Origin of the sequence: Bacillus massiliigorillae (assembly GCF_000380245.2) — a bacterium.
Lineage (GTDB): Bacteria > Bacillota > Bacilli > Bacillales > DSM-1321 > Bacillus_AD > Bacillus_AD massiliigorillae.
In genome coordinates this window covers 1,166,721-1,224,391 of the sequence record NZ_HG428741.1, presented here as the reverse complement: position 1 = coordinate 1,224,391, position 57,671 = coordinate 1,166,721, and the positions used below count along the sequence as shown (strand labels likewise).

Annotated in this window: 43 protein-coding genes, 1 pseudogene and 2 riboswitches (2 of these 46 cut by a window edge); of the genes and pseudogenes, 6 read left to right on the top strand and 38 right to left on the bottom strand. The window is 34.3% G+C overall.

Going from position 1 to position 57,671, the window contains the following annotated elements; genetic code table 11:
• The 11 genes from treC to TX86_RS05675 all read right to left on the bottom strand — a co-directional run.
• Positions 1-1,346: the 5' portion of an alpha,alpha-phosphotrehalase gene (gene treC, locus TX86_RS05725; RefSeq protein WP_042347090.1), read on the bottom strand. Its footprint begins 325 nt before the window's first position; 1,346 of the gene's 1,671 nt are visible here — the first part of the coding sequence; its start codon is at positions 1,344-1,346; its stop codon lies beyond the left edge, outside the window.
• 26 nt (positions 1,347-1,372) lie between these two features.
• Positions 1,373-2,800, bottom strand: coding sequence for a PTS system trehalose-specific EIIBC component (treP, locus tag TX86_RS05720; protein WP_042347088.1), 1,428 nt, complete (start codon positions 2,798-2,800; stop codon positions 1,373-1,375).
• Between the two features lie 259 nt (positions 2,801-3,059).
• Positions 3,060-3,782: an amino acid ABC transporter ATP-binding protein gene (locus TX86_RS05715; RefSeq protein WP_042347086.1), complete on the bottom strand. Its 723-nt coding sequence runs from the start codon at positions 3,780-3,782 to the stop codon at positions 3,060-3,062.
• Positions 3,748-4,443 carry an amino acid ABC transporter permease gene (locus tag TX86_RS05710; RefSeq protein ID WP_439096840.1) on the bottom strand — a complete coding sequence of 232 codons (696 nt, stop codon included), beginning with the start codon at positions 4,441-4,443 and terminating at the stop codon, positions 3,748-3,750. Before TX86_RS05710 ends, TX86_RS05715 begins: the two co-directional genes overlap by 35 nt.
• Before the next feature lie 58 nt (positions 4,444-4,501).
• Entirely contained in the window at positions 4,502-5,308 is an 807-nt protein-coding gene (locus tag TX86_RS05705) for a transporter substrate-binding domain-containing protein (RefSeq protein ID WP_042347082.1), read from the bottom strand.
• Positions 5,309-5,382: 74 nt separating this feature from the next.
• Positions 5,383-6,867, bottom strand: coding sequence for an amino acid permease (locus TX86_RS05700; protein ID WP_042347078.1), 1,485 nt, complete (start codon positions 6,865-6,867; stop codon positions 5,383-5,385).
• Between the two features lie 88 nt (positions 6,868-6,955).
• Positions 6,956-8,614, bottom strand: a complete 1,659-nt coding sequence (locus TX86_RS05695; RefSeq protein ID WP_042347077.1) for a M20/M25/M40 family metallo-hydrolase — start codon at positions 8,612-8,614, stop codon at positions 6,956-6,958.
• A 64-nt stretch (positions 8,615-8,678) separates the two neighbouring features.
• Positions 8,679-9,431 (bottom strand): SDR family NAD(P)-dependent oxidoreductase, encoded by a 753-nt coding sequence (locus TX86_RS05690; RefSeq protein WP_042347074.1) that lies wholly within the window; start codon positions 9,429-9,431, stop codon positions 8,679-8,681.
• A 112-nt stretch (positions 9,432-9,543) separates the two neighbouring features.
• The gene (gcvPB, locus tag TX86_RS05685; RefSeq protein WP_042347072.1) at positions 9,544-11,115 is read right to left on the bottom strand and encodes an aminomethyl-transferring glycine dehydrogenase subunit GcvPB; all 1,572 of its coding nucleotides are present in this window, start codon (positions 11,113-11,115) and stop codon (positions 9,544-9,546) included.
• A gap of 31 nt (positions 11,116-11,146) precedes the next feature.
• Complete coding sequence (gene gcvPA, locus TX86_RS05680; protein ID WP_042347069.1) at positions 11,147-12,535, bottom strand: aminomethyl-transferring glycine dehydrogenase subunit GcvPA; 1,389 nt, start codon at positions 12,533-12,535, stop codon at positions 11,147-11,149.
• Positions 12,536-12,564: 29 nt separating this feature from the next.
• Positions 12,565-13,341 carry an SDR family NAD(P)-dependent oxidoreductase gene (locus tag TX86_RS05675; RefSeq protein WP_042347066.1) on the bottom strand — a complete coding sequence of 259 codons (777 nt, stop codon included), beginning with the start codon at positions 13,339-13,341 and terminating at the stop codon, positions 12,565-12,567.
• A gap of 329 nt (positions 13,342-13,670) precedes the next feature.
• On the opposite strand from TX86_RS05675, the gene TX86_RS05670 reads away from it, so the two are divergent.
• On the top strand, positions 13,671-15,077 hold the full coding sequence (locus TX86_RS05670; RefSeq protein ID WP_042347064.1) for a sigma-54 interaction domain-containing protein: 1,407 nt from the start codon (positions 13,671-13,673) through the stop codon (positions 15,075-15,077).
• A 429-nt stretch (positions 15,078-15,506) separates the two neighbouring features.
• Here the strand turns inward: TX86_RS05670 and TX86_RS05665 are convergent, their stop codons facing one another.
• The 19 genes from TX86_RS05665 to TX86_RS05575 all read right to left on the bottom strand — a co-directional run bounded on the left by TX86_RS05665 (position 15,507) and on the right by TX86_RS05575 (position 39,536).
• Positions 15,507-17,132 (bottom strand): amidohydrolase, encoded by a 1,626-nt coding sequence (locus tag TX86_RS05665; protein WP_336469852.1) that lies wholly within the window; start codon positions 17,130-17,132, stop codon positions 15,507-15,509.
• 44 nt (positions 17,133-17,176) lie between these two features.
• Positions 17,177-18,598, bottom strand: coding sequence for an MATE family efflux transporter (locus TX86_RS05660; RefSeq protein WP_042347059.1), 1,422 nt, complete (start codon positions 18,596-18,598; stop codon positions 17,177-17,179).
• A gap of 427 nt (positions 18,599-19,025) precedes the next feature.
• Positions 19,026-20,267 carry a M20 family metallopeptidase gene (locus tag TX86_RS05655; protein WP_154663055.1) on the bottom strand — a complete coding sequence of 414 codons (1,242 nt, stop codon included), beginning with the start codon at positions 20,265-20,267 and terminating at the stop codon, positions 19,026-19,028.
• Positions 20,268-20,281: 14 nt separating this feature from the next.
• Entirely contained in the window at positions 20,282-20,938 is a 657-nt protein-coding gene (locus tag TX86_RS27375; RefSeq protein ID WP_268258254.1) for a C45 family autoproteolytic acyltransferase/hydrolase, read from the bottom strand.
• Between the two features lie 7 nt (positions 20,939-20,945).
• Positions 20,946-21,374, bottom strand: a complete 429-nt coding sequence (locus tag TX86_RS27370) for a C45 family autoproteolytic acyltransferase/hydrolase (protein WP_042347055.1) — start codon at positions 21,372-21,374, stop codon at positions 20,946-20,948.
• 29 nt (positions 21,375-21,403) lie between these two features.
• Complete coding sequence (locus TX86_RS05640; RefSeq protein ID WP_042350202.1) at positions 21,404-23,023, bottom strand: amidohydrolase; 1,620 nt, start codon at positions 23,021-23,023, stop codon at positions 21,404-21,406.
• Between the two features lie 132 nt (positions 23,024-23,155).
• Positions 23,156-24,634, bottom strand: coding sequence for a sodium:solute symporter family protein (locus TX86_RS05635; protein ID WP_042347051.1), 1,479 nt, complete (start codon positions 24,632-24,634; stop codon positions 23,156-23,158).
• Positions 24,631-24,831 (bottom strand): DUF3311 domain-containing protein, encoded by a 201-nt coding sequence (locus TX86_RS05630; protein ID WP_042347049.1) that lies wholly within the window; start codon positions 24,829-24,831, stop codon positions 24,631-24,633. The genes TX86_RS05635 and TX86_RS05630 overlap by 4 nt, the downstream gene beginning before the upstream one ends.
• 164 nt (positions 24,832-24,995) lie before the next feature.
• Positions 24,996-26,336: an aspartate aminotransferase family protein gene (locus tag TX86_RS05625; RefSeq protein WP_042347047.1), complete on the bottom strand. Its 1,341-nt coding sequence runs from the start codon at positions 26,334-26,336 to the stop codon at positions 24,996-24,998.
• A gap of 38 nt (positions 26,337-26,374) precedes the next feature.
• Positions 26,375-27,832 (bottom strand): CoA-acylating methylmalonate-semialdehyde dehydrogenase, encoded by a 1,458-nt coding sequence (locus TX86_RS05620; RefSeq protein ID WP_042347045.1) that lies wholly within the window; start codon positions 27,830-27,832, stop codon positions 26,375-26,377.
• Between the two features lie 123 nt (positions 27,833-27,955).
• Entirely contained in the window at positions 27,956-29,542 is a 1,587-nt protein-coding gene (locus tag TX86_RS05615; protein WP_042347042.1) for a PucR family transcriptional regulator, read from the bottom strand.
• Between the two features lie 130 nt (positions 29,543-29,672).
• Positions 29,673-30,032, bottom strand: a complete 360-nt coding sequence (locus TX86_RS05610) for an ATP-binding cassette domain-containing protein (RefSeq protein ID WP_081707571.1) — start codon at positions 30,030-30,032, stop codon at positions 29,673-29,675.
• Between the two features lie 102 nt (positions 30,033-30,134).
• Positions 30,135-31,787 (bottom strand): amidohydrolase, encoded by a 1,653-nt coding sequence (locus TX86_RS05605; protein WP_042347038.1) that lies wholly within the window; start codon positions 31,785-31,787, stop codon positions 30,135-30,137.
• An 18-nt stretch (positions 31,788-31,805) separates the two neighbouring features.
• Positions 31,806-33,158 carry an APC family permease gene (locus TX86_RS05600; RefSeq protein ID WP_042347035.1) on the bottom strand — a complete coding sequence of 451 codons (1,353 nt, stop codon included), beginning with the start codon at positions 33,156-33,158 and terminating at the stop codon, positions 31,806-31,808.
• A gap of 220 nt (positions 33,159-33,378) precedes the next feature.
• Entirely contained in the window at positions 33,379-33,657 is a 279-nt protein-coding gene (locus tag TX86_RS05595) for a cupin domain-containing protein (protein ID WP_042347034.1), read from the bottom strand.
• 33 nt (positions 33,658-33,690) lie between these two features.
• Complete coding sequence (locus TX86_RS05590; protein WP_042347033.1) at positions 33,691-35,112, bottom strand: MATE family efflux transporter; 1,422 nt, start codon at positions 35,110-35,112, stop codon at positions 33,691-33,693.
• A gap of 21 nt (positions 35,113-35,133) precedes the next feature.
• On the bottom strand, positions 35,134-36,606 hold the full coding sequence (locus TX86_RS05585) for an aldehyde dehydrogenase family protein (protein ID WP_042347032.1): 1,473 nt from the start codon (positions 36,604-36,606) through the stop codon (positions 35,134-35,136).
• A 14-nt stretch (positions 36,607-36,620) separates the two neighbouring features.
• Entirely contained in the window at positions 36,621-37,889 is a 1,269-nt protein-coding gene (locus tag TX86_RS05580; RefSeq protein ID WP_042347031.1) for an NAD(P)/FAD-dependent oxidoreductase, read from the bottom strand.
• Positions 37,890-37,922: 33 nt separating this feature from the next.
• A complete protein-coding gene (locus tag TX86_RS05575) occupies positions 37,923-39,536 on the bottom strand; it encodes an amidohydrolase (RefSeq protein WP_042347029.1) in 1,614 nt (537 codons plus the stop codon).
• 178 nt (positions 39,537-39,714) lie between these two features.
• Here TX86_RS05575 and TX86_RS25635 point away from each other — a divergent pair, with 178 nt between their 5' ends.
• Complete coding sequence (locus TX86_RS25635; RefSeq protein WP_052343547.1) at positions 39,715-40,005, top strand: MerR family transcriptional regulator; 291 nt, start codon at positions 39,715-39,717, stop codon at positions 40,003-40,005.
• 43 nt (positions 40,006-40,048) lie between these two features.
• Here TX86_RS25635 and TX86_RS25630 read toward each other — a convergent pair whose 3' ends face one another.
• The gene (locus TX86_RS25630; RefSeq protein WP_154663054.1) at positions 40,049-40,279 is read right to left on the bottom strand and encodes a hypothetical protein; all 231 of its coding nucleotides are present in this window, start codon (positions 40,277-40,279) and stop codon (positions 40,049-40,051) included.
• A gap of 1 nt (position 40,280) precedes the next feature.
• Between TX86_RS25630 and TX86_RS25625 the strand changes: the two genes are divergently transcribed.
• Together TX86_RS25625 and sstT are read left to right on the top strand one after the other, a co-directional pair.
• On the top strand, positions 40,281-40,928 hold the full coding sequence (locus TX86_RS25625; protein WP_052343545.1) for a hypothetical protein: 648 nt from the start codon (positions 40,281-40,283) through the stop codon (positions 40,926-40,928).
• Between the two features lie 312 nt (positions 40,929-41,240).
• Positions 41,241-42,446 carry a serine/threonine transporter SstT gene (gene sstT, locus TX86_RS05565; RefSeq protein ID WP_042347027.1) on the top strand — a complete coding sequence of 402 codons (1,206 nt, stop codon included), beginning with the start codon at positions 41,241-41,243 and terminating at the stop codon, positions 42,444-42,446.
• A 267-nt stretch (positions 42,447-42,713) separates the two neighbouring features.
• Here sstT and TX86_RS05560 read toward each other — a convergent pair whose 3' ends face one another.
• The 5 genes from TX86_RS05560 to TX86_RS05540 all read right to left on the bottom strand — a co-directional run bounded on the left by TX86_RS05560 (position 42,714) and on the right by TX86_RS05540 (position 51,607).
• A complete protein-coding gene (locus tag TX86_RS05560) occupies positions 42,714-48,227 on the bottom strand; it encodes a S8 family serine peptidase (protein ID WP_052343544.1) in 5,514 nt (1,837 codons plus the stop codon).
• 306 nt (positions 48,228-48,533) lie between these two features.
• Positions 48,534-49,520, bottom strand: coding sequence for an ABC transporter substrate-binding protein (locus TX86_RS05555; protein WP_052343543.1), 987 nt, complete (start codon positions 49,518-49,520; stop codon positions 48,534-48,536).
• Between the two features lie 15 nt (positions 49,521-49,535).
• Positions 49,536-50,204: an ABC transporter ATP-binding protein gene (locus TX86_RS05550; RefSeq protein ID WP_042347024.1), complete on the bottom strand. Its 669-nt coding sequence runs from the start codon at positions 50,202-50,204 to the stop codon at positions 49,536-49,538.
• Positions 50,205-50,229: 25 nt separating this feature from the next.
• Positions 50,230-50,991, bottom strand: a complete 762-nt coding sequence (locus tag TX86_RS05545; RefSeq protein ID WP_042347022.1) for an ABC transporter permease — start codon at positions 50,989-50,991, stop codon at positions 50,230-50,232.
• Entirely contained in the window at positions 50,975-51,607 is a 633-nt protein-coding gene (locus TX86_RS05540; RefSeq protein ID WP_042347020.1) for a hypothetical protein, read from the bottom strand. The genes TX86_RS05545 and TX86_RS05540 overlap by 17 nt, the downstream gene beginning before the upstream one ends.
• A gap of 549 nt (positions 51,608-52,156) precedes the next feature.
• On the opposite strand from TX86_RS05540, the pseudogene TX86_RS05535 reads away from it, so the two are divergent.
• Positions 52,157-52,891: pseudogene (locus TX86_RS05535) on the top strand (class I SAM-dependent methyltransferase).
• Between the two features lie 171 nt (positions 52,892-53,062).
• Here TX86_RS05535 and TX86_RS05530 read toward each other — a convergent pair.
• Complete coding sequence (locus TX86_RS05530; protein WP_042347019.1) at positions 53,063-53,281, bottom strand: hypothetical protein; 219 nt, start codon at positions 53,279-53,281, stop codon at positions 53,063-53,065.
• A 282-nt stretch (positions 53,282-53,563) separates the two neighbouring features.
• A riboswitch (cobalamin riboswitch) is annotated at positions 53,564-53,762 on the bottom strand.
• Positions 53,763-54,093: 331 nt separating this feature from the next.
• Positions 54,094-54,284: riboswitch (cobalamin riboswitch) on the top strand.
• 131 nt (positions 54,285-54,415) lie between these two features.
• Here TX86_RS05530 and metE point away from each other — a divergent pair.
• The gene (gene metE / locus TX86_RS05525) at positions 54,416-56,734 is read left to right on the top strand and encodes a 5-methyltetrahydropteroyltriglutamate--homocysteine S-methyltransferase (RefSeq protein ID WP_154663053.1); all 2,319 of its coding nucleotides are present in this window, start codon (positions 54,416-54,418) and stop codon (positions 56,732-56,734) included.
• 256 nt (positions 56,735-56,990) lie between these two features.
• Here metE and TX86_RS05520 read toward each other — a convergent pair whose 3' ends face one another.
• Positions 56,991-57,671: the 3' portion of an MFS transporter gene (locus TX86_RS05520; RefSeq protein WP_042347013.1), read on the bottom strand. Its footprint extends 555 nt past the window's final position; only the last 681 of its 1,236 coding nucleotides appear in the window; its start codon lies beyond the right edge, outside the window; its stop codon occupies positions 56,991-56,993.

Below are 57,671 nucleotides of genomic sequence, written 5' to 3'. Positions count from 1 at the left end.
TCTTCTAATGCATTCTTTACATTGATTTCTTTTGCTGAGTCTCCAAGTGAAATCCATGGCGTTCCTGTAGTAAATCCAGCATTTTCTTCATCATTCCACGGAATCGGAGTTCTTGAGTTATCACGAGATTTGCTTTTCAAAATCTCTAGAATCTCTTGCTCCGGCACACCCTGCTCTTTCAAAATATGATAGTAATTGATTGATTCAACATCTCTATATTGTTCAATGCTGTTAAAATGCGGATTAGGCATACCGAATTCTTCACCTTGATAAATATATGGTGTTCCTCTCATCATATGAACAGTAGTCGCAAGCATCTTCGCACTTTCATGATGATACTCAGTATCATTACCAAATCGAGAAACAATTCGTGGCTGGTCGTGATTACACCAGAAAACCGCACTCCAGCCATTACCTTCTTGAATACCTTCCTGCCATGTTTTGAATATATCTTTTAACATATGAAAGTCGAAATCCATCAACGTCCATTTATCTTGGTTTTTATAATCTACTTTTAAATGATGAAAGTTAAATACCATAGATAATTCTTTTTCTTCTGGATTCGAATACTTCACACAATGGTCGATTGTTGTAGAAGACATTTCTCCAACTGTAATGACATCATCATGTTTACCAAAGGTGTTTTCATTCAACTCTTTTAAATACTCATGAATTTTCGGACCATCTGTATAAAACCTTCTGCCATCTCCAACTGTGTCATCTTCAAAAATTTCCGGCTTAGATATTAAGTTAATTACATCTAGTCTAAATCCTTTTACTCCTTTTTCTAGCCAGAAATTAACTACCTTATAGATTTCTTCTCTAACTTCTGGATTCCCCCAATTCAAATCACCTTGTGTGACATCGAATAAATGCAAATAGTATTCTTGAAATTCTTCTCTATATGCCCATGCTGAACCACCGAATTTAGAAACCCAGTTTGTTGGTTCCTTACCTTCTTTTCCTTCTTTCAAGATATAAAAGTTTTTATACTTTTCTTCTCCTTGTAACGCTTTTTTGAACCATTCATGTTCTGTTGAAGTATGGTTAAAAACCATATCTAGCATAATATCAATATTTCTTTTTCTTGCTTCTTCAACTAACTGTTCAAAATCAGCCATCTCACCGAATAATGGATCAATCTTATAGTAATCAGCAATGTCATAACCATTATCTTTTTGTGGCGAAATATAAAACGGTGTTAACCATATATAATCAACGCCTAGCTTCTGCAAGTAATCAAGCTTCTCAATAACACCACGTAAATCACCGAAACCATCACCATTCGAATCTTTAAATGAACGAGGATATATTTGATAAACAACACTTTGTTTTAAATTCTTCATTATTTCCACTCTACTTTCATTCCTAGTTAGTTTTGTACTGGTTGATATGTTGGCAATTTACGTCTTCCTAGAATCATCGTTAACACAAAAGGAATTACAATTGCTACAACCATTGAAAGTGCAAAACTTCCCATACTACTTGTCTGCATTGAAAGAATACCTGGTATCCCACCAACACCAATGGAGTTCGCCATCGCTCCGCTGCTCACTGAAATGATAGCTGCAGCACTTGAACCAATCATACCTGCAATGAACGGGAACATATATTTCATGTTTACACCAAATAAAGCTGGTTCTGTTACACCTAAATACGCTGAAATACATGCTGGCACATTCACTTGTTTTGCATCACTATCTTTACTTTGTAAAAATACCATCGCAAGAACTGCTGAACCTTGAGCAATATTAGATAATGCAATCATCGGCCACAGTGATGTTCCACCCATTTCGGCAATTAATTGAAGATCAATTGCATTAGTCATATGATGTAAGCCTGTAATAACTAACGGTGCATAAGCAAAACCAAATATAGCTGCAAACAGCCAACCAAATGTAGATGTTAATCCAGCATAAACAACAGAAGAAATCCACTCACCAATCGTCCAACCAATTGGACCTAGAACTGTATGAGCAAGTAAAACAGCAGGAATCAATGCAAAGAAAGGAACAACTATCATTGAAATAGATGATGGACAAATTTTTCTAAGTCCTCTTTCCAAATACACTAATACAAAACCTGCTAGAATGGCTGGGATGACTTGTCCCTGGTAACCAATCATATCAATTTGTGCAAAGCCAAAATCCCATACAGGTATTTCTCCGCCTCCAGCAACTGCATATGCATTCAATAACTGAGGAGATACTAACGTGATACCTAAAACAATACCTAATATTTGAGTTGTACCCATTTTCTTAGTTACTGCCCACACTATACCTACAGGTAGGAAGTGGAATATAGCTTCCCCGATAATCCAAAGAAAACTATGTAGCCCAGCCCAAAACTGTGACATTTCTACAAGAGTTTTCGTACCATCCTCAAACATTTTCACATCGCCAATAATATTTCTGAACCCTAATACTAATCCACCAACAATTAACGCAGGAATAATCGGTGAAAAGATTTCAGCCAAATTCGCCATTAATCTTTGAATAAAGTTCATATTATTTTTAGCTGCACTTTTAGCGTCTTCTTTACTAACCGAATTAGCACCAGATAATTCCACAAACTCATTGTAAAATACCGATACATCATTCCCAATAATGACTTGGAATTGACCCGCCTGGGAAAAAACGCCTTTTACACACTTTAAACCTTCAATTTTTTCTTTATTCGCTAATGATGGATCTTGTAATACAAATCGCATACGAGTTGCACAATGTGTAACTGCACCGACATTCTCTTTGCCACCAATGTATTCAAGTAAATCTCTTGCTTCATTCGCATATTTACCCACTGAAAATACCTCCTTACATTTAAACCTATACGTACAGGTCTTGGTATCATTCTACCTATACGTATAGGTTTCTGTCAACGCTTTCAAAAAATGATTATTATTTCTGATAATAGCTCATAAAAAAAATGCCTACTGTAGTTTACAGTAAGCATTTTTTGTTACATGGGCTTAAAATATTCTCCCGCTCTAGCTCTACTATTATAGAAACCATACCAAATAATAGTCATTTATCTCAAAAGTACTAACATAAATGATATAATTATAATACTTGCTGTAAAAATCGTCGTGTTCGCTCCTCTTTAGGCTCTGTAAAGAACGTTTCTGGATGACCTTCCTCAATGATTTTGCCATCTGCTAACATGATAACACGGTCTGCTACTTCCCTGGCAAACCCCATTTCATGTGTAACAATCACCATTGTCATCCCATCTTTTGCGAGATTCTTCATTGTTTCAAGCACCTCACCTACAAGTTCGGGATCTAACGCAGATGTCGGTTCATCAAATAGCATAACGCTTGGCTTCATAGCTAGTGCTCTCGCTATCGCAACCCGTTGTTTTTGCCCCCCTGATAATTGTTCAGGATAGTAGTTGGCTTTGTCAGCTAAGCCTACTTTATTTAATATTTGCATCGCTTTTTCACTAGCTTCTAGTTTACTTTGTTTTTTAATATGAACAGGTGCTTCAATCACATTACCCAATACCGTCATATGGGGAAATAAATTGAAGTGCTGAAATACCATTCCCATATCTTCTCTTACTTTGTTTAAATCAGATTTATTAATATCGATTAAATTTTGATTAATCTCAATTTCTCCACTATCTTTAATTTCCAAAAAGTTCAAGCATCTCAACAACGTACTTTTGCCTGAACCACTAGCACCGATTAGCACGACAACTTCTGACTTCTCAATTTCAATAGATATATCCCGTAACACTTCTAATTTATCAAACGTTTTGTATAAATTTCTTACCTTGATCAAATCTGTTGCCTCCCCTACTCTTGCTAACATCTAATTTTTTCTCTAACTTGTTAAAGATTAGCGTGAAAATCAGAACAAGAATTAAATAATATATACCTACGACGAAATATGTCTCAAAGGGCATATAGTTCTCAGCTTGAGCAGAAAGCGCGTGGTTGAATAACTCTGTAACAGCAATATATGCGACAAGTGAAGAATCTTTTAATCCGATAATAAATTGATTGCTTAACGATGGAATCGCTCTTTTAAAGGCTTGAGGTAATATAATCCGGCGCATCGATAAGGAATATGGCATTCCTAAAGAACGAGCTGCCTCCATTTGTCCACGGTCAATGGATTGAATGGAGCCTCGAAAAATTTCAGCTATATATGCACCAGAGTGAATGCCTAAAGCAAGTGCGCCAGCTGTGAAATCTGATAATACCAAAACGCTCGATATTCCATAATATAAGAACATAAGTTGCACAATTAAGGGCATCCCACGTACTAGGAAAATATATAAATCAGCTATTTTTTGTAAAATGGTGATGTTAGAGACTTTAAAAAAGGCAAAAACCAAACCAATTATTACAGCAATCAATAGTGAAACAACGGTTAATTCTATTGTAATTAAGGTCGCTTTAAGAAATTCAATACCATGTGTTTGGAAAATAGAATATATGCTACTTATAAAATCCATAAACACTTCAGCTCCTCAGTTCAATAAAAAGGCTAGGTTTTTATTTTTCTAGTAAATTCACTCCGAACCATTTTTTACTGATTTTTTCGTACGTACCATCTTCAACCATTGATTTAATCGCTTTATTGATTGCTTTCAAAAGTGCCGGGTTGTCTTTATTAACAGCTATGGCTATATTTTCATTTTTAAGTACATTGTCAACGTCTTTGATTTTTAAATTAGCTTCTTTCATTGCAGATATACCAACGATTTTATCTGTAATAACAGCATCCACACGTCCTGGTTCAAGATCTTGAAGTGCGTAAATATCACTTGGGTAATTTTTAATAGCTTTCGTATATTTTGCAGCATCTTGCTGATACGTACTTGCTTGCATAACACCTATTTTTTTATCTTTTAGATCTTCCTTCTTTTTAATAGCGTTATTGGAGGCAGATACAAAGACTTGTGCTCCAGAAATATAGTATGGGTCTGAAAAATCTACTTGTTTTGAACGCTCTTCTGTAGCTGTCATACTTCCAATTATGGCATCATATTTTTTACCTTTTAGTCCTTGTATGATAGTTTCCCATGGATTAGTAACAGGATTTGACTCTAAACCAATGCGCTTTGAAATTTCTTCGCCAATTTCAACATCAAAACCTACTAGTTTATTATTGTCCTTATAGTTCAAAGGTTTAAGCAAACCACTCATAGCAAACGTTAATTTACCGTCGTTTACTAGTTTCATTTTTCCCTTTCCATCCTCTGAGCCTGACACTTTAGAATCATTAGAACTACAACCTCCTACTAGAAAAAGCAAAAACAAACCTACTAGTATCGTTAAAGACATGACTTTCTTCTTCATAACATACACCTCTCCTTAAAATCATATGAATTTTTGAGGGGATAAAGCATTTGATTGAGTATCGATATAATCGTTTACAAATCATCTCTACTGAAGTCGCATTCTTCTAGAGGCACTACCTTTGTTTTTTTAACGAATTTATAACCAAGCCAAAGAATAATAAATACAGGTAAACTAATATAAGAAACGAGCATACCATACCAGTTAATGGATCCATCAGAAATTGCTTGGCTACCCTGACCTATAATTACAATAATGCATAATGCTAAAGCAAATAACGGACCAAATGGATACCATTTTGCTTTATACGTTAATCGATTTAGATCAAGTCCTTGTTTTACATAAGCTTTGCGAAATCTATAATGACAAATAGCAATTCCAACCCATGTCAAAAATCCAGTTAACCCGGTCATATTAAGGAGCCAAATATAAACTACTCCATCCCCAACGAATGAGGATAGGAAAGTAAGAAAGCCAAAAATGATATTCGTATAAAGAGCAATAGCAGGAATTCCTTTTGCATTTACTTTCGTAAATATCTTTGGAGCCTTTCCACTTTTTGCGAGAGACCAAAGCATTCGAGTTGAGGCATACGTTGCAGAGTTACCAGCTGAGAGTACTGAAGTTAAGATGACAGCATTCATAAGTGAGGCTGCAAAAGCAAGACCTGCTTTTTGGAACACTAATGTGAAGGGGCTGACCGAAATGTTATCGACATCTGATTTGAGTAGACTTGGATCTGTGTAAGGAATAATAAGCCCAATAACTGCAATGGCGAGTACGTAGAAAATAAGTATGCGCCAGAATACGCTACGTATAGCTTTTGGAACATGTTTTTCAGGATTTTCGCTTTCACCAGCAGCGATACCCACCATTTCCGTACCTTGAAATGAAAAACCAGCTATCATGAAAATACCTAATATGGCAAAGAAACCTCCTTTAAATGGAGCTTCACCAGTTGTAAAGTTATGAAACCCTGCTGCAGGTGTAAAAAATATCCCTAGAATCATTAACAAACCGATTACTAAAAAGACAATAATCGTAATAACCTTAATGCCTGCGAACCAAAATTCTGCTTCACCAAAACTTTTTACAGAAAGTACATTTAAAATAAGCATAAGCGCTAAGAAGATGGAACCCCATAAAATATCCGAAGAGTGAGGGAACCAGTATTTCATGACTAATGCTCCGGCTGCTAATTCGGCTGGAATGGTCGTTGACCAGCTTAACCAGTAATTCCAACCAAGTGTAAAACCAAAGGCGGGGTCTACAAAACGCGTTCCATATGTTTCAAAAGAACCTGATGTAGGAAGAAAGGTTGCCATCTCTCCAAGGCTTGTCATGAGGAAATACACCATACAGCCAATTGCAAGATAAGCTATAAGTGCCCCTCCCGGACCAGCTTGACTTACAGTTGCTCCACTCGCAACAAATAGACCAGTACCAATTGCACCTCCAACTGCAATCATCGTTATATGGCGAGAGCGTAATCCACGATTTAGTTTACCAACTTTAGTAGCACCTGTTACTTCAGGTGAATGATACTCCATCTTGCTCATCTCTTTACCTCCATTTCCTCTAACTACTCTCTATCCTCTATTGAGTTGAGTGTCATTTATTTCTCTAAATAATTTAGTAAGGATCTTTTTATTTCAATAAACGGCGAATCACCTCATTTGTTAACTTCGGAACTATTTCTGTAGAAAAAGCAAGTTCCATTCTTTCATATTTTTTGTGAGCATCGTATCCATAAGGTCCAATGTTAATAGCTGGTACATTAATATCTCGGATAGCTTGGTAATTAACAAAATGTTTCGTACCCCATCCTGGATTGTTATTGCAAACAGCTTGTATTCCTTCTTCATCATCGCTTAGCGCCACACAGCTCATATCACATACATAAGGAAAGAAATTTCTCGTTACGATTGGATAAGCATAGGTCGGCTGAACTTGTTCGATGGCTTCCTGTAATGCCTGTAGTAGATGCTGTTCTTTTTCATTTTTCCCTGTAACATCTACACGTGGAGAATAAAGTGACGAATAGAACATAATAATAGCTGGGCTTTTGTCTGTCATCCAGTTCCACTCTTCTTCAACTACACGCGCTGCAAACATTCGAGTGTCTAAGCTCTTATCAAGTAGTAATTGTTCTTTAAACACTTTCATATGTTGGATAAATCGATCACCATGCTCTTTTTCAAGTAATTGCTTCATTTCTTCGTATACAATTACTCTTGTCTTCCATGGCAATTCGTTATACGTTTCTCCACTTCGTGCACAAAATGTTTGATAGCGCTCAGTAAGTGTTTGTAAAGCTCGGTCAAAAGCGATTTCTGCTTGTTCTTTAAGCTTAATCATGACTTCTTTTGGAGACCACGACTGGATAAAGAAATTGTAATAGACATAAGCAGAAAGAGCCGTTTGGATAGTGTAGGTCGGTTTTAAATCCATTTGCTTTAATGAGACGGGGGGTGCCGGAAATTCACCTAATGAGTCATCTACTAAATCGGGATTATAGCTGATTTGTCGCGTTAACTCAGCCGCAATATAGTTTGGATCAAGCCCTTCAAAAGAAGAACCCGCATGTGTTTCTGCACCTGTAATGAAAAAAGAAGGGAGGAGCTTTCCAATTGAACCTTTGTAAATATAACGATTTTCATCTCCTTCAAAGCGAGGAGCGACAAAATCGGAATTAATAAGTGAAACGTAATCAAATTGATGTTCTTCACGTAACTTCTTTAAATCTTTTAATCCTGATAAAACGCCATGGGAGCTATCTTCTTCATCGCATTCAGCAAATAATAATAGATTTCCAGATAGTTCTTCTGGGTGTTCAGAGTAGTATTTAAGTAAATAGAGATGGCTTGCTACACCTGCTTTCATATCGACAGTACCACGTCCAAAATGCCAGTCACCTGATTCTAGCTGATTCCTTACTAAGTCTGGTAAAGGTTCATTGTGTAATGCCTTCATCAATTCTTCAGGGAAACAAGCTTTATCTTTTAAATGACTATAGTCATCAATTCCAACCGTATCAGTATGCCCCATTAGAATAACCGTTTTACCGCTTCTTGTTTTCGTTCCTTTTACAAAAGCCAACACGTTATAACGCTCTACTTCATCATTTTCTGTTTGAGAAAGTAGTACATACGAAGGATTTTGTTTGAAATAAGGAAAAGAAGCTATTTTGTCATATAAATAGTTGGCAATAGCAATTTCTCCTGTGGTGTTAACGATACTTTCTACTGCTACTAATTCATTTGTATACTTTAATACTTCTTCACGACATGCAAATGACGAAATCATTTCCCAACACCCTTTCGAAAAAATTCGTATTCTTAAAAATTATTTATTGAAAAAACACTAACTATTAAGCTAGTTCTCCGCCATCAATTGGAATATGCTGACCCGTTATATAGGCTGCTTCTTGAGAGGCGAGAAAAGCGTATAAATTCGCTACTTCTTCCGGTTTTGCATGTCGTTTTAATGGGATTTTTTCATCGGTTTGTTTTAGCATTTCAGGTGTGTATTCTGCCATTTGCATAGGTGTAAGTACATATCCTGGGCAAATAGTGTTCACACGAATCGTTGGAGCAAGTTCCAGTGCCATGGTTCGAGCCAAGAGATTAACGCCTGCTTTAGAGGCATTATAATCAGCGTAATAGGGATGACCTACCAGCCCATTTGTCGAAGCAGTCATAAGAATGACTCCTTTTCCTTGATCTAACATTCGTTTCGCAGCTTCTTGAGCCGTATAAAAAATACCATCTAGATTAATACCAAGCACTTTTCTCCATTGCTCTGGGGTAATATCGATAAAATTAGCACGTATGCTAATCCCAGCGTTCGCAATCAAAATATCTACTCCGTTAGTCAATGAATCTATCTCTTCAAATACTTGTTTAACTTCAATCGGGTTACTTACATCAGCAATAACGCCATGTGCAATCGATGGATATTCTCGAAGTGTGTTAGAAAGTTGCTCTTTATTACGGTCTAAAATAGTAACAATTGAGCCCTCTTTAGCAAATCGTATGGCAGTAGCTAACCCGATACCACTTGCTCCACCAGTAATAACTACTCGCTTATTGCGCAAACTGTCTAGATATCTTCCATTATTCAATTCATTCCCCCCTAATCCATTTCATTTTGGAATCTAATCATAGAGTGAATTTTTTATTAGAAAATAAGAGGAGAGGACAAGCAAACCGAAGTTTGCTTGCCTTACTCACTTTTTAATTCAATTCAGAAACCATCGATTTTTTTAGATAAGATCGCCATGTAATACACCATTCTTCGGGATTGTCTAAATAATCTTGTTCATCTAATTTGTGAATAGTGCTGTTATATGGTGCATTTTGAACGATTTCAGGATTTTCATAGGCTTCATTTGATATTTGTTCAAGTGCTGCAATATATTCATCTAAATCTGCTTTTGAATAGGATTCTGTTGGTTCAAGTGTAAATGGCTGAGGTACAATGTATGGGTGATGACTGGTCCAATAATGAAGACCAAAGTCTGTCATTCGTCGTTGAACATCTTCTGTTGTCACGCCTGTTTCTTGTGTCATCTGTTCCCAACTATAGCGAACCTGTTCAAGACGCTGACCCTTTACATATGGTGCACTGGCACCACGAATCTTTTGTATCTTATGGTACAGATAGTTATTATTAAGTACCGCCGTTTGAGCTACTTCTTTTAAGCCTTCCGAACCTAATGCACGAATCCAAGCATAAGAACGCAGAATCGTTTGTGCTACTCCATGAAATGCACGTACTTTTCCAATAGAATGTGCTAAAGTATCATTCAAATGATAGTTCTCTCCATCAAACTCAACAATTGGTCCTGGTAAAAATTCTTTGAGCTCATCTACGACTCCAAGTGCTCCTGTTGCGGGACCACCACACATATGTGGAGCAGCGAAGGTTTTATGAAGATTAAAGAAGCACATATCAAACCCAGCCTCTTTGGCTCGAGTAATACCGAGAAGGCCATTGGCATTTGCTTGGTCGTAATAACAAATGCCACCTGCTTCGTGAACAACTTTAGTGAATTCTTTAATTTTCGGATTGTAGATACCTGTGTCTTCCGGATTTGCAACAACAAAACCAGCTGTTCTCTCAGACACTACAGCTTTCAATTTCTCGATGTCAGGGAAACCATCTTCATCTGGATGTAATGTAATGATTTTGTATCCTTTTACGGCTGCTGTTGCAGCTTGTGAAGGATGGGAGAAAATCGTTGTGATAATTTCATCACGTTGCTTATCTTCTCCTCTTGATTCATGATATTTTCGAACGATGGAAGCCATTGCAAATAACGCTTGGGTACCAGAGCTTGGTTGGAAAGAGAAATAATCCATTCCAGAAATCTCTCTCATACAAAGATCCAGCTTATAAATGATTTCTAACATACCTTGAACGGTGCTTTCATCTTGTAGAGGATGCAACGCCATCATTTTCGGATTACGTATTAACAGCTCGTTGATTTTCGGAATATATTTCATCGTACAAGTCCCTTGACCAATCTCGACATTGAAATCTGACCCTAATGTTTCTTGAGAAAGTCGAACATAATGTCTTAAGACACGTGCTTGACTGATTTCAGGTAGATTAGGTTTTTCCGGTCTACACATGGTGGATGGAATGGCAGAAATACCATCTCCAACTTCTGAAACAATCGTTTGATTAGCTGTCGGAACTTCAACACCTACTTCTCCCTGTTGATGAAGCTCAAAAATAATTGGTTCATTCCATTTCGCTTGATGAAAGTCACGAACTTTATTGTTTCTTTGTATTTTTTTCATGAGATAGAATCTCCTCTCCTCAATACGCGTTTTAATTTTTCACTATTTCCTCTAGAGCAGTAATTAGTTGGTCAATATCTTCTTGTGTATGAACTTCCGTTATACAGTAGAGCGCAGCTTGGCCATACTCAGGAAATTCGTTAGAAAGATCTTTGCCTCCAAAAATCTTTCTTTCTAGTAACCTCTCATTAATGGTTTCCACAGAAAGATTTGTCCCATTAAAATCGACGATAAATTCTTTAAAGAAAGGTGAATTTAATCTTGAACCTTTTACTCCAGGAACTTTATTCAGCTTTTTGACAGCATATTGGCTATTTTGCATAATAGTTTGCCCTAGTTCATACATGCCATTTGGTCCTAATAAAGCTAAGTAAACACCAGCAGTAATGCCCCATAAAGCTGTTTGCGTACCAACCGATTCTTTGCCTTTTTCTCGTAAAGCGAATGATGTTCGATCATAAGCTACATCGCCAAATCCATACTCTCCTTCTTTCACCGTAGGTACGATACCGAACAGACGGGAAGGAAATTCATTTACGAATTTTTCTTCATTTCTTGTTGCAATGAATCCAGCTTGACCACCACTGTAGTTCATGTGCATGCCAAGTGGTTGAAGATCACCACAAACGATATCTGCTCCGTAGCGGCTTGGCGGAGTCAGTACCCCTAATGAAATCGGATCAGCGCCAACGACTATAAGTACACCATGTTTTCTAGCAATCTCGGAAATTTCAGTTCCTTGTGATTCAATAAACCCTAAATAGGATGGATTCTCAAAATAAATGGCTGCTACGTCATCAAAAATTTGGTTCTTTAATTCGTCTAGATTTAGAAGACCTGTATCTTTGTCATTACCGATTTCGCCAAATTCGAGTTCAGGTGTACCATAATTGACGATAATTTTTGCTCGTTCAGGAGAGACCGTTTTAGCTAGAAGAACTTTCTTTCTACCCGTTATGCGACCTGCCATTCGTAAAGAGGTAGCTGCAGCCTGACCCCAGTCGAATGTAGGAACATTTACTACATCCATATCTACCAATTCTGCTAATAAACTTTGATATTCAAACAATGCTTGATAGCGACCATGGTCCTCATATGGTTCTCCAGCGTATGCTGTTAAAAATTCAGATCGTTGATTGATTTCATCACATACAGCAGGGACAAAATGTTGCCAGCAACCAGCTCCTAGAAAGTTCAAATACTCATTAGCACTAGCATTTTTATTTAATAAACCATCAATATGGCGGCGAAGTTCATGCTCTGTTAAAGCTTTTGGTATGTTCATTTCTCCTTGAAAGAGTAATTCTTCAGGAATACATGAATACAACTCCATTGTTGACTCAACGCCAATTTCTTTTAACATTTCCTCTTTTACCTCTGGTACCATATTAGGTATGTAAGGATGTACCTTCTTTGTCATAGTAATACCTCCTAGTAAAATTTAAATAATTACGCTAAACCTCCACCGTCAACAACGAGTTCTGTACCTGTCATCCAACTAGATAAATCACTTGCTAAGAACAAGACGCCTTTTGCTATGTCACGAGGTGTGCCAAGCCTTGCTAATGGTCGATCTATGGCAGAGTCTTTAAGAAATGCGCCTTCATCTAGCTGTAATTGTTTGGCTTCATCTCTTAGTAACGGTGTATCTGTATCTCCTGGACAAATACAATTGACCCGAATATTTTGTGGACCATGATCAATTGCCATTGCTTTTGTTAGATTAACGACACCGGCTTTTGCAGCACAATAGGCTGCAGCCTTATCTCCACCTTTTAATCCCCAACCTGAGCCTGTATTGATAATGCTTCCACCTTCACCAGAAGCCATAAGAGGAATAATGTATTTAGATAAGAGATAGACACCTTTTAATGAAACATTGATGACTGAATCCCATTCAGCTTCTTCTAAATCAACTACAGTTTTTCGTTTTATAATGCCAGCATTATTAAAAAGCACGTAAACGTTACCGTACTTACGATTAATTTCTTCACTAACATGCTGACAATCGTGGGAGCTTGTTACATCACATTTTAAGAAGTCTACCTGATAGCCTTTATCTCTCAGGTTTTGTGCAGCTTGGTTGCCCTTCTCACTATCAATATCTAGAAGAATAACCTTAGAGCCTACTTCGGCTAGAAGCTCTGCTGTTGCATAGCCTATACCAGATGCTGCACCAGTAACTACCGAGACTTTATCTTTTAATTGAATATAGTCTTTTTCCATACAATAACCTCCTTAAGGTGTGTTGATAGTTATTAATGCAATAATTATGCCAACTTAATAGTGTTGATATATCAGCGAATTTTAGTAGTCAGAAGCAGATGAGCTTGACATTTTTGTCAAAAATATAAAGAATTGACAAAAAATATTGTATTTACTTATACTTGTAAAAATACAAGGAACCGTTCTGTACATCATAAGAACTAGAATGTTTATATTTAGAATGGTAGATTATGTATTATGAAAAAATCTTGTCTCCAAGCGATTTCGTTGTTTTTATGATTTGAAACTTAGGAAACTACTATATTTTTTATAAAAGGGAGGATTTTCTATTGTCTTCAATCACTGTGATTAGTAAAACGATACAAACTTTTTCAGACCTTTTACAAATCGAAATCGCTTTCTTTGACCCGAAAGGCGTAATAACAGTATCGACAGAGGAATACAAGCTGAAGAAAGGAAATCGTGTTCATTTACCTTTTTTCCAAAAACAATATGAGTATCCAGTTAACTTTGTCAAAAAGCCAGGTCATATGAGTATTTGTCGTGGTTGTCATTTTCAAAAAAAATGTCCTTCAACAGCCGAAATCGTAATTAGCATTGTACGAAATGGAAAGCACTTCGGCTATCTATCTTTTGTAAGTTTTTCTCCAGATGGCCAAGAGAAATTAATCAATCGTCAAAAAGAGTATAGTTATTGGATGTCACAATTAAGCGATATTATTATTGGTATCGTACAAGGGATAGATGGTTTCGAAAGTATATCCCCAGCAAAACAAGAAAAAACGGAATATATTTTAGGTAACAGCATTACATTGAACAAATTAAAGGAAAATATTAAAAACATTAAGAATAGCTCTTCCTCTATTTTTATAACAGGGGAAACGGGAACAGGTAAAAGTTTATTAGCAAAGCTTATTCATGAGCAAAGTATGTTTCGTAAAGGTGATTTTATCGAAATAAATTGTTCGAGCATTCCTGAAACACTATTTGAAAGCGAATTATTTGGTTATGAAGAAGGAGCCTTTACAGGAGCAAGAAAAAAAGGAAAGCCAGGATTTTTCGAGTTAGCTGATAGAGGAACTCTTTTTTTAGATGAAATTGGAGACCTTCCGATTCATCTGCAACCAAAGCTGTTAAAAGTATTGCAGGATGGAATGGTACGCAGAATTGGAGGAACACATACAAAGAAAGTCAATGTACGAATCATTGCAGCAACGAACCAGCCGTTATCCCAATTAATAGAATCCAAACAATTTCGCTCCGATCTTTATTACAGGCTTAATGTTATTCCATTCCATTTGCCGCCATTAAGAGAACGAAAAGAGGATTTAGAAGATTTACTCGAAATCTTAATGGAAAAATTGCAAATGAGAACGGGAAAATTCATTCAAACATACAACAAGGACTTTTTGAAGAAGTTAAAGAAATATCATTGGCCCGGTAATATACGCGAGTTAGAAAATGTGATTGAATATAGCATGAATATGGAAAGAACGATGGAATTGACAGCATCATCACTACCAGATTTTTTATGTGATTTAAATGCTAATATTCAACCTATTCAAACAGAAAAAGATTTTTTAAAGGAATCAGAAAAAGAAACTATTATTCAAAAGTTAGCTCAATATGGCTATGATTATGGAGGAAAGACTCAAGTAGCGAAAGAATTAGGGCTAAGTATTAGAACTTTATATCGGAAGATAGACAAATTGGGTATTGATATTCCGACAAAATAAAAAGCCAGAAACCCTTGATACATGAAGTTTTCTTTCTCCTAGCAATGGACGATTCGAGAGGGAATCAACTCACTCCCCTATATCCTTTTAAATTTTGTTTAGTGAACAAATAGATCACTAAGTTTACCCTTCAGAGTGTAGACAAGAGGTGTTTGGAATTACCTTTATTCCAAACACCTTTTCAACTAACGGTTGAAGCATATGGTTATCATAAACATTTCCTAGTGTCACAAAATCGCACTTGAAAAAATCCCATACGGTCAGTGGTACTCTACTTTATTTCTTTCATCATTGTTTTCAATTATCTTTTGAATTAAACATAAATCCTCTAAAACTAATAATTGATAGGTAATAAAAGAGCCCTAGCTCAAAAACTAGGACTCTTTTTATCTTTTTGCATTGTATTACTCCATTTAGGGAGCAATCTTTTTATACATTTCGTTCAAAAACGATATTTCCATTCATAATTGTTAACCCTACTTTTGCATCTAAAATTTCCTTCTCTGGTACTTCGAATAAATTTCTATCTAATACTATAATGTCAGCTAATTTACCCGCTTCTAATGTTCCAAGTTCTTTTTCTCTGAATGTCCCATATGCAGGACCATACGTATAAGCTTTTAGAGCATCGGAAAGTGAAATGCGTTCATCTATATTCCATACTTTTTCCTGAGATGTCATACTAAGTGATCTTGTTACAGCAGCATAAATTTCTGACAAAGGATTCAGTTCCACAATTGGAAAATCACTACCAAACGCTAATGTTGCACCAGCATTCTTCAGAGAGTTAACTGGCCATGTAATTTTATTTCTTTCTTCCCCTAGTCGAGAATTAAACAACTCTTTTGCTTCTTCTGCAACAAAATGGAAAGGCTGCATTGATGCAATAACACCTAGCTGTTTAAAACGACAAATATCATCTGGGTGAATCGTTTCTATGTGCTCAATGGCATGGCGAGAATCCCTTACACCGTTTATTTTTTGTGCATCTTCATATGCATCTAGTGCTAAGCGCACACTTCCATCACCAATTGCATGGAATCGAATACTAAAATCCTCACGATCCGCTTCTAATACCCATTTTTTTATCAATTCTGGTGAGAAAGCTGTACTTCCTCTTGTTTCAGGTTTATCTGCATATGGTTCTAGTAAAAAAGCAGTATACCCCGAAATAACTCCATCGATAAACTGTTTTAATCCGGAAACCTGTAGCATATTAGATGAATAAGTATCTCTTAATTGTTTAGCCCGTTCTAAATCACCGTTTAAAGCTGGAAAAAGATGAATTCGAGCTGTTAAATCTCCTGTCTCCTCTAATTCTTTAAATAATTCATAGTCCTCCAAAATTTCGCTAGACGGAGCATACAAATCATTTAATGATGTAACACCTAATTCAGCCGATAGCTGGAAAAATCTTTTTAACATAGCTATTTTTTTTTCACGTGAAAAATCATATGCACCTTTAAAAATTAAATCCATTGCCTTCTCGTAGAGTATTCCTGTCAATTCACCTTTCTCATCTTTAGCAAACTCTCCAAATGCTGGATTTGGCGTGTCACGATTAATCCCCATTATTTCTAAAGCTTTACTATTTACCCAACCATAATGACCCTCCGCATGCAATAGAATCACTGGTCTATCCGGAAGCACACGATCAAGTGAAGCTACAGATGGTAACTGTTTATTCTCCCAATTTTCATGAAACCAAGTAAAACCTATAATCCAAGGTTCCTCAGGTCTTGTCTCAGCAAATTGACGTACCATTTCTGCAGCTTCCTCTTCAGAATTTACATCTATTAAAATGATACTATCCATTTGTATACTTCCATCGTTAATGTGTAAATGAAAATCATGAAATCCAGGCATAATTAATTGATCTTCGAAAGAATATACTTTTGTATCCTTACCTATATAAGAAATCATTTCCTCATTAGATCCTATTGCTTCAATTTTATTGTCAATAATTGCTATAGAAGCTACCTCAGGTTTATCAGTGAGTCCAGTAAAGACTGCATTACTTGAAAGGACAATATCCGCTTTTTTTGTATTCATCATTTTTCCCCCAATTGATTTTTATAATATTCAGATAAATAACAAGTTTAACTAGAAACTTCTTTTGTATCTGAATATTCAATTTCTTTAAGATGTTTTAATCTTCGAAACTCCTTGGACATAAAATAAATTGCTATTAAGAATGTGATGACATCTGCAATAGGAATTGCGTACCATACACCATTTACCCCTATGTATTTTGAAAGAATGTAGATTAATGGTAATGAAAAAATAAAAGATCTTCCTAATGCTATAAAGGTTGCTTTTACATTTTCTTCAATTGCTTGAAAGTAACATGATATAAATAAGATGATTGCTGCCAGAGGGAAAGATATATTAAATACCCTTGTTGACCATACACCAAGATCTTGTAAAGCTATATCTCCACCTGTAAAAAAAGCAACTATTGAATCAGTAAAGAAATATATAAGTAAAGTCAAGAATAGTGTAATTAAGAAGGAGAATTTCAGTCCTAATGAAGTAATTCTATTTACTCGTTGGTAAAGTTGAGCACCATAATTATAACTAATTAATGGTTGAATCCCAGTTGTTATTCCCATAACTACAAACATAAGAAAATTGGTTATATATGCATTTTGTATTGTAAAAGCAGATACGTGTAACTCGCCACCTAATGAAACTAATAAATTATTAATCACAATCATTGCAATAAACAGAGTTATTTGAATTGCGAATGAGGCAAAACCTGTAGCACTTACTTCTTTAAGACTTGTCATCTTGATTCTAATATCTTTTAATTTAGGTTTTAATAAAGACTTACTAAAAATAAAATAGAAGATTAATAGACTCGGAAATGATGGACCGATAACACCAGACCAAGCAGAAGCTGCAACTCCGTAATGGAATTTATGAAAAAGGATGAGTTCAGTAATTGCTGCTACAATGGCTCCAACTAACCAACTCATCATACTAAGTGCAGGGCGTTCATCAAGAATAGCTAGAATACCAAGAATAATTGCTAAAACTTGAAAAGGAAAAGCAATCCATATATGTTTTCCATATTGCATTGCAAATGGTAGTGTCACATCATTTGCCCCAAAAAAACGCATTATAGATTCATTATTGACATAACCAAGAATAGCGATAACCGTCGACAAGATTACGCCAAACCATATTAATTGACCAACTATTCCTCTTGCTTCCTCAATTTTTCCTGCCCCTAATCTTAAAGCAACAACAGCTCCAGTTCCGACCCCAATAAATGTACCTATCGCACGAGAAAGGACTAGAATTGTTAACCCAATACCAACACCTGCCATTTTTTCTGGCCCCAACTGTCCTAAGATATTTCCATCAATAAATGTAGGTATTACCAAAAAAATGTTACCTAAAATAGCGAAAGTAATATAACGATAAAATAGACTACTAATGTTTTTCGTACCTAATTCCCTATTTTCAAGTATTTTAGAGTCAATATTAGATTGTTCTTGAACATCGATATTCTCCATTTTGTACCCCCATTCATCTTTATAGCTCATTTAAAAATACTATACTTAATACTAATTGTTCGATTAAACTCCATGTCAATAGGTTATTTTCTGAATATTCAGTAAAAATATCGGGTAAAGACTTTTTTTTGATGTAATAAGAATTGATTATAGTTATTTAAGAATGCGGTGTGACTTTGATCTTTATGTATTTAATGGGGTAATTTATACTTATTTCATAAAAGAGACAAAAACTATTAACAACAAATATCCTACTAATGATAATAAATGTTAAATACAAAATTTTAGTAGAACCAACTTTAGATTCTCTTAACATAATAAAAACGCACCCGAAGGTACGTCTTTATATATCAATTTTTCAGGCTTATAAATTTACTTATGTTTATAATAGATGCTATTAAACATATCTTTAAGAATAATAGCAATTTTATTTCCGTTCATTGTTCAAACCGTCTTCTTTCAAGAACATTAATGCAGCTGTTCGATAAATTTCAGTTGTTTCCGCTAATTCATCAGTTTCTACATACTCATTTATTTGATGCGGAATCTCTCGATCACCAGCTCCTATTGTTACAATCGGAATTCCCGCCATATGAAGAAATGTACCGTCAGTTGCTCCGCCTACCCCGTTATATACAGCCTTTTTCCCTGTAACTATCTCAACAGCTTGTGAAACAGAATTTACGATTGGCTCATCATAGTTTGTAAGAGTCCAAGGGCGTTCTTCTATTACTTCCATCTTTGCTTGAAAATGAGCATCATCGATTGCTAGCCTATCTAAAATAGCTTGTAATTGTCCCTTCAATACTTCATGATTTTGTCCAGGAATAGTACGTATATCAAAAGTAGCGTAACATTGATCTGGAACAACATTAATTTGTGGTTCACCGTGTACTGGACCTCTCAAAATAGTTGGAGTAATTGAAGGCCAGCCTAGCATTTGATGTTTTCCTAACCGCTCTTTTTCAAGGGTCTCAAGTTTGTCTATTTCGTATAATATTTTAGCCATCCGAATGTTGGGGTTAATGCCACTTAAAGGCATTGCACCATGAGCCATTTTCCCGTATACATGAATAGCTATACGCATAGCTCCCTTTTGAGTAATACAAACTTCATTTTCTACAGGCTCACAAATTATAGCTCCGTCTACTCCATTCGCCCAACCACGCTTAATAAAATCCTTAATTCCTAGCATTAAGCCTTCCTCGTCACAAGGAATACATAAAATAATTTTCCCTGACCAGTTTTCTTTGTCTCTTAATAATGAATGAACTGCAGTAATCATACAAGCTAGATTACCTTTTGTGTCATTCGTTCCTCTACCATACATTCTGCCATTAACAATTTCGGCACCAAAGGGATCATATTGCCATGCTTTTCTATCCCCTTCCGTTACAACATCTGTATGTCCTTCAAAAAGAAGTGTTTTTCCTGGACGACCGGAATCTACTATTCCGATTACATTTGGACGGCCAGGTACAACTTCTTCAATATGTACCTCTATGCCTATATCCTTTAGATAGTTTGCAACATAAAGGGCTACTTTTGTTTCATTTCCTCCTTCAACTTCAGGACGATATACACTTTCTATTCTCACTAGATTTTGAGTAAGCTGTAATACTTCCTCTTTATCTCTTATTCGTCTATCATTCATATTTTTAGCATTCATCGTTATTATCCTCCCTAGTCCTTAGTAATTGAAAAATCATCGCTAAACCGATATGTTTCATACACATTCGAACATGGTTGTCCATTCGACAATTCAAATGAACCTTTTGTTAGGTTCATAACGATTGAAAAAACAGTGCTTCCAGTGGAAGGACGTCCTAAGTCTATAGGAAAGAGTTCTCCATGACGACATATTGAGTCTGGATAGCCAGTATGATCAGCTAATGTATTCTTTATTTCAATTTCAGTTAATTGATTCTTGTTTTCTATAATTTCCTGACGTGATTTCCAATATCGTAAATGTGTGTCAGGAAAAGCTTCTCTTGCAGTATCTTTAATTGAATTCATCCGAGGAGATATAAAGTGATTTGTATGATTAAGTATATAATTCTCTGGGTAAATGACATCGTAATCAGATGATATAGCTTCTATGTTTAATGCCGAGCCTTCTTTATGCGCCAATAAATAATTTGCTGCTGTACCTCTTGGCATTCGACTAATTTGTCCGACAGCCTGCGATATATTGTTACTATTTAATATTCCTCTTAAAACAACATGAATCGGTACACCAAGTGTATTGTTTGTTGTTCCTAATAAATTTAAGCATACACCTAGTCCTTTATTATTCATTCCTATTTTTCCAACAATACCTGCTTCTGTAGCCATTAGAATACGTGGTTTAATTTTCTTGATGAATATCTAAAATCACAATTCCATCTTTAATTTTGTTATTCCAATCCCAATTTTGTGCTAGAAAAGTCTCTTGATTTTTTGTAGTCCCTGGTAAAACAGCCAGACTTGTGCACCCATCACTATTTAGAATAATTTCACTTCTGGCATTTAAAGCAACAATATCTAAAAGGGGCTGTTTAGCCCCTTCACTTATACCGATGATTTCTTGCATAATTTCTTTATCGTACTTTTCAATCATTGGTATGTATTGAGAAGCACGTTGTTTCGCTGTATCCCAATCTATATTACTTAATTCCATAAATATTTTTTTATAAGTTTCTATATTATGAGCAATTTGTTTTCTCGCTTTTGAACCAATTTCTCTACCTCTATCGAGAGCATTACCTTTTACCGAAAGAAATAAAAATTTGTTCAATATTATAACCCCAAAATACTATTTTCCTTCTACGCTCTTACTACTGCTTCATTTTTGTAGACAATTTGTCCATCAATAACAGTCATCTCTACTTTTAAATCTTTTATGCAGTTCTGATTTTGTCGTAGAATACTATTATCTAAAACTACTAAATCTGCTAACTTTCCTACTTCTAAACTGCCTTTAATATCTTCTTCAAAACTTGCATATGCCCCATTGATCGTATAAATTTTTATAGCTTCCATAACTGTAACTTTTTGATTCAATCCGATCTCAGAATTACTGCTACTTTTCCGATTAACCGCTGTATGAATACCTATTAAAGGATTATAATCTGTAACTGGTGCGTCAGAACCACCTGCACATATAATACCTTTATCTATAAAGTCACGTACTGGATACATATAATTAACTCTTTCTCCATAATTATTTACATAAATTTCACCAAATTCGTATGGGAAAGGTGGATTTGGGATTGGAATAACACCAAGTTTCTTCATTCTCTCTTGTAAATCTGGTGTAGAAATTCCCGCATGCTCAATTCGATGGCGATGATCTTCTCTTGGATGCTCCTTGAGCGCTCTTTCAACACAATTCAAGTACATTTCAATAGCTCGGTCACCCTGAGCATGAACAGTTATCTGATACCCTTTTTTATGGGCTTCACCTAATACACGGTAGATTTCTTCTTCGCTATAATATAGAATTCCATGATTATTTGGATCACTTGTATATGGCTCTCTAGTTGCAATAGTAGGACCTGTACTACTTCCATCCGTAAATATTTTAGCCGGACCAATTTTAAATCGTTCATCCCCCGTACCTGTTAGTACTCCTGCAGCTAGCATTTTCTCTACAAATTCATGTGAATTATTTAAAGTACAAATAATTGCATAAACACGCACAGCAATATCGTTATTTTTTACCGCTTCCTGTAAAAGACGATACGTATCTGAATCAGAAACACCCGCTTCATGAATACTAGTAATACCTGCTTGTACAAAGTGATCAGAAGCTATTCTCACCGCTTGTCTTAACTCTTTCTCTGTATATTTAGCAATTTCATTCATTCTCATATTCGCTGTTTCTATTAATTTACCTGTTAAATCTCCATTCGAGTCTCTTTCTATTACCCCACCATCAGGATTGCTCGTCTGAGAATTAATTCCCGCTATTTCTAAGGCTTTACTGTTTACAAGACAAATATGTCCACAAGTACGAGTAATCATAATTGGATGTTCAGTAGAGATTTCATCTAGCTCTTGAATAGATAGATAACGATTTTCTTTTATCGTTGTTTCATTAAAGCCCCATGCTCTAATCCATTGGCCTTTAGCAACTGTTTTAGCTTTTTTTCTTAATTCCTGTTTAATATCATCTATAGATTTTTTATATGAAGCCTTGCAACTAATTGATAGTTGGTTTAATCCATACATAGGTAAATGAATATGAGAATCAATAAATCCTGGAAGCAATGTTTTCCCACACAAATCAACAACTTTAGTTTTACTTTCGATAAGCTGTTTCACTTCTAAATTAGAACCAACAAAAATGATACGATTTTCCTTTATTGCGACAGCTTCCACAATTCGCGAATTCTTATCCATTGTAATAACTTCTCCATTAATAAATGCCAAATCTGCTTTCATCATATACATCCCCTTTGTACTATTTTCAACATACTCATATACAACTTTATATTTCATGTAATCGTTCCTATTAATTAGCAATAACTATTCAAAACTTGACCTTTATAGTCTTTGAAGCTTTTTCCAATACTACTATGAAATTACCTCCCTACCGATATAATCATTATTTATAGTCGCTTTCTTTTTAGTAACTAAACTAACTACAAACATAACAATGATATTGATCAATAATGCAATCAAAGAACCATTGATATCCTTTATCCACTGTGGTACAAATGGAAGAAATTGAGATATTGTTGCTCCAGTTATACTCATATATAACACAACTATTTCTCCAGCAATAATACCTGTAAATGCACCATATTTTGTTACATAATTCTTTTTCAATAGACTAAAAAATGCAGTTGGAGCCAATTGAATAATAAGACTATAGGCCATAATATTTAAAAGAGCCATAGCATCACCATCCGAAAGAGTAAATAGTAAAGCAACACCTCCTATTAATACGATGAAAATTTTTGAAACAACTAATAAATGTTTATCTGATGCCTTTGGAACAATCACTTTATATAGATTTTGTGTCAACCCTGCAGCACTAGCCATTAGCATTACTGAAGTGGGAACTAAAGCCGTCAAAAGACCAGCAGCTCCAATTATTCCTATAACCCATGGATCAAATGTTTTGATTGCTAAATGTAATAGAGATAAATCTCCATTTTCTAAGCCAGGTGCAATAATAACCGCTGAAAAACCAATGAAGAAAATAAACACTAGAAGGATTGTATAGAAAGGTAGAGTAATTGCATTTTTGCGAAGACTTTTTTCATTTTTTGCAGAAAGAATAACCATGAATGACGTGGGTAAAATATAAAAACCAATTGCATTAATAATGACCGTAGAAATGAACCATGAATTACTAAAACCTTGATCTTGTAACGTTAACAATTCAGGTTTAGCACTTTCAACAGCTTCAAACATAGGTTTTATTCCATCAAAATAGTGGAATGGAATATATAAACCAAGGAAAATAACTACAATTATTATCATGAAATCTTTAATTATAGCCGTCCAAGCAGAACCATGAATTCCCGATACCATAACGTATATAGTAACAACTAGAGCTCCTATACAGCTTGCTACTGTTGGTGTTATTGATCCATACGAGGCTTGAGAAACTATAATACCTAACCCTTTAAACTGTATGACTATATATGGAACTGTCGCTACACATCCCACTATAGCAACTAATACACCTAAAGATCGGCTATTATATTTAGCCGCAAAATAATCCGGTTGAGAAATTAAATTTCTCTCTTTACAATACTTCCAAATTTTCGGCGCGAACCAATAGGATAGTATATAGGCTAAAAAGATATAAGCTGGTACGTAATATGCTGCGGCTCCTCTTGAGTAAGCCCAACCGCTACCACCAAGGAACGTGAAGGTCGTGTATACTTCGCCCGCTATAAGAAAAAACACAAAAATTGTTCCAAAACCTCTTCCACCAACTGTCCATTGCTCCATACTCATCTTTTTTCCTCTTGTGGATTGTATGCCTAAAAATAAAGCTAAGAGAAGAAAGAAACTAATAATACCTAGTGATATATTCATTCAACTTCCCCTTTCTTATTAGCTGGATCGAATTTATAAACAACTATTAATAATAGTGGCGAAATAATCATCCAGAATAAGAGCCAGAATAAGAAGAATGGTAAACCAAGAACATAGGGTTCAATGCGATTGGCCCAAGGTAAAAAAACTAAAAATCCAATGAAAGGTATCAAAATTAATAGATTAATATATTTCATTTATTTCCTCCCTTAAACTTTTTTAATTTTACGAATATAAAACTCACAATATATAATTATTATGTTATTTTTCTTCTAACATTAATATTCTGATGCAATAGTATTGAGTCTATAAAATAACATTGACAAAATCTCGCATCAGAATAGTATGTTAGTAGCTATAATTAAATTGAGAGAATACTTTCTTTAATCGTCTTTACGATAAAATTAAAATCATTATCAGTTATGCTTAAAGGAGGAGCAAGTTGAATAATATTATTGAAACCAGCTACAGTATCGCCATTTTTACCAATTATCAAGCCTTTTTCTCTGCAGTTCATAATAACTTTATCCATTATTTGTGAAGTAACTGGCTTTTTGGTTTCTTTATCTTCTACAAGCTCGATACCAATGAGTAAACCTTTACCTCGTATATCTCCAACCCAAGGAGACTGTTTCAACTCTGAAAGTTCATTTAATAATTTCTCACCAAGAACTCTTGATCTATCAATTAAGTTCTCATTCTCCAAGATTTCTAAATTTTTCAGAGCTAGCGCACATGCCGCAGGATTCCCTCCAAATGTATTTACATGACGAAAACGATTGTACATATCGGTACCTGCAAATTTCTCGAATACCTCTTTTCTTACAGCCGTTGCTGATAAAGGCAGATAAGCACTGGTAATACCTTTAGCCATTGTAATAATATCTGGCTTAACTCCATAATTCATAAAACCAAACGTTTTACCAGTTCTTCCAAATCCACAAATTACTTCATCACAAATGAGAAGAGCACCATGTTTCTCACAAATTTCTTTCACCTTTGCCATATATCCATCTGGTGGCATTAGGACTCCTCCACCTGTGATAATTGGTTCCATAATAACACCTGCGATTGTTTCACTTAGCTCCCATGTCATGATACGGTCAATTTCATCAGCGCTCTTTAATGTTTCCGCATCATCAGGATTACGATATAAATCTGGTGGAGACACATGAAGGAAACCTGCAGCTAATGGCTCATATCTATATTTACGTTCAGCTTGTCCAGTTGCCGATAGAGCTCCCATGGAGTTCCCATGATATGCTCGATAGCGGGATATAAATTTATAACGATTCGTATCACCATTTTGTTGATGATATTGACGCACCATTTTAAAAGCGGTTTCATTTGCATCCGATCCACTATTTGAGAAGAAAATGACATATTCGTCATCTAACCATGAATTTAGCTTTTCGGCTAACTTAATAGCAGGTATATGACTTTGGGATAATGGAAAATAAGGTAATTCTTTTAGCTGTTCAAAAGCAGCCTCAGCAAGTTCAGTACGTCCATAACCAACATTGACACACCATAATCCAGACATACCATCTAAATATTTATTCCCATCAATATCTGTTACCCAAGCTCCATTCGCACTTTTTACAATTAAGTTCGCTGGAGATGGATTTGCACCTCTCATTGCATGCCATAAATATTTCTCGTCTGTTTTTTGAAGATTTCCTAATGAATCAGTAATTTGCATTTTCACTCACTCCAATTCTAAATTAGTAAATTCACGATTTAGTAACGAGCTGTCAGCATTTTTTTACGAGTATAAAACTCTACACCATCTTTTCCATTTGCGTGTAAATCACCATAAAAAGATTTTTTATATCCTGAAAATGGGAAGAATGCCATTGGAGCTGGAACTCCGATATTCACACCGAGCATGCCTGCATCAATTTCTTCTCTAAATTCACGAACTGCTTTTGCACTATCAGTGTATAAACATGCACCATTAGCGAACTCAGATTCATTCGTTAATTCAATGGCTTCTTCTAATGTATTCACTCGAACTACTGACAAAACAGGTGCAAACATTTCTTCTTTCCAAATCTTCATAGACGTATCAACATGGTCAAAAATAGTTGGACCAACAAAGTAACCAGCTAAATCTTCTCTTTCATTTCTTCCATCTCGAACTAAAGTAGCTCCTTCTTTCTCGCCAATATCAATGTAATTCAATGTTTTCTGTTTATGGCCTTCACGAATAACTGGTCCCAAGAAAACATCTTTCTCCATTCCATTCCCCATAATAATTTGATCTGCTTCTTGCTTTAGTCGTGAAACAACCTCATCACCAATTTCACCGACTGTTACTACTACAGAAGCAGCCATACATCTTTCTCCTGCCGAACCAAAAGCAGCTGATACAATGTTTTTAATTGCATTATCCATATCAGCATCCGGCATTACAATCGAATGATTTTTCGCACCTGAAAGAGCTTGAACACGCTTGCCGTTAGCTGCTGCTGTTTTGTAAATATATTCAGCAACTGGTTGAGATCCAACGAATGATACTGCCTTAATATCTTCATTTTCCAATATGCCATTTACAACATCATGAGCTCCATGAACAATATTGAATACTCCATCTGGTAATCCAGCTTCTTTTAATAATTCTGCAAGGCGATTTGCTAGAAGAGGTGTTCGTTCAGATGGTTTTAAAACAAAAGTGTTGCCACATGCAATTGCTAAAGGAAACATCCAACAAGGTACCATCATCGGAAAGTTAAATGGAGTAATACCTCCAATAACACCTATAGGATAGCGATACATGCCTGACTCCATACCTGGTGAAATATCAGGTAATTGACTTCCCATCATTAATGTAGGACTGCCTGCTGCAAACTCTACACACTCAATTCCTCGTTGAACTTCTCCATGTGCTTCTGAAAGGCTTTTACCATTCTCTAATGTAATAATGCGAGCTAATTCATCCCAATTTTCAACAAGTAGTTGTTGATAACGAAACATTATTCTAGCACGTTTCGGAACTGATTCTTTTCTCCACGTAGCAAATGCAGCTTTTGCTTTATTAACTGCTATATTCAAATCTTCACGATTTGAAATTGGAACTCGTGCAATAACTTCACCCGTCGCTGGGTTTAGCACTTCTTCATATTTATTATTTACTGTTTCTACCCACTGTCCATCAATGAAATTTTTAATTTTCTGGATATTTTTTAAAGTCTCCATTTGAATCCTCCATTTGTCTAATACTTAGTTAACTTAATACTGATTATAAAATGAATTTAGTTTAGAAATATATTAGACAAAGTGTAAGGAAATGAAGCAATAAACTTTACAAAATTAAAATAATTAACGCTTTCCTAGAAATTCATATGAAGTTATCGCAAATTCAATTGCTTGTCTTTTATAAGTTTCTTCAAAATCTTTTCCTAATAAATGATACAGTTTTTCTAGGCGATAATATAAAGTTTGTCTAGCAATAAAAAGCTGATTTGCTGTTTCTTTCTTCGATCCGTTTGTTAGCAAGTATACTTTGAGTGTATTCAGTAATTCAGAATTATTTTCCTTATCATAAGCTAAAACAGATCCTAAATAGTCATCAATAAATTCATGTAAGTACCCATTTTCCTTCGCTAACAATACCAATCTTAAAATATGTAAATCATCATAATATATTATATTTTGCTTCTCCATTCTTACTGCTCTACTTTCTTCAATCAATAGCGTTTCATTCGCCGTATTATATGCTTCTTTAATATCTACCAAGTTAGAAATAAATTTTCCAACACTAAAACTTAGCTTCGATTTACCTTCCTTTAAACAAAACTCTGATTGAAATAAGCATTCTATTCCCTCACTTATTCTTTCTTTCCAATCAGACACGTCTCTATAATTTATTAGCATAAAAATCAAGTGATTATCACGAACTAAAAAGTAACTAAAATATCCTTTTTCATTAAAAATCATTCGAACATAGGCTTTAAATTGTGTAAATTGATACTCATCATCACTTAACTCATCTAACTCACTTAATACAACAACACATCCATTTACTACTATATTTGGATAGCGCTTTGCAAAATACATTTTTACTTGCTCTTCTGTATAAGCTCCTTCTAGCCATTGCAATGCCCAATTCGTTTCTTCTGTTTTTTTTCTTTCATTAATATAAAGATTTCTAAATAAAGATTGTGCTAAAGCAGTAACCGTTCTATCTATAAGTAGACTTTCAAACTCTGTTATCCAACCAGTAATAACTATAAGCTCTGCTAATGTTTGATTCATTACTTGAACAGTGAAGACTTTATTCTGACTCATTAGCCCCAGACTATTATCATTGATTAACTCTTGTATCCTGAATTTTTCCATATCATTATTCATAAATATATGATTATCACCGAATTTAGGTATATAAACAATAGGAAATTGTAAATAATTGTGTAATTGTTCAAGAATTTTTTCTGTAGGATTTGGTGTTAGTAGAATCTGATTTAATCGATTTGAATACGATTCTAAATCAGAAATCATTTGATAATGTTTCTGCAATAAAAGAGTATGTATGTCTTGAGTAATATCTACAAATCGAACTTTGCTATTAAAGACGATTAAGGGAAAATTATACTGATTGGCCAATGAAATAATTTGGTCCGGAATTGCTTTTATATATTTTCCTAGCTCAATACATAAAGCAGAAACATTACTGTCTATAAACTCTCGAAATAATTGAAGAAATTCTTCTTTTTCAATGTTCCATCCCACACCTGTTGATAAAATAAGTTCATGACCATTTAGAAGATGTTTCACATCAGTAATTTCTATTACATGTATCCAATTTACAGTTCGATTCAGCCCTTTTTCACCAGCAATAACCTCTGCATTCTTAAATTCATTGCGTTCTAAAATTGCCTGAACTGTTAATTTGAAATTATTTTTCATATGCTTCAATTCTTCCTCTCTGCCAAAATGCTATAGTTTATTAATGCATACTTAATACATTTCTAACAAATAATAGAACTCTTCCTTAAAAATTTAAGGAAGAGTTCTATTTAAGCTATTTAATAGTTTCCTAACTTGATTTCAATCCCAAATAAGCACTAACCACATGCTTATTTTGACTTAACTCTTGACCAGTACCGGATAAAATGATTTTTCCTTGATCTAGGACATAGCCTCTATCGGCAATTTTCAAAGCAGATTTAACGTTTTGCTCAACCAAAATGACCATTGTTCCTAATTCATTCTTTATCACATCTAAAATATCAAGAATTTCATTAACGATAATTGGTGCTAATCCCATGGAAGGTTCATCAAGCATAATGATTTTGGGGTTAGACATTAATCCTCTCCCAATGGCTAACATCTGCTGTTCACCACCACTAAGATTTCCTCCCAAATTGTTCTCGTGCTTTTTTAATCCTGGAAACATCTCGAAAATACGTTCCAGACTCCTTTGATAAAATTGAATTAGGTATTACACCCTAATTTGATTTACAAAGGAGGTTATCCATTCATGTAAACTGATATTTATCTATTTACAATCTAGTAATTTTTTGTTTTCTGATGCCTTTTCAAATACTATACGTCCATTCATAATGGTTAATTTCACTTTCGTATCCAGCAATTCTTCTTTAGGGATACTGAAAAGATTTCGATCTAACACGACTACGTCTGCAAACTTGCCAACTTCTAATGTCCCAAGTTCATTTTCTCTAAATGATCCGTAAGCAGATCCTGCAGTATAGGCTTTCAAAGCTTCTGCAAGGGTAATCCTTTCGTCTATGTTCCATGTATTTGCAGCTAATCCTGTACTATCAACTCTTGTTACAGCACGATATATTTCGAGCAAAGGATTTAATGACACAACAGGGAAATCACTTCCAAAAGCCAACTTTGCTCCAGCGTTTTTTAACTTATTTACAGCAAACGTAAATTTATCTCTTTGTGTTCCTAAGCGCAATTGATACATCTCTTTTTCTATAGAAGCTAAATGCTGTGGCTGCATTGAGGCAATTACATCTAATTGTTCGAAACGACAAATATCATCAGGATGAATACTTTCAATATGCTCAATAGTATGTCGAGAATCTCTATAACCATTTATTTTTTGTGCATCTTCAAAGGCATCTAAAGCTAAACGAACAGCTGCATCACCGATTGCATGTAAACGAATTCTAAATCTCTCTCTATCCGCCTCTAAAACCCATTTTTTTATTAATTCTGGTGAAAAAGTAGTTCCTCCTCGTGAGTCAGGCTTATCAGAATATGGTTCTAACATGAAGGCTGTATGTCCTGAAATAACCCCATCAACAAATTGTTTAAGTCCAGAAAATTGAAGGATTTCAGATGAATAAGTATCTCGCAGCTGTTTAGCTCGTTCTAAATCACCATTTAAAGCAGGGGCTAAATAAATTCGAGCTGTTAGTTCTCCTGCTTCCTCTAATTCTTTAAATAATTCAAAGTCTGAAAGTATTTCACTACTTGGAGCATACATATCATTTAAGGATGTAACACCTAACTCAGCCGCCATCTGAAGAAAATTTTTGACCATCTGCTCCTTCCTTGCTCGTGAAAAATCAAATGCACCTTTAAAAACTAAATCCATCGCTTTTTCATAAAGTATACCTGTTAATTCCCCGTTCTCATTTTTATCAATTGTACCAAAGGTTGGATTTTCTGTTTCACAATTAATTCCCATGAGTTCTAGTGCCTTACTGTTCACCCATGCAAAATGGCAATCAACATGCATTAGAATTACAGGCTTATTTGGAAGTACATAATCTAATGAAGCAACAGTAGGTAATTGTTTATTAACCCAACTTTCATTATTCCAGGAAAATCCTATTATCCATGGTTCCTCAGGTCTCGCTTCAGCATATTTACGAACCATTTCAGCCGCTTCCTGTTCGGAATTTGCATTTGCTAAACTAACACAATCCATCTGTAAACTTCCATCGATAATGTGTAAATGAAAATCATGAAATCCGGGCATAATCAATTGATCTTCAAAACTATATACTTGTGTATTAGTTCCAATATAAGTAGAAGTAATTTCCTCGTTTGTTCCTATAGCTACAATTTTGTTATCAATTATGGCAATTGATGCTGGTTCAGGCTGATTAGCAAGTCCAGTAAATACTGCATTACTAGAAAGTATAATATCTGCTTTTTTTATAGTTTTCATTTACATTTCCTCCTAATTTCAATTCTTTACATTTTCTTTTTCTTCCTCAAATTGAATATCAATAGTTTTCAAACCGGCCACCTTTACTAAATAAACTAGATAAATTATCCCGAGTAGCGTCCAACAGCTTCCAAATATGATGGCGTATTTACTTAATCCCGAAAGTAACCAAACGATAAAACTTGCACCAACAAGTGGCATAATAAGATATAAAACTATGCCCTTAAAGGAGTAATTCTTTTGTTTTATAAAATAGTGTGAAATAACTGACAGATTAACAAATAAGAATGCTATCAGAGCCCCAAAATTAATAAGAGATGTAGCTAGAGTAAGAGAAAATGCAAGTGCCAATAATGAGATGATACCTACCAAAATAATATTGAAGGTTGGTGTTTTAAAACGAGGATGTAAATAGCCAAACGATTTTTTAGGCAACATTGAATCACGTCCCATTGCATATAAGACACGTGACACACTGGCTTGAGCAGATAGTCCTGAACTAAAGGTTCCAACAAGAGTAACAGCTAAGAACAATGACGCAAAAATATTTCCCCCTATTAATTGTGCAATTTCGAGAGTTGCTGAATCTAGATTTTCAAATGTTGTATAGTCCGGATGTACTCTGCTGGCTATATATGAGACAGTGATAAAAATAAAAGCACCTATAAATAAGATTATGAAAATAGCTTTAGGTATGTTTTTTTGAGCATTAATCGATTCTTCAGCAAGTGCAGTTATAGAATCAAAACCTATGAATGAAAAACATAGGAGTGATGCTCCTGCCAAAAGATATGAAAAAGAATGTTCAGGATTATAAAAAGGTAGAGAAGAAAAAATTGTAGCAGTTCCCGATCCAGCAATCACTGATTTAATAGAAAGAACGCAAAATAGAAAGATAATAATAATGGTATATCCCATGAAAAGTGAATTTAATCTCCCTACTAATTTTGTTCCTATTATATTTACTACTGTAGTAGCAGCAATTAAAAAGAGAATCCAAAAATATGATGGAACAGACGGGAACATCGAAGAAAAAAAGATACTAAAAATCAGAGCGTTCACCATAGGAAGTAGAAGATAATCAGTTAAAATTGCCCAACCTATTAAAAATCCAATATTGGGATTAAATGAACGTTGTACGTAAGTATAAGCTGAACCTGCTATTGGGAAAGCCTTAACCATTTGCCCATAACTATAGGCAGTAAAAGCTAAAGCAAACGCTGCTAAAATATACGCTCCTGGCACCTTACCTAATGTAACTTGAGAGGCTATACCAAATGTAGCAAAAACAGTTCCTGGAGCCATAGTTGCTAGTCCAAAAATAACCAAAGAGAATAGTGTAAGGTTACGCTTAAGTACAACCTTTTCCATACGTATTTAATCTCCTTTGTAGCAAGATTTTTTAAATAACAACTGATTATCATTACCTTTTTAGAAAAACACGACTTATCGCCCTTAATGGAGAAAGTCGATGTATTCTCTTAAACTTAACCCTTTTAAATAAGTAAAATGTTCACGAGTTGCAAAAAATAGCCAAGCCTTTTCGAAATAGAGCTTGGCTGTCATCATAAAACTTAAAAATCTTACTTTATTAATCTAGCTCAAAATTCAACTTGTACACCTTTTTCAAAAACGTAGGAATATCCCACATACACACAAGACCTTTTGGAAGAGAAACTACCATATCTTTTGTGACATTATAAGTTTCATCATCCACAGTTATATTGACTTCTCCTTCTAACACGTAAAATGTTTCTGTTTCTTCTAGCTCCCATGGGGCCTTATGAGTGGTGTTTTCCCATGGTTCCCACGTATCGATACCTAACTGTTCATATTCTTGACTCGATATTTTTTTAACGACGAATGCCATAATATTTCCTCCCAATAAAAATTAATACAAATTTCAGATTATTTTTTTAATGCTGTTCATTTTTTGATTTTCACTAAGATTTTTTAGTCTACCAAACTCTTTTCTCATGAAAAGAATAGCTATTATAAACGAAAGTACATCTGCAATTGGAGCTGCATACCAAACGCCATTTACCCCAAATATTTTGGGAAGAATAAATAGAAGAGGAACTGTAAAAATAAAAGTTCTTCCTATTGCAATAAAAGTTGCTTTCACATTTTGTTCAATTGATTCAAAATATAATGAAATTAACAATGTGATTGCTCCTAACGTAAAGGTAAAGTTGAACACTCTAGTTGCCCAAACCCCGATGTCTTGCAGAGCCGCATCTCCTCCTGTAAAGAAATTAACAATCGAATTGGTGAAAATAAACAATAAAACAGTAACAACAAAAATCATAATGAATGTGAATTTAATACCTAACGATGTAATTTCACTAACTCTAGAATAAAGTTTAGCACCGTAATTATAGCTAATTAAAGGTTGAATACCAGCTGTAATTCCCAATACTAAAAGCACAAGAAAGTTAGTAATATATCCATTTTGAATGGTAAAGGCTGAGACATGTAATTCTCCTCCTAAAAACGCTAACTGATTATTGAAAACAATAATCGCGATAAACATTGTAAGTTGTATAGAGAATGAGGCAACACCGGTAGCAGTTACTTCTAACATATTTCTTAATTTCAGTTTTAGGTCCTTCAGTTTAGGTTTTAACAATGATTTACCAAAAAGAAAATAAAAAATTAGAAGACATGGGAACGATGTTGAAATGTTATTAGACCAAGCAGACGCTTCAACGCCATAGTGAAACTGATGAAATAGAATTAATTCAACAGTAGCAGCCAAGATTGCTCCAACAAACCAACTTAGCGTACTTAATCCTGGTCGTTCATCAAGAATGGCGAAACCACTACAAATAATTGCTAACACTTGAAAAGGAAAGAAAACCCAAGCATGATATCCAAATTGCATGGCAGACGGTAAAGACGCATCATCCGCACCAAATAGTCGCATTAAAGGTTCATTATAGATGTAACCAAAGATAGCAATCACCGTCGACAAGATCATAGCGAACCAGATCGATTGGCCAGCAATACTTCTCGCTTCATTGATTTTTCCAGACCCCAGTCTTAGGGCAACAACCGCTGCAGCTCCAATTCCAATTAGTACGCCAATAGCACGTGAGAGAACTTGAATAGTATATCCAATGCCAACACCCGCCATCTCTTTTGTCCCTAATTGACCGACTATATTACCATCAACAAATGAAGGCGCCGCCAAAAAAATGTTACCTAGTATAGCTAGGAGAATATAACGGTAAAACAATTTTTTTATATTCTTTGTTCCTAATTCCCTTTCTTCAAGATCGTTAGGAGTGATATTTGATTGCTCTTGGACATCTATATGCTTCATAAAATACCTCCCTTACTTGTATTAATTAGAAAACCAACCAACCGGCTTTGCTTTATAGCTTATATTAATTTGTTTCTTTTCTGAAAATTCATCAAGACCAAACATACCTAAACCTCTGCCAACACCACTCTGTTTATAACCACCCCATGGAGCTTGAATCGTTGCAACATGATAACAATTCACCCATGTGATACCTGCCTGAATCTGTCTGACTACGCGCATGGCTTTCTCCATATCCTGACAAAAAACAGAACCAGCCAATCCAAAAACAGTATCATTTGCTAAATTAATTGCTTCTTCTTCATCTTTAAATTTTTGAATGACTAAAACAGGGCCAAAAATTTCTTCTTGAACAATTCTCATATCTGGTCTAGTATTAGTGAAAATAGTAGGTTCAACAAAGAAACCATCTTCATATCCGTTACCTACAATTCGATTTCCTCCACAAGCAAGCGTTGCACCTTCTTTTTTTCCAATTTCGATATAATTTAATACTTTTTGCATATGTTCTTCACTGACAAGCGGTCCCATTTCACTTTTAGGATTATTTCCTTGACCAACTACAATCTTTCTTGCACGCTCTATTAATCTCTCAACAAATTGATCATGAATGCTTTCTTCTATTAGAAGACGAGAAGCCGCTGTACACACTTGACCACTATTAAAGAAGAGATTAAATAAAGCATTATCCACTGCAATTTCTATATCATTATCAGCAAAAACAATGTTTGGAGATTTCCCCCCTAATTCTAAGGTGATTTTCTTCGTCTGCTCTGCAGCAACACGCATAATATTCTGACCAGTTTTCGTTCCACCAATAAAAGCAACTTTATCTACTAATTTACTTTCGACCATTTCACTACCAACAGAATTCCCAGCTCCCATTACTAGATTAGCAACTCCGGCTGGCACACCAGCTTTTTCTATAATTTCAAATAGTTTAACAGCAGTAATTGGTGTAACCTCTGATGGCTTTAATATAAATGTATTTCCAGCAGCTAATGCTGGAGCAATTTGCCATGATGCCATAAGAAGCGGGAAATTCCATGGAACAATAAGGCTACATACACCAATAGGTTCACGAGTAACGATTGTTTGAACAGAATCGCCTACATTATATAATTCACCTTCTGGTTGAGTAATAAGACTTGCATAATATCGAAAACACTCAATTGCATTTTGGACATCGGTTTTGGCTGCTAATAACATTTTGCCATTATTCAACGTCTCCAACATCGCTAAATCGTCTGCTTCTTCTTCTAAAAGATCAGCAATTTTATGCAAATACTTGGCACGAGTTTTAAAAGGAAGTTGTGACCAAATTCCACTATTGAAGGTTCTTCGCGCCACTGAGATTGCACATTTTGCATCCTCTGTAGAACCTTCAGCTACTATAGCTAATCGCTCACCATTTGCAGGATTTTTCACTTCCCTCTTTTCTTCAGAAACAGAATTACACCATTTTCCATCTATATACATCTTAAGCTCCATCATTTTCATCTTCTCCTTTACGCCAACCAATCTAACAAACGATGATACTTACTAGCTAAATTAATAAGCAATCCTTTCTGACTTGAAAGTGGAAACGGCTTTAATTTCATCTCACCAAAGCGATATAAATTTTCACTTTCTTTTACGATGAATTGTGCCAATAATTTCCCAAAAAGAGTAGCTAATGATGCGCCATGACCACAATATCCAGCCGCAAAGAATGTACCATCTTCCATTCTTCCAAGGACAGGGAACATATCTCGTGTTACACCAATCAATCCATCCCAACGATAATTCACTTTACATCCCTTTAATTCAGGGAAAACGTTAATCATAGCATCGTACACTTCTTTGTATACGCTTTCACCACGGTTTGGAATAATATCCCCACCACCAAAAGCAATTCGAGAATCTGGCGTTCTACGGAAATAATATAAGAAGTTACTTGTATCAAATATCATTTGCCCTTTTGGGAGCAGTTTCTTCAATGTGGATTCAGGTAACGATTCAGTCGCAATGATTTGACTACTAATAGATAGAATACCTTTATGGAGAGGTTTCGTAATACTTTCCGAATATGCATCTGTTGCTAAAATAAGTTCTTTTGCTTTTACACTACCTGATTCGGTAAACACCTCTACATACCCTGATTCTCTTTTTATATTTATCACTTTTGATTTTTCAAAGATTTTTGCCCCATGTGATTCAGCCGCTTCTGCTAAGCCTCGTACATAATTTAGCGGATGAAAGGAGTAACTTAAAGGATCTTCTAAACCTCCATGATAAGCCTTGGAAGCAATAACCTTTCCCATATCATTTTTCTCTATGATTTTTGTTTCATATCCAAAATGCTTATTAATGAATTCGCTTTCTTTTTTCATTCCCTCAAAGTGCTTTTGTTTAAATGCGGCCACAACATGTCCTGTTTTCTGCAGTGAACAGTCGATTTGATAATCTTTTGTTAGTTGTTCAACTAGTCGTAAACTTTCAATCGAAAGGTCGTTCAGTTGCTTTGCTTCATCCACGCCCCACTTATCCGCAAGCTCTACTAAAGTAGGTTTATAACCAGGCAAAAGCATGCCTCCATTACGCCCACTCGCTCCCCATCCTACCGTTTCTTGTTCTAAAACTACTGAGTTATAACCTTTTTGTTGTAAATGAAGAGCTGCCGATATTCCAGTAAATCCCGCACCAACAATGACGACATCTGTTTGTTCCTTTCCTACAAGTGCTGGACGATTTTTTTTTGGCTTAGCAGTTGCTGTCCATAATGATAAATTATTCATGAATTATGTCTCCTTTAAGTGATTATGTGTTTTTTATTGTTGCACCAATTTTCTTTCAAATACAATTTCTCCATCAACCATCGTCATAGAAGCCTTTATATCTTTAATGTTCTTGTCTTCTGTTTTTAAAAGGCTACTATCTAAAACTACAAGGTCTGCAAGTTTTCCAACTTCAAGACTACCTTTTCGATCTTCTTCAAAACTTGCATAAGCTCCATTCCATGTATACATACGAATAGCATCTAAAAGGTTTACTCTTTGTCTATCACCTACAGAGATACCATTTTTACTCTTTCTATTTACAGCTACATGAATACCTAATAAAGGGTTACAAGAAGTTACAGGACAATCGGAACCTGCTGCTGCTACTATTCCTTGATTCACGTAATCATGTAGAGGATACATATAATCAACACGATCCCCATAATTTTGAATATATCCTTCACCAAATTCATAAAAAAATGGTGGATTAGGTATCGGAATGACATTAAGTTTTTTCATGCGCAGTTGTAAGTCTGGTTCTGCAATACCTGCATGTTCGATACGATGTCGACAGTCTTCTCTTGGAAACTCCGTCTGTAATCTCTCGATAGCATTAAGCAGCATTTCAATTGCTCGATCTCCCTGTGCATGCGCAGTTATTTGAAATCCATTTTGATGGGCTCTTGTTAAAACTCTATCAATTTCTTCTTGGGTATAATAAAGAATGCCATAATCTTTTTCATTGCTTGTGTAAGGCTTTCTAGTCGCAATAGTTGGACCACTACTACTTCCATCAAGAAAAATTTTCGCAGGTCCAATTCTAAATCTATCATCTCCTATACCTGTAACAATTCCAGCATCAATCATCTTATTAACAAATTCTTCTGAATTATTCAAAGCACAAATCATAGCATATACACGAACTTTCATTTCACCCGACTTTACAGATTTAAATATGGTTTTAAAATGGTTCGGCCCATGTCCACCAGCGTCATGAATGCTTGTTATACCATAAGATAGGAACTCATCAGAAGCTAGTTTAAAAGACTTGTACAATTCCTCATCTGTATAATTTGAAGCCTCAAACATTTTCATATTTGCACTCTCAATTAAACGCCCAGTAAGTTTACCATTATGATTACATTCAATTTGATTATTACTAGAATCAAATTGAATTGTATCCATTCCAGCTAACTCCAATGCATAGTTATTTACTATGGAAATATGATTACATGTGCGAGAAATATATATAGGATGTTCATTTGAAATATCATTTAATTCCTCTATAGTCGGATACCGCTTCTCTACCATTGACATCTCATTAAAACCTGAAGCACGAATCCATTGACCTTTTGGAGTTTCTAATTTTTTCTTTTGAAGATCCCTAAGAAGCTCTTTTATAGATGTTATGTTTTGCTCTTTACAATCAATTCCTAACTTATTCGTTCCTACTAGAACATGAAGATGCGAATCAATAAACCCTGGAAGAACTGTTTTGCCTTCCAAATTAATAACCTTTGTACCATCGTCAATATAAGAATTTATTTCTTGATTTGATCCTACTGCAATAATTTTATTTTTCTTGATAGCGATAGATTGCATAACATTATTTTTTGAATCTACTGTTATAATTTCACCATTTAGAAATACAATATCTGCCCCCAAAGTAACCCTCCTTTATAATAAAATTACACATATGGTAAGTTTTATCATTTTTAATTATTCTAAAAACTTAGTATAGTTATCATAAATGGTAGGTTAAGCTTTATGTCAATAGGCTAATTTTGAACTTTTTTCGAAAAACATGGGGTTATGACCACTTTTTTAGTTTGGAGGTTTGCAAATGAAAATCGGATCTTTCGCTAAGCTTTTTAACGTTTCAATCGATACAATTCGTTATTATATTGAAATTGGGTTAATTGTTCCTGAAAAAAAAGGCACTCAATTTCATATGAATGAATCCTGCATAAATGATATGGAATTAATTGTTGAACTAAAGGCTTTACAATTTTCCCTAAAAGAAATTCAAAAATTCCTCTCGTACAAACGTTTAACCATTAATATTGATGTCAGTTACTATCAAAGAATGTTATTAGAGAAGAAAAATAGATTTTTACGAGAAAAAAAGAGATAAACAAACTTATTAAACATATTGACGAAAAAATACAATCTATCAATCAACCTACAGATGTTAATACTTCCACTGGTGTTCCAATAGCATTTGTCCCATTTTTATATTGTCCACATTGTAACGTACCTTTAAATATATGTGATGCATCTATATTAAATAGTTGTATTTTAGAAGCAAGATTGACCTGTTCATGTGGATTTATATCCTTTATAAAAGATGGAATCATCATTACAGCAAATATTGAAGAATCACCATACTGCATCCTAAATGATGACACGATGGACGAATTCACCCCCAACTTTGTAAGTTTAAGAGAAAAAGGTGAACAATGGACTATTAAACTATTAAGGGAACAAAATTTAGCCAATAAAGTCGTAATTGAAACAAATATTGATACGTCTGTCTCCTTACCAAAATACATATCTTCTTTTGATCAAAATACGTTTTTTATTTTTTGTGGATTCTCTTTGACTATGATAAAAAAATTAAAAGTTTTTATCGAAAAAAACAATCCAAAACTCAATGCGGTTTTTATACAAAACACTGACTATAATCTTCCATTAAAACATGGAGCAATAGATGTCGTAGTTGATTCTTTAACTACTAACGAATTTTGTTCATATAAAGATGTCTTTCCAATGACTTTATTACGGAATTATATAAATCGAGAAACTAAAATTATTGGTAACTATTTATATTATCACGAAGGATCTACTTCATTGCGTAACTTTCATAGCTTATATCCTAACGCTCATCAACATGTTCTTTATTCGGATTACCTTGAATCAAATCTAGAAAAAGAAGGCTTAAAAATTCATTCACAAGCTTTAATTGGTTCAACAGACAACCCTGGCACCTTTCTTGATTATCATGAAAGAGGAGAAAAAATAAATCTGCTTGGTTATTTTGCAGAGCAAATCATCTAAATAGAATAGTAACGCAATCCTCAAAAAAGCAATTAGTTAATAGAAATAATCTTTTTTAAAGTTTCAGCCATTTAAGATAAAAAAGGATAGATAAAGCACATTTGGAGTTTGCTTTATCTATCCTTTTTACGCTATATAATGTGCGATTTCATAAAAAAATTCATTAAATATCAACAATACTAATTGTAAATTCAGATTATTCTTCATAAATCGACATTTTTCTTATATACTATAGAAATAGTTTAAAAAGGAAAAAGTAGCAACGCTCTCTCCTGATATTCTATACAACTATTACACCAACGGGGGGACAACATGAAAAACGTAATTATTAAGTGGAACCAGGTGAGCCTAGTAAAACGAATACTTATAGGTATTATTATTGGTATTATCTTAGCTCTAACGATTCCTACTGCTACAAGTTGGGTTACGATCTTAGGTTCTTTATTTATAGGTAGCTTAAAGGCCGTAGCTCCACTATTAGTCTTGTTCTTAGTTATGTCTGCAGTTTCTAAGCATAAAAGTGGACAAAAAACAAATATGAAATCCATCATCGGCCTGTATGGATTAAGCACATTTCTAGCTGCTTTGGTGGCCGTTGTAGTTAGCTTTATTTTTCCAATAACTCTATCACTTACAGAAGGTGTAAAGGACGTAACGCCTCCTGATGGTATTGTCGAAGTACTAAAAACATTACTATTTAACGTAGTCGACAACCCGATTCATGCACTTTTAAATGCCAATTATATTGGTATCCTAGCTTGGGCATTACTACTTGGTATTGCCTTAAGAACTGCCTCTGATTCTACCAAAAATGTACTTACAAATTTTTCAGATGCTATTTCGCAATTAGTAAAATGGGTTATAAATTTAGCACCAATTGGAATTATGGGACTTGTCTACGATTCTATTGTAACAAGCGGACTTTCCACTTTGCTTAGTTATGGAAAACTACTTGCTGTATTAATTGGATGCATGTTTATTATTGCTTTTATTGTTAATCCAATTATCGTTTTCATATATACACGTAAAAATCCTTATCCTTTAGTATTGACGTGTATAAAAGAAAGTGGAATAACTGCATTCTTTACTCGTAGCTCGGCAGCTAATATTCCAGTAAATATGAACTTATGTAAAAAGTTAGGATTAAATGAAGATACTTATTCAGTATCAATCCCATTAGGAGCTACCATTAATATGGCTGGTGCAGCTGTTACAATTTCAGTGTTAACCTTAGCAGCTGTTCATACTCTTGGCATTCAAGTTGATATAAGCACAGCACTTATTCTTTCTGTACTATCAGCTATTTCTGCTGCTGGTGCTTCAGGTGTTGCTGGAGGCTCACTCCTACTTATTCCTCTAGCTTGTAGCCTATTTGGAATATCAAACGAAGTTGCTATGCAAGTCGTTGGGGTTGGCTTTATCATAGGTGTCTTACAAGACTCATGTGAAACAGCACTCAACTCATCATCTGACGTACTATTTACAGCAACTGCAGAATTTGCTAAAACACGTAAATGATAAATAAATTGCTTGGTTACAAAGAAAAGTACTTATGATTTCAAATCAGGCTATTTGTAGAACATTCTCAACAAGCTGATTTGAAAACGTTTGCTAATCAATCTATTGTAGCAAAGAAGAATGTAAAGAGGCTGTCCGAAAATCGCTTTTCGGACAGCCCCCTTCTTTTTTATAAGAGACAACAATTAATTACTGTCTCTAATAAAATAACCCTTTCTTTATAAACTCTACTATCAACATTAAAAAATCTATTTTTTCTATTAAAAATTAAAGCATACCTGCTATTTCTAAAGATTTATATAGTGTTTTTGCCATTTGTGAACGTGTTAATTGCTCATACGGTCCAAATGTCCCATCTTTTTTACCTACAAATATCTCCAGAGCATGTAAACGTTCAATCACTTTTTGTTCTTCTTTCTTTATTTTAGATATGTCTTTAAATGATTTTATAGATGAATCAACGTTTTTTACATCTAACTTTACGTAATCCAAAATGTTCGATAACATCAATGCAGCTTGTAAACGAGTAATTGTTTCATTTGGTTTAAAGGTTGTGGAATTTACCCCTTTTACAATACCTGCTTCATATAATGCTTGAACGGCGTCCTCAAACCACTTTCCTTTCACATCTTTAAATAACGATTGTGATGTTGATTTTAAATCTAACGCACGAGCAACCATTACAGAAAACTCTGCGCGTGTCATATTTCCTGTTGGGTCAAATTTTTGTATTGACTTTCCTTGAACAATACATCGTTTAGCTAAAGATTCAATATAATTTCTATGAGGATCTTTCATACTATCAGCAAATGATACGTTATTAGTTCTTATAATAAAATTCCCACCATGTTTCAGTTTTAATAAAATTCCTTCTTTTGTCACTAAGTGTGGAACAGCTTCTAACCCCTTTGTTCCTTCACGCAATACAACTGCCTGATTCAAACCAACATCTACTTTTTCTTTTGGAAGAATAATAGAAACATAATTTTTAAATATAATAGACTGTTCTTTAGTAAATGCTTCGAAAGAAAGTTTATTTCCTTTAACTACTAATCTTATTGATAAGGAACCAGCATCTCCTACATTAAAATCATCTTTCAAAATCTCTATTATATATCCTTGTTTAGTAGACAAAGTAACAACATTCTTTTCTGATTTACGTATTATTTCTAGCTGTTTTTCAGAAAATGTATAAGTATAACCATTTGTAGTTTCTAACATAGATGCGGTTAAATTTTCACTAGACCATGATTCATTAGTATTTTCACCATCCGGCTTTTCCTCTGAAGGTGGATTCGTTGATTCATTTCCTCCTGTTGATGGCGGATTTGTTGATTCATTTCCTCCTGTTGACGGCGGATTTGTTGATTCATTCCCTCCTGTTGATGGCGGATTTGTTGATTCATTTCCTCCTGTTGACGGCGGATTTGTTGATTCATTTCCTCCTGTTGACGGCGGATTTGTTGATTCATTTCCTCCTGTTGACGGCGGATTTGTTGATTCATTTCCTCCTGTTGACGGCGGATTTGTTTGATTGCTTTGTTCATCTAACACCGTAAATAGGCCGTCGCTCTTACTTGAAAGGATTGCACCTTTTGGACTAGTTGCCATTGCTAATTCTGCTCGATACTTACCAGCTTGTAATGATACATCTAAATCCTTTGCAAAACGGTAATAATCTAAACTTGCATTTTCAAAAACCTTACTGCCTTTTTCGTCATATATACGAACAAAAGGTTTAACACTAGCAGCATTTGCCTCAGGAATACCGCTATGGCTGATCAAATATTGACCGCTATCCTTTGAAATAATTTTTTCAATAATTTGACCGTTCGATAATCGTTCATATGCCACATCTTGATTGGTAGCAATACTATAATCTGACGTAGTATTAACTAGTACAGATGAAATGGTATTACCGAAAGAATCTTGAATGGAGGTTTTAGCAGATAATAATTCTCCTTTTTCCAACTTGTTATCATCTATTGTTATGAATGCTTGAAAATCACCACCGACACGCCAATTTACTTTCTCACTAGACTTAAACTCTTGTGTACCTTTAGATAAAAAGTAATTCCAAATATAGTTATTGGATTCTGGATCACCATAACCAAGCTGTACCTGTAAATCCATCTCTAAATTAGAAGGGACATAGAACTTATGTCCAACTCGTAAAGTTTTAATAAATTCAGTACTGTACTTATTATAAGGATATAAAATGGCCCCTCGAACATCTTTGAATCCTGCTGTATCTGCGTCAATCATTATTTCTACTAATTTGTCTGTATTGAAAATGACCTTATTCTCTTCACCAGGTTTTATTTCCACATTATTATCCAAAAAGTAATAGTTGGATTTTTCACCTTCAGCGTTTGGAAGCGTAACATAATTTCCTTCTATAACAAAGGAACCAGGCTCTAAATATATAGCATCTTTTGTATAGTTCTGTAAATTATTAGCTGTTGGATACACTGTTGTTCCACTTACAGTGACCGGCTGTTTAATCATCCAAAGCTTAGAAGACACACCATCAAGTTTTTCATTTCCTTTCATAGCAGAAATAGATACTTTTTGCATATCCGTTGGTATAGTCATTTTATTTGACAATTCTTCCAAATCAGTAAATTGACGGAATAAGTAGCCGAACTCACCAGTTGATGTAGTATAACGAATGATTGCAACGTTACCACCTTTTTCTTTACTAACCTCAAGATTAGAAGGGATTGACAATATTTTAGATGTAGCATCTGAGTTACGTCCAAATGCTTGTACCCATTTATAATCACCATGTGCATCTTTTTCCACTCGATTAATGGTTACATACGTAGCCACATTTTTACCTTGATTGTCTTGTAATGATAAATTGACACCAGAGTCTTGCATATCAATTGTCATTTCCTTCTCTAGCCCTTCAGGAGCAAGTGGGCTTGGGTTAAGTTTTAACGATATCTCATATTTTCCAGCCGTTACAGTTGAACTATTAGGTACCCAGAATGAATAGAAATAGTAACTACGATTTGCTGGATTTGTAGGATTTTTATCATAGCTATTCAACATAATGACATTATCTTGTTTCCGCTTCACTTGATAAATAGGATAGATATCACCAAAATTAATAGCTGCCACTTCATTTTCTTCATCCATAATGATTGTTTCACCAGTAGTTGCATTCTTTTTGTATAATGCATTCGTTGACTCTATTGAACCGCGATACATACCAACTAGCTTATTATCATATGCATCTGAAAAAGCCTGCTTAGTATAAACAGCACCGTCTAACTTATATGCAATATATGGATTTTCACGTTGAATATATGTTAAACCACGTTGCGTATAGTAACGCTTTAAAGAATCTTGATCGGGAAGTAATTCACTAATTTCAAGTGATTCACCGGCTTTAATAGCTCTTTTTTCACCTTTTTTAACAACAGCCTGTTTTTTATTATTTGCGAAAACATAAACCCAATTCTTCTCACCATTATTACCTTTTACCTCAGCATCAATCATATAATTGTACTCACCAGCAGTGACGAAGAATTTTCGACCTGTTAATACTTCTGATGAACCCAAAATTTCAGAAACGGAATCGTTGTATAAATAAAGAACAGCATTTTCAAGCTTACCGGTATCATCAAGAGAAACTTCTCCAACATCACGACTATCGAAAATAAGCGCAGATGTTTCTTTTGTAACAGCAACGTCTGTATTTGTTAAAAAGTATGTGTTTCCCTCTTCCTTATAGTAAGAATATACATTGTAAGCACCTTCATCTACATAAATAGTAGGCGACTCCAATGCATTTTCCTCATTGATTTTTTTAGTAGAAGTAATTTCAATACCTTTTTCATCCTTCATTGTGATAAAATATTGTGCTTTATCTACATTTTTACTGTTTTCATCAAGCGTGTTTAATGTAACAGCTTTTGTATCATCACTATCTAACTCTATTGTACCTTTGCCATTTACTTCTCTGGAATACATAAACCACGTATTGCCACCATTAGCTGCATCAAACTTTCCTTGAACAACTACTTTAAGTGATTTTAAATCTGTGCCAATATTACTTGGTACACGGACAACTCCTTCAGAGTTTGTTACACCAGACCAAAGAGATGAATAAGAATACTGTCCATCCTCTCCTACTACTTTATCAAAAAGCTGAACTTGTGCTCCTTTAGCAATTGTATTGTTCGGTGTTTTCACACTAAACATATAACCTGATTGAGCTTGATTACGAACAGTAACTTCGCGTGATACTTGATTTAATACTGTACCATCTGTTCTATACGTAGCAGCAATGATAGAGTGTTTTCCATCTGTTATTTTAGTAGTATCCCAATCTATAGTTGCAGTCGTAGCGTCTCCCTTCACTTCATCAATAAGATTAGCTTCCGTAATTGTATCTACAAAAAACTTTGTTGTCTCAACTTCCGCTGTGTTATTCAATGAAACTTGTATAGTTGTTTTATTAATAACATTTTCATTAACTTTCGGAAGCGTGAATGAAAGTGGTTCAATATCAATATTTCCAGCTAAGGCTGCTGCAGCATTTACTTTTCCGAAGCCTGTTTTTTCATCCCAACCTTCTTCATTTAAGTCTGTTGCTGTTGAAGTTAAAGCTACTTCAATTTCACTAGCGGATGCCGTTGGATTTTGTATTTTATATAAAGCAGCAATGGCTGAAACATGAGGAGCTGCATAGGATGTACCCGTACCTGTTTTATAGTAGCCATTTTCATCACCTAAATCACCTGAAATAGCCGTACTTATTACACTGACTCCGGGCGCTACTAAATCTAAAGTACTTCCGTAATTCGATCCATTGTAAACTTGGTCTTTTGCTGCAATGGCACCTACAGAGATAACATTTGGTAATGCTGCTGGATAAGAAGTGTCAGCATTTCCACCACCATTGCCAGCTGCAGCAACAACCACAATTCCAGCATCGTGAGCCTTGTTAATTGCTTGTTCAATAGCTTCACTGTACTCTCCACTTATGCTTAGATTTATAACATCAACTTCTTTTTCTATTGCATATTCAATACCTTTTGCTATAGAAAAAGCATCCCCTATCCCTGATTTATTCATTACCTTAACTGGTAATATCTTCACATCCCCCGTTCCAGCAACTCCCGCAATACCTTTTGCATTATTTGTATTTGCTGCAATAAGCCCTGATACGAATGTTCCGTGTCCTTGATCGTCACCTTGATAGGATTCATCATACCCATCAACAAATGTTGCTTCTTCTAGTACTCGACCGTCTAAATCAACATGTGAACCTTGTACACCTGTATCCAGTACAGCAACCACTGCACCTTTGTCTTCACCCTTTAACATTTCCCAAGCTGTTTGAGCACCGACAGAAGATAAGTTCCATTGATTTTCATAATATGTATCATTAACACCCTCAATAGAGTATGTAATATTTTTCTCTGCATAATCAACATTCGCCATTTCCTTCAATGCTTCCAATGTGGTATCAATATTTTCTTTAGGAACTTTATACAAAACTATATCATTTTCTTTTGCAATTAACTCTCCACCTAATTGCTTAACATTTTGATTAGCTTTCATATTATTCAAAGTATTTATATCTTTATATTTTACGATAATCTGTTCTTGACTGACTTTTACACTATTAAACTCATTGCTTGCATTGCCGCCCTTTAACCCATCCTGATTTTCTACTTCGTCAGCAGACGCTATTAGCCCTAATGGCATAGTAGCAGTAATGACAACGGATGTTGCTGTTACTGACTTAAACAGTTTACTATTCATAATTAAACCCCTTTATTTGAAATTCAAACAAACTTTAACAGATAATGATAATCATTGTCAATTAGAAAGAATAAACCCTTCTTTCTACATTTGTTTGAATACGCATCTTTTAAAACTTTAGTACCCATTGATTTTAAAATAAAAATAATTATTTTAATATAGAGAAATACATATGATAATACTCCATTATGAAAGTAGAGTATTTTAGTAAACTATAAAAAACACCTTCCATTGATCTTCTAGGTTACAATAACCGTATGTCAATGGAAGGTGTTTAAAATTCACTTTGTTTAGTTCAATTTTCTATTATTCTATGTTTAAAATTAAAGATTTGATGTCTACATCATTCTCAATCATATTATTATTCTTCATAAATTCTACTGTTTTTTCCATACTAGCTATATCAGATGGTGATATCTCCATATTAAAATCATACATTTTATACATTTCTTTAACGCCATCTAAAGGTAAGTCCGTTTCTTTAGATGAAATTTCCATGACTTCCTCATAATGATCTTCCATGTATTTCAATGTTTCTTTTTGAACTTGTAAAAATCTCTTTACTAAACCTGGATTTTTCGAGTAGAAATCCTCACTAGTTGCAACAACAATGGTTCCATCAACTAATCCTTTACCATTCGTAACAACTTGATATCCGTCTTGAATCATATTATATGCATTCGCTCCAGCTAATAAAGCAAAGTCTACTTCGTTCCCCACTAATGCAGCTTGTGCAGAAGGTAAGTCCATTTGTACAAATTCAATATCTTTTTCTGTTAATCCTTCAGTTGCTAAATAATGAATAAGCATTTCATGTAATATCGTTCCTTTTGGACCCGCTACTTTTTTCCCTACTAAATCTTTAGGTGATTTAACATCTTTAAGGTTTGTAAATAACATAAAAGCCTCTGGCGAACGACTATACATACTCATAATTTTTATGTCCGCACCGTTAGACGCAGATAAAATGACAGATGTAGCTCCAACTGCATTTAGGAATTGGATATCTCCTGAAGCTAAAGCTTGAGTTTGTTCAGGACCTGTTGTTAAATTAGAATATTCGAAATCAATTCCTTCTTCGGCAAAAGACTTAGCTAAAAAGCCTTTTTCTTTTTCTACAATAGAAGGTACATTTAATGGAGATTTAACATAAGTTGCATTCACTTTATCAACAGTAGACGTTTTCTTATCTTTGCTTTCTGAACTGTCTTTTTTAGAATCGATATCATTTCCACACGCAACTAGTGCAGAAATACTTAATAAAACCAGTAAAGATAATAACCATTTCTTCATTTTATTCTCTCGCTCTCATGCTAATTTTTTCAAAATTTCTTTTTTTATCTCAATAAGTGAAGGTGATAATACATCTCTAGGATATTCATATTGCTCTAAGTTAAATTGAGCATGAACTTTTCCTTCATTAAAAACGAGTATATTTTGCCCTATTGCTATCGCTTCCTCAATACTATGCGTAACAAAAATGATACTTTTCTTTTTCAATTGATAAATTCTTATCAATTCTTTCTGCATCGTTTCACGCGTAAAATAGTCCAATGCTGCAAATGGTTCATCCATTAAAATAATCGATGGGTCATAAGCCAATGCTCTTGCTAATGCTACTCTTTGCTGCATACCACCAGATAATTGATGTGGATAGGCTTTTTCAAATTTTTTTAATCCTATCAAGTTCATTAATTCTTCTAATTTATTTAGATTTATCATTTGTTTTTCTAAACCAAATGTAATATTTTTAGATACCGACAACCATGGCATTAGGCGTGGTTCTTGAAAAACAAAGCCAATTTTCTCATCATTATTGATTGATACTTCTCCTTGGTCATATTGCTCAAGATTTGCTAAGATGCGCAAAAAAGTTGTTTTACCACATCCACTTTTCCCTAAAATCACACTAATGCTATTCTGTGGTAAAAAAGCATTAACATCATGTAAAACATCATGTTTTTTACCATCTACCATAAAACTTTTATATAGTTGATTGATTCTAATCCCAGCTATTTTTCACACCTCCAATATGCGTGAATTTTTTCGTTAAAATAGTAAAGATTTTATCGCAGAAAACCCCAAGGAGACCAATTACGATAATCCCAACAATCACTTTATCAGAGCGAGACATTGTCTGTGCATCCAAAATAAAGTATCCTAATCCGCTTGCGGCAGCAATCATTTCTGCACCAATAATGGCTCTCCAACTATATCCAAGACCTACCTTCATACCTAAAAAAATATCTGGAACTGCAGAGGGCAAAATGATTTTTAAAAATCTTTGCCTTGCATTTAAACCTAATACCTTTCCAACTTCAAGTAGTTTTGGATTACATGAAGCAAAACCCTTTTTTATGTTTAAAAACATTGGAAAAAACGAAGCTAAAATTATGATGATTACTTTAGATTCTTCTCCAATACCAACCCATAAAATTAAGAGAGGAATTAAACTCAAAGGAGGCACATTTCTGAAAAACTCCACTATATGATTGTAATAAGGAGAAAAGGATGGTTTTAAACCAGCAATAATACCAAGGATAAAAGCGAAAACAAAGGCAATTGAAAAACCAATCATCACTCTGTTCAAGCTTGCACAAATATGTACAAATAGCTCTCCACTTTGCACCATTAACATAAAGGTATTCCACACTTGCATAGGACTAGGTAGAACATATGCGCTCCAAACTTTGTAGTAGCTACATAAATACCATAAGATCAAGATAAGAGCAATCGGCACTAGCCTTTTAATCATATTTTTCATTTGCTATTTTTACTCCATCTCCATTATGACAACCACCCGGACAATACAACATTTCAATTAATCGTTTATCTTTCTGAGTCACTTCCTGAAAATAACTATCGATATCATTTTTTGAAGAAAGACTCACCACATTCGGAATATTATCAAAGAAACCAGGTGGAATTGGACTATTTTGAATCGATTTACTATTTATCATGATGTTGTGATCTCTGCAAAATTCTGTCCACGTTTGAAATATAGTATTTTTCATATTTAATTTGTTACCTTGGTCTTTTAAATCTGTACATGGAGTTATGATATATAATTCTACATCATAATCTTTATATCTATTTGCTAGTTCTTCAGCACAATGAATCAAAATAGGTTGAATAGCTGAATACTCCAAATTAGGGTCATTGTAATGACTTCTTACATAAGATACAGCTTTGGGACATCTATTATCACAAAGAAGACGCTTACAATCCTTATACTGTTCTTTATATTTATTTTTCACTATTTGTAAGTGATTTTCTTCGACAGTAATCATTTCAAAACCTAAGTTTACTAAATGATTACTTAATTCTTCCTGATTATACATTTGTAAAATAACAGGATTTAGCCAAATATATTTATTCACTTCTTTCTCCTTTCTTTTTAGAAATCTCTTAATAAAGTTCATATCCATAAAATTATTTTGGTATAATATTATCATAAACGATAATGATTATCAATATCGTTTATGATAATATTCCTATCACAAATACAATCTATTAAAGCCTTTATAAATGAAAGAATTACAACAACATCACAAAATCCTTCATAAAATTCTATTAGGCCAGCCCCACTGATAATGTGGCATACTTGTAACCTATTTCACTTATATCTATTAAAAAACACTTTCAAGTAACAAAATAATCCAATTTGTTGTACACTACTTATAGATGGAGTATCCTAGTCCAAGATTTCCAAAAAACCCCAACACAAGCCAGACTGATATAAAATGGATTAAACTATCCGAATTAATAATATTATTTTGCATCCTAATATTAGAGAGCATTTTATTAACTATGCAAAAAAATATAGAAATTATAGAGAAACACTTATTAGCAAAGTATTGATTAAAAAATAAAAAATTCGAAGGTGACCAATACAGGAGGAAAATAAATTGAAGTTAAATATTAATACTATGGAAGCGATTAAAAGATGGGATGCCTTTGCAGATACATATGCAGCAAATCATAACTGAACAAGGAGATTTTCATAAAGAAGTCTTTTTAAATCCCACATTATTCTCACTTATGGGAGAAGTTAAAAATAAAAAAGTATTAGATGCTGGATGTGGTGAAGGATATTTAAGTAGACTCTAACGAAGTGTGGTGCTACGGTAACAGCAGTCGACTATTCATCGAGAATGATAGAAATAGCAAAACACAGAACTCCAAAGAATTTGATTATAGATTATAAACAAGGAAACTGTGAGGATCTAAGTATTTTAGAAGATAATTGTTTCGATTTTATCGTATCCAATATGGTAATTCAAGACCTTGCAAATTATGAACTAGCATTTCGAGAAATGTATCGGTTATTAGTAAATGGAGGCAGTTTAATTTTCTCAATTTTGCACCCTTGTTTCGTTACCCCAGAAAGTGGTTGGGAGAAAACAGAAAATGGTGAGAAGTTACACTGGAACGTAGATCAATATTTTTACGAGGGTACGTATGAACAAAAATTAGGTGATAAAGAAAAAATGGTATTGTTCCACCGAACATTAACTAGTTATATAAACACCCTACTCAATACGGGTTTTGTACTAGAAAGCATTGTTGAACCGAAGCCATCAAAAGAAATGCTAGAAAAATACCCTTCATTTGAAGAAGACTTAAGGTGCCCTGACTTCATAGTTTTTAAGTTAAAAAAATAAACGAAGAACATCAAATATACATGGGTCATTTAGGATAGTTTATTTCCTATGTTTTTAGATAACTCTACGTCTCATATACTTTCTCCTTGAACCGTATCTAGGAAGGACAGCTTTGTTACAGCTGCCACAACCCTATCGAGTTCAGGAGAAAAGTTAACTCCCATCGTCATACTACTCCCCCGCTCCAAATATTTCCTGTTGTAAATTTCTAAATGCTTTATCTAAATTTTTATATAAATGATTTTTTGTTTCTTGATTTTCATTTTTCTCGTCTATATCTTCTACTAACTTCAAATATACTTGTGCTAATGATTGATTCTTCTCATCAACCAATTTATTTAAAATGTGAGATTTAAAGCAATCGCTGTAATATTCAACTGTACCTAACATTTCATATTCCTCCTAAAACCAAACTTGTTAAATTCTTATTGAAGTCATAACATAGTAGCAACTCAGTAAATGAAGAATCTCAATCATTGATATGAATAATAAGTATTGAATTGCCGGTGAAGTCATTCAATTAAATGATCTGAGCTGCTACAAAAAAAACAACTTCCTTTTGAAGTTGTTAATTCACGAAAAATACTCAAATAAACATGATTAATTCATCATTTAAAAACCATGTCTAATACACTAATTCCGCCATTAACACCCCCTATCCGCGTAGGTAATTGATGCCACTATTTATAGGCAGGTCTCCTGGCTTATGATCATCGCTTTTCGTACCTTCCCATTTCTTTTTGAAAGAAACAGTGGTATTTACGAATCGCTCCCAAATACAGTTGCGGGACAGCGCCGGACTCTAACCGACTTCCCTTTTAAGCAGATAAACACTTATAACTTTATCTACACCTATAAATTCGCTTATTCAATTTTCTAGATAAATATAACAAAACAATTTGAAAATTACAACTCCTCTGTTTAGTGCCTTGCATATCCCTTAACGTTTTTAGTAGATTCATTACAAATTAATACTCTCAGTGTGTGCCACCATTAGCTTCTGAACACATTTATCACCCTTACTCAATGTTTAAATTACTTATATATAACTTCCGAATTTTACTATATTAAAATATAAAAAGATCAAGATAGCATTATCTAAATATATCCATAAGATATATGTATTACTATTGGAAGTGATTGACGATGATAAGTATAAGTGTTATGATTTTGTAGATTTTATTTTCTTAATTATCTAAAAAATAATATTTGTGGGAATAGGTTTCTTAAAGTACTTTAAGAATTAAAAGGGAAGTTTGGTGCAAATCCAACACGGTCCCGCCACTGTATTAGAGGAGTTAGCACATGGAAATCACTGATTGTTTACAATTGGGAAGATAGTGACTAACGATGATCCTTAAGTCAGGAGACCTGCCTATTTCGACAACACTGTTTTTTTACCTACGGGAGATAGGGAGGTGTTAGAATGAATAAACCTGTGAATACTTATGGGCATTTCTAACTTTTTTTCTATGGAGATAGTTAGAAATGCCTTTTTATTTTTTGTATTTATATTACAGGGAGATGAATAGTTTGAAAACTAGTAATTTAGGTTATCCACGTATTGGAGAAAATAGAGAGTGGAAAAAAGCTCTAGAACAATTTTGGTCTGGAAAAATAGATGAGAATCAATTTGAACAATTAACAGACAACGTACTTTATTCTAACCTTCAAAAACAAATAGATTCGGATATTGATTATATCCCATTAAATGATTTTAGCTTATATGATCATATGTTGGATACTGCTACGATGTTTGGTGTTATTCCAGATCGATTTGCTTCTGAAGAAGATGGTAATACATTATCTCAATATTTCTCGATTGCTAGAGGTAATAGCAAAGCGGTTGCATCAGAAATGACTAAGTGGTTTAATACCAATTACCATTATATCATTCCTGAATTTAACAATCAGAAATTTCAATTAGTAGAAAATAAGCCTTTAAAGGCTTTTCGTAAAGCAAAAGAAAAGTTCGGAATAAACGGAAAACCCGTCATTGTTGGACCATATACGTTTATCAAGCTTTCTAAAGGATATAACGAAAAAGATCTTCCTAGCCTTCTTTTACAGTTGATTCCTTTATATCAACAAGTTCTTAAAGAGTTACAAAATGAAGGTGTAGAATGGGTACAAATCGATGAACCAATTCTTGCAACATCTATTACAAATGATGAACTAAAAACTATTCAATATATATATGAACAATTACATGAAGCAGCACCTTCTTTAAACATTATGCTTCAAACATATTTTGATTCTATAAATGAATATCAAGCCATTGTTTCCCTACCAGTACAAGGAATCGGATTAGATTTCGTTCATGGCTTTAACAAGAACTTAGAAAACATGCAATCATATGGCTTTCCAGAAGATAAAATATTAGGTCTAGGAATAATTGATGGCCGAAATATTTGGAAAGCAGATTTAATGAAGAAGAAAGATATAATCAATCATATTCTTGAGAAAGTACCAACTGAAAGAGTATGGATTCAACCATCTTGTAGTTTATTACATGTTCCAATTACAACACGTAATGAAACTAAATTAGATGAAACTTTTAAAAATGCTCTAGCTTATGCTGAAGAGAAACTTCAGGAACTGCAATTATTAAAAACTAGCATTGAATATAATTCTACTGATAGTAAAGAAGCTCTTGAAAAAACATCTAGAGATTTACAAATTCTAAATATGTCTCCTGCTCGTAATAATTCAGAAGTACATTTAGCAGTACAAAATATTTCTCAGAAAGATTTTTCACGCACTGAAAGCTTTGAACAAAGAAAAAGCATTCAACAAGATTTTTGGCAGCTACCAGACTATCCAACAACGACAATTGGAAGTTTTCCGCAGACTTTGGAAGTTCGTAAAGCTCGACGTCAGTTTAAAAATGGCGAATGGTCAGATAAACAGTATACTAGTTTCATAGAAGCAGAAATCTCTAAATGGATTACAATTCAAGAGGAAATTGGTCTAGACGTACTAGTTCATGGTGAATTTGAACGAAATGATATGGTTGAATATTTTGGAGAAAAACTAGCTGGTTTTGCTTTTAGCTCAAACGGCTGGGTACAGTCATATGGCTCACGTTGTGTTAAACCACCTATTATTTACGGAGATGTTGCTTTTGTTGAACCAATGACATTAAAAGAAAGTTTATATGCTAAAGGTTTAACTAACAAGCCAATGAAAGGTATGCTAACAGGTCCAGCTACTATTCTAAATTGGTCGTTTGTTCGTGATGATATATCAAGAGAAGACGTATGCTATCAAATCGCACTTGCATTAAAAGAAGAAATCGAAATTTTAGAGAAGAATGATATTAAAATGATTCAAGTAGATGAGCCTGCATTACGTGAAGGTTTACCTTTGAAAAAAGAAGAGTGGCAAGAATATTTAGAGTGGGGCGTTCAATCATTCTTATTAGCAACGTCTTCCGTTGAAGCAACTACACAAATTCATACACATATGTGTTATTGTGATTTCAACAATTTCTTAGATGTAATCAGCAAGCTTGATGCTGATATTATTTCTATTGAAACTTCTAGAAGTCACGGCGAACTTCTTCAATCTTCACAACTAAAATCGTATGATAAAGGCCTTGGTCTTGGCGTATATGATATTCATAGCCCAAGAGTTCCTTCCGTTGAAGAAATTTCTGATGTGATTCAAAAATATTCAACTGTATTACCAAAGGATCTAATTTGGATTAACCCAGATTGCGGATTAAAAACAAGAAAAGAAGAAGAAACAGTTGCTGCTCTTAAAAATATGGTTCAAGCAACAGAATACTTCCGTAAAAGTAATGACCAAATGAATTTAGCAAATACTATAACTGAAAGATAAAACACTTTGGAATTTTACAACATCCAAATAAGTATTAGTAAAGATTCATTCTGAAAAGTTAAACGAACAAATATATGTAACTGATTTCTAATATTTTTTGTATAGTAATATTATCTTAAAAACACCCCATATTAAAGAGTCTGATTTCAATTATGAATCAGGCTCTTTATTGATGATTCCAAACCTATTTTCATTCAAAGCAATAAAAAAATGATTCCTCTATGTAAAGAACCGTTTCGAACAACTTTATTAATCACTATTTCCTTAATGTTTCGTTCAACCGAAATGCCGTAATCAGCCCTGCTAATAATGGAAGAAATGCTACTAAACCAATTGCCCAATTTACATTAAGTATATCTGTCACAACGCCTGCTAATATTGCACCAAAAGCATAGCCGCTATCTCGCCAAAAACGGTATACTCCTAAAGAAGTGGCTCTCCATGTCGGATGTGCTACATCACCAATGGAAGCAATTAGTGTAGGGTACACCATAGCTGTACCAATACCTAATACAAGGGCTCCACCTATCCATAGTGGATAACTATCTACAATAAGAAACAACCATAATGCAATTGCCTGAACCCACATTCCAAGTGTGATGATCCATTTACGCCCTATTCGATCACTTAATATTCCCGTAAATAATTGAAAAAATCCCCAAGCTGCTGGATAAACTGCCACAATCAGACCAATTTGACTAACTGATAGCCCTGTAGATGCAAAAAATAACGGAAAAAGTCCCCATACCATGCCGTCTTTTAAATTGGTTACTAACCCTGCAAAACTACTACTTGATAAATTTTTATCTTTCCAAGTAGTTAGAATGAAAATCTCTTTTGTATGAAGCTCTCTTTGTATAGAGCTGGATTGCTGTTGGATTTGTTTCTTTAAATGCTCACTCGTATCTTTAATTGTTAAGGAAAGGATAAATCCAAT

Coding starts and splice junctions, on each gene's coding strand:
- TX86_RS05595 (WP_042347034.1), bottom strand. CDS start 33,657: ATGGCATTCGTCGTTAAAAAAATATCGAGTCAAGAATATGAACAGTTA.
- TX86_RS05625 (WP_042347047.1), bottom strand. CDS start 26,336: ATGCAAATTACTGATTCATTAGGAAATCTTCAAAAAACAGACGAGAAA.
- TX86_RS05695 (WP_042347077.1), bottom strand. CDS start 8,614: ATGATTTCGTCATTTGCATGTCGTGAAGAAGTATTAAAGTATACAAAT.
- TX86_RS05555 (WP_052343543.1), bottom strand. CDS start 49,520: ATGAAGAAATGGTTATTATCTTTACTGGTTTTATTAAGTATTTCTGCA.
- sstT (WP_042347027.1), top strand. CDS start 41,241: ATGAAAAACGTAATTATTAAGTGGAACCAGGTGAGCCTAGTAAAACGA.
- TX86_RS25635 (WP_052343547.1), top strand. CDS start 39,715: ATGAAAATCGGATCTTTCGCTAAGCTTTTTAACGTTTCAATCGATACA.
- TX86_RS05660 (WP_042347059.1), bottom strand. CDS start 18,598: ATGGAGAATATCGATGTTCAAGAACAATCTAATATTGACTCTAAAATA.
- TX86_RS05655 (WP_154663055.1), bottom strand. CDS start 20,267: ATGAATGCTAAAAATATGAATGATAGACGAATAAGAGATAAAGAGGAA.
- TX86_RS05580 (WP_042347031.1), bottom strand. CDS start 37,889: ATGAATAATTTATCATTATGGACAGCAACTGCTAAGCCAAAAAAAAAT.
- TX86_RS05635 (WP_042347051.1), bottom strand. CDS start 24,634: ATGAATATATCACTAGGTATTATTAGTTTCTTTCTTCTCTTAGCTTTA.
- TX86_RS05705 (WP_042347082.1), bottom strand. CDS start 5,308: ATGAAGAAGAAAGTCATGTCTTTAACGATACTAGTAGGTTTGTTTTTG.
- TX86_RS05545 (WP_042347022.1), bottom strand. CDS start 50,991: ATGAAAAATATGATTAAAAGGCTAGTGCCGATTGCTCTTATCTTGATC.
- TX86_RS05550 (WP_042347024.1), bottom strand. CDS start 50,204: ATGGTAGATGGTAAAAAACATGATGTTTTACATGATGTTAATGCTTTT.
- TX86_RS05665 (WP_336469852.1), bottom strand. CDS start 17,132: ATGATGAATACAAAAAAAGCGGATATTGTCCTTTCAAGTAATGCAGTC.
- TX86_RS05560 (WP_052343544.1), bottom strand. CDS start 48,227: ATGAATAGTAAACTGTTTAAGTCAGTAACAGCAACATCCGTTGTCATT.
- TX86_RS05640 (WP_042350202.1), bottom strand. CDS start 23,023: ATGAAAGCAGATTTGGCATTTATTAATGGAGAAGTTATTACAATGGAT.
- TX86_RS05590 (WP_042347033.1), bottom strand. CDS start 35,112: ATGAAGCATATAGATGTCCAAGAGCAATCAAATATCACTCCTAACGAT.
- metE (WP_154663053.1), top strand. CDS start 54,416: ATGAATAGTTTGAAAACTAGTAATTTAGGTTATCCACGTATTGGAGAA.
- TX86_RS05630 (WP_042347049.1), bottom strand. CDS start 24,831: ATGAAATATATTAATCTATTAATTTTGATACCTTTCATTGGATTTTTA.
- TX86_RS05610 (WP_081707571.1), bottom strand. CDS start 30,032: ATGTTTCCAGGATTAAAAAAGCACGAGAACAATTTGGGAGGAAATCTT.
- TX86_RS05600 (WP_042347035.1), bottom strand. CDS start 33,158: ATGGAAAAGGTTGTACTTAAGCGTAACCTTACACTATTCTCTTTGGTT.
- TX86_RS05585 (WP_042347032.1), bottom strand. CDS start 36,606: ATGATGGAGCTTAAGATGTATATAGATGGAAAATGGTGTAATTCTGTT.
- TX86_RS05675 (WP_042347066.1), bottom strand. CDS start 13,341: ATGGAAAAAGACTATATTCAATTAAAAGATAAAGTCTCGGTAGTTACT.
- TX86_RS05605 (WP_042347038.1), bottom strand. CDS start 31,787: ATGAAAACTATAAAAAAAGCAGATATTATACTTTCTAGTAATGCAGTA.
- TX86_RS05620 (WP_042347045.1), bottom strand. CDS start 27,832: ATGGAGACTTTAAAAAATATCCAGAAAATTAAAAATTTCATTGATGGA.
- TX86_RS05615 (WP_042347042.1), bottom strand. CDS start 29,542: ATGAAAAATAATTTCAAATTAACAGTTCAGGCAATTTTAGAACGCAAT.
- TX86_RS05530 (WP_042347019.1), bottom strand. CDS start 53,281: ATGTTAGGTACAGTTGAATATTACAGCGATTGCTTTAAATCTCACATT.
- gcvPB (WP_042347072.1), bottom strand. CDS start 11,115: ATGAAAAAAATACAAAGAAACAATAAAGTTCGTGACTTTCATCAAGCG.
- gcvPA (WP_042347069.1), bottom strand. CDS start 12,535: ATGACAAAGAAGGTACATCCTTACATACCTAATATGGTACCAGAGGTA.
- TX86_RS25625 (WP_052343545.1), top strand. CDS start 40,281: ATGGACGAATTCACCCCCAACTTTGTAAGTTTAAGAGAAAAAGGTGAA.
- TX86_RS05700 (WP_042347078.1), bottom strand. CDS start 6,867: ATGAGCAAGATGGAGTATCATTCACCTGAAGTAACAGGTGCTACTAAA.